The sequence below is a fragment of the Nocardia sp. NPDC057272 genome (assembly GCF_042668615.1).
GTDB lineage: Bacteria > Actinomycetota > Actinomycetes > Mycobacteriales > Mycobacteriaceae > Nocardia.
Genome location: NZ_JBHUYK010000009.1, coordinates 1 through 57,671 on the forward strand (window position 1 = coordinate 1; position 57,671 = coordinate 57,671).

Here is a 57,671-nt window from a genome sequence, read left to right on the forward strand (position 1 = left end):
ATCGATACCCCGACACCCGTCTCACCCAGCACACCCCGGTTACCCAACACATCCAGCTGCCCGGACTCGACCTCGTCCAGCAACTCGATCGCCGATAGATCCATTAAGGAAGGAATTTGGGACTCTATACGACCCCAGTTTGACACTTGACGCATGAACGACATGCAATGTTCTATAAATGTAACGATGTCCGACTCGGAATAATACCGGCCGTCGCCTTCTACTTCAATTTCACCACCACCGCCGCCACCTATTCCAGAATAGTAGATATTAATCGAAAAGCTGTCACTGGCGCCCACTGAAGCTGCCTGCAGATTTACAGAAGCACCGTTGAACCCGACTGAGCCAACGAGCGGAACCACGTTAATCGATGGCCCCAGTAGGTCCGGATAGCGCTTAGTGGACTTTAAATCTCTAATAACACTCTGGACGCCAAAGCGGGAATGCTCGGCAATCGCTTTGAGTTCTTCGTTAACTTTCCTAACAAAATGATCGAAGGAAAGATGCGGACTCGCATCAATCAGCATCGGAACAACACTTGCCAGCTGCGTGGGGGTGCGCCGCATCGCGCCATCACGGTTTGACATCGGCATCGTGACATAGTATTTGTCGCCGTACGTATAGCGTCTCAAACTGGCGGCAATGATCGCCACGAGATACCGAGATAGCGGGACTTCTGACCCTCGGGCGGCGAGCCCAATGCTCTCAAGCAGCTCTCCCTGAAGTCGTTTATGTACCCTGCGCCGTCCTGGCACGCCGCTCCCCCGATGGCCAGGAATAGCCAACGACGGGATGTAATCTACAATACGACTCCGCCAAAAGTCACGATCCGCGGTCAGGCGATCAAGGCGATAGAGGTTGTCGTGCTCAGATAGTTCATCAACACCAGCGAACCCTGATGACGGTACGTCACGTCCGCTAGATAGCGCATTGTAGATGCTGAAAACCCGCTGAATCCAAAGCACAGAGCCCACTGCGTCAACAATAGAATGTTGAAAGCACGCCACGAAACGGACCTTTACCTCGGAGATCCTGATCAAAGCAATCTCGAACAGACGGCCGTCCATCGAGAAATATTTTTCGACCAGCTCCCCTACAATAAAGTCTTCGGACTCATTTACAGGGTTCGGCGTGCCAGAAAAGTCAAGATACAATGGCTCCCAACTACCAAGCTCTCGCACAGAGAACCCTTGTTCACCGCTAGTGTCAACAAAGCAAATGCGAAGGGTTTCGGTCTCACTCAAAGCGCGACGTACAGAATCTTTCATAAGCGCAATATTTACGTCGGCCAGATCGATATATAGCACAATATTCTGCGGCGTCTCTGGCTCCAGATGACGCGCAAGCCACAGATCCTCCTGAGCAAATGTGAGTTTTCTGAATCCACTCGCAGACATATTGCAACTCTCCCGGTTTAGCCTTCGAAAGGCGCGCGAATAGCAGAATGGACATGCGCACCCGCGAACTACTTGACCCAGCGGCTTCAACTGATCGTCAACCAGTTCCCGCCCCGATCGCAAGCCATCTGACCGGAGGTTCGGCCGGATGGACGTGCAAACAAAGATCTATAGACTTCGAAAACAGCCTTCCCATTCCTCGACAAGAAGGATTTCCTGTGTCGTAGTCCGAAGTCGTCAAAGACATCGCATGCGGATGCCACCTAATTGGCCTCCACATACTCCAAACATGCATCTCGGGAGTTTTCTTCGAACACTATTCGCCAACCGTGAGGAACTTCAGCAAACGTTGGCCATATTGAGTTCTGCCCATCGTTATTAACTAGCACGAAGAACTTACCATCTTGCTGATCGAAAGGATTCCCGCTCATCACCGCATCTTTTCAAGGTCGAGGCGCTCGGATCGCCTATGGGAACATAACAGAGAGGTAGCGAAGCATGTCCGGGCAATCAGCCAGCGGCCCTACCCGGGACTTCTGGGGTGGCCATTCGCTGCACTACCAAACTTACCCTAGTCGGCACTGACCAAGGATATATTTACATTGACTGCGTAGCCAGCCAGACAGATTGGAGAATCTGCGGGTACAAGTTTCATTCGACTGCGGTAAGCATGATCACACGGTCGCCAGATGCATATCTCAATACTCGGCCCGACTTCTTGAACCACAGACAAAGTTCGCAGAATTCGAACCGCACCGTTCGGGACATCAACCAAATTATCGAGCCATACTGCACCGATCCTTTATCTCTACCACCCGTCTAAGCCTCACGAGACACGCGACGCTTAAACCCCCTTTCGCACCTCGAAAAGTGCCGTCCCGCTGGCCTATCACTATAACGATAGTGAAAAGAAGTCTCACACAACATCATGTACCTGTCAACACGAGAGCCAACCAAGCTCACGGCCTTGGCCTTGGCCTTGGCCTTGGCCACAGCCCATCCCACTTCCGTAGACGCCGGGAAGCAGCTCCGCGGGGGGGGACTCGTGGAAACCGTCGGCAGATCCGACCGCCAAATCCGGCGGCTTCCAGGAGCACGATCGTTTCGCGGGTCGCCTTGGCGACGCCGCCGAGGCGACCCGCCGTCGGGGACGGCCGGACGAACGCGTACCCTCGCCCACGTTGCGAACGATCTACCGCCGCCCTTCACTGTGGCCGCGGCCAACGCTCAGACAGAGTCGGCGGCCACATCACCAGGCCGACGGGCAGCTCGTCGCTTTCCGCGTCTTAGCCGTGCAAGGCATACTCACCGACCCTGCCGACACCACGACCGCTGCGACGGTGCGAGCAGGGGTGCGCCGAGGATCGTCGACGCACACAGACATCCCGATGGTCGTCCGGCTACGCTGCTCGCGCCGGATGACGCCGCTATGTTCGGCGTCGATTTCACTATTCCGACCACAGAATCGAAGCACGGGTGACAACCACTATGACGGCGAAACCGCCCGACGGGTTGCCCTCGACGCTCGCGTACCTGACCCGGGCGGGATACATTGGCGCACTTGGTAACAAGAACTTTCGTTCCCAAGGCCGAGAACGTGATCTTGCTCGGTGTCCGCCCCGAATCAGCAAGAGGCACCTAGCAATCGGGCTCGGAGTCAGAGGCAGCCGACAGCGGCGGCCAGTCAACGTTGTCCGACACCGCCAGCAACTACATCACGCGGCTTGCAACCGCACATAGACAGTCGGGGTAGGTCGACGAAGCGGCCAGTTAGATCACGGTCGCCTCAGCGGTCGTACCGAAGGCCGCCGAACGAGCCTGGTGTGGTCCATGGGATGACCAAGTCAATCAGTCGGGTGCTGCGGATAATCTGCGGACGCACGCCGCAGCCGCCGAGAACGTGACTGAGATGGCGACCGCCTCAGGCAACTTGCGCCCTTGGCCCCCTTTGGCGGCTATGACGAGAGGAGCGGCGGTCCGCAATGAAGCACGATGCAGGCAATGCCGCAGGATCGCCCAACTGGCCGGGTCTATCCGGGCTGGATGCGAGGCCGCCCACCGAGCCGGATGGTCAGCAGGATCGGATCGGCGTCGTCACAGACCAGCAGTTGATGGCGCTTGAGAAAAGTCCCCAGACTTGCTCGCCGAAATTCCCCAGGCGGAGCAGGATTTGAGGCTATCAGGCGGCGCGATGTAGTGGGACGATTCGGTTGTCTGTGGGGATGCTGGGCCGGGCTGCTTCCGGCGTCGTGAGCAGCGCGACGATGGTGATCGGTTCGCCGCAGTGAGGGCAGTCGCGGGTGGCGGCTGGCTGCGGCGTGGGACCCGGGTCCGGGCGGGAGGTTTCGGCGGGAGTCTCGGTGGCGGTGTTGCGGCGTCGGGCGGCGGTGTTCTTGCAGCGGATCGAGCAGTAGATCCTATTGCTGCGAGTGGGGATGAATTCGAGCCAGCAGATCTGGCAGACGCGTGTCGCCGCGGCTGGGACGGGTTGAGGTTGCTGGTCAGGAGACACGGGCGTTAACCGCCTTTCGCAGGTTCTCCGCAGACTCGCGGTGGTGACGCAACCGATAACTCGGCCCGTCGATCCCGACAACCGTGGCCCGATGCAAGAGCCGATCCAGCATGGCCGCAGCGACGGTCGCATCCCCGAAAGCTGGTGCCCAGTCAGCGATCCCGACGTTTGTCGTCAGAATCGTGCTCGATTTCAGATAGCGTTGATTGATCACCTGGAACAACGCCAAGGCCCCGTCGCCGGGGAGTGGAAGATAGCCGAGCTCGTCGATGACGAGCAGCTTCGGGCCGGCGAAGAACCGCATGCAGGTGTGCCAACGGCCCTCCAACGCGGCCTTGTGGCATTTCGCGGCCAGCTCGGCGGCGGTGGTGAAGTAAACGCGGTGACCGGCCTCGACCGCGCCTCGCGCCAACGCGACGGTCAGCATGGTCTTGCCGACTCCGGGCGGCCCGACAAACAACACGTTCGCCGCGTCGTCGAGGAACCGCAAACTGGCCAGGTCCCGGATCAGTTTCTCGTCGACACCCGGCTGTGCGGAGAAGTCGAAATCGTTGAGCGTCCAGGGCTCGGGCAGGCAGGCGAACCTCAACCGTGAGGTCAACCTTCGTGGCTCGGTCGCGTTGACCTCGATCTCGAGTAGCCGTACCAATGCTGCTGTGAGAGAAAGGTTTTTCGGCCGGGCGGCGTCGAGGATGCGAGGCAGTGCTTCGGCGGCGTCGCCGAGTTTGAGGTAGGACAGGTGGGCGCGCAGCTGCTGATAGCGGCGTGCTTCGCTCATCTGCGGGATCGTCTTTCCAACGGATGATCTTCCTTCACTGTTGTTCGAGCGGATCATGGTGTGGAGCGTGGGAAAGCTGCGGCGGTGGCCGCATAGACCGACAGATCGATCACCACCTTCTGAGCGGGATCGGGTGAACCCGAGTGACCGCGCAACCGCGCGGACTCGGCCAACGCGGCCGCGGTCAGCGGCCCGCGGGTCTTGTGGGTGCAGGGCTTGCTCGCGTCGAACGTCGCGAGCACCGACCGTTCCAACGCGAGGACATGGCCCTCGTCGCGAACGACGCGCCCGGCGCCGTCGGGTGCGCGCCGGTGGGTGGCGACGATCGCGCCGGATTCGGTGCCCAGCGAAATCGTCTCGGAGCCGAGCCGGTGGATGACCGTGACCACTGCCCCGTGCAGCACTGGGGGGACCGAGTATTCGTTGCCTCGCCAGGAGACCAGTCCCTGTGCTGTGACCTTGCGTGGTTCGCGGATCTCGGCCGGATAGGCGGAGGGCGGTGTCGGGTGCAGGGGTTCGGCTTCGGCGAGTTCACCGACTGTCGTGGGCTGTCCGTCGCGGACGCGCCGTCGCCCGTCCAGCCGAAGACAGAGCCGGTCGAGTGAAGCCTGCGCGGCGGCGACGGTGGCTTCGTCGGCGATGGTGCGCCACCAGCGTTGCGCGGCAGCGTGATTGGACTTCTCGACGACGCCTTTGCGGTTGCCGTGCCGCGGCGGGCAGATGTCGACCCCGACGCCGTAGTGCTTGGCGACCCCGGAGAATGCCGGGGTGATCCGCCCGGATTCCGGTGAGCAGACCGTGGCCATGCGGTCGAAGCGCCAGCGTCGTGTCACCCCGCCTAACCGGAGTACCACCTGGTCCATCGCCGCGACCAGGTGCGCGAAGTCCTCGGCCGGGGCCAGGACCCCGCGCCAGCGGCTCGAATGCGCCAACGCTCCGACCAGCAGATGCGCGTTTCGTCCCACGCCCCAATCGGCCGGCGGATCGGGCAATTCGACCCAGTCCCATTGCGTTTCCTCACCCGGTGGGTGGGCGATGATCGCGACGTCGCGGCCCTTGGCTGCATGGCAGGGCTCGCAGTGCGGGCGCAGTTCCAGCTTCCGGATCGCGGTCGTCAACGACGGATACGACCCGGCGAACCCCAGCTCGACAATCTCGTCGAACAACGTCGACGCCCACAAGTGCGGATCGTCGGCCAACCTGATCCGGCAGTAGTCGACGAACGGCTCGATCAGCAACGGCGCCGACCGGGCCCGCTGGCCCGGGGCCCGGTCACCGTTGAGGTAGGCACGAACGGTCTTGCGGTCCAGCTTGAGGTGGCGGGCGATCGCCGAGATCGACCACCCCTGCTCATGCAGAGCGTGTACTTCCACATCACCCTCCAGCGACAGCATCCAGAGCCTTTCTCGATGACCCTCGCGAACACCTCCGCGAGCGAGCATGAGTTACGGCTCAGCAACCGGCATACCGAATGCGCCGGACACCAACAGGACAGGCCACCGCCTGGGGAATTTCAGCTACCAAGTGTGGGGATTTTCAGCTAGCGCCATCACAGTCGGACGTCACGGCTGGAAACGCCTTACAGCAGGGCGAAGATTGCCACCAAGACTTTGTGCGCATGCACCACGTCCCTCGCAGGACCAACGATCGTTGTTGTTCGAGGGGTCGTGCTCCTGCCGCTAGACCCATTGGCTCCTTCCTGCCAAGACTTTTCGTCGGGTCGATGAGCGCCAGCAGCCGGCTGCGCGCGAAGCGGAAGACTGGCACAGCACGGTGAGTCTTCTCTGGTGCAATCTCGTCTGGGCACGAGGAAGCCTTCGATGTCACCGATACCGAAGGTCGACCAGTCCCGTTTCTCGCGTTGACTATTCAGGAACGAGGTGAAGTCTCGGCTGGCCTCCAGCACCTCCGCCGGTCAGGTCGCTGCGCGGTAGGGTTCCAACGCGGGAGCTCAGGGCCCTGGCGGTGACCATAAAACCAGCCACCCCCGCGACAACCGGTCGCCGAGGCTCAGACGCCGCGTCAATCCGGCGTTGCCGGCGCCCGGCTGTGAGTCGCTCGTTCTGGTCGGTCGACATCCGCCAAGCTATGCTCGGTGCAGTGGTCCTGCATCGAGCTAGCCAGGTACCCATCGAACGGCCTGAACGGCAACCTAGATGTTTGTGGGTCATGAGGTTGTTTACGCCCGGGCAGGGGTGAGCTGAGGGGACGGGCCTCCCGGCGCCAGGATGGAAAACACCACATCCTCCGGCCGATCGACCGGGAAGACCCGTCCATGACCCACCGTAACGCCGCACTGTCCATCGAAGGCCGTCGCCACTTGTTGCAGCGCTGCCAGACTCTTCCGATCGCTCACGTCGCTGCCGAGATGGGCATTTCACCTCAATGCGCCTCGAAATGGGTCAACCGACACCGCCGGTTCGGCGAGTTGGGCCTGGCCGACCGTTCCAGCACGCCGCATCATCAACCGCAGGCCACATCAGCCGAGGTGACCAACCGGATCGAGAAGATGCGCCGGAACAAGAAATGGTCGGCCAGACGAATATCGCACGAACTATGTTGCGACAGTGTCGATATCGCGGTCAGGACCGTGACCAGGCAGTTGCAGAACCTTGTCCTGAACCGACGCCGGTTCATCGACCCGACCGGTGAGAACATTCGCCCACCACGCCAGGTCGTGGCCCAGTGGCCTGGGCAAATGGTCCATGTCGATGTGAAGAAGGTCAGGCGCAATCCCGACGGTAGTGGCTGGCGAGCCCTCGGCCGCGGCTCCGCCAAGGCCAAACTCGCCGCATCCACCAAAAAGCGTGGCGCCAAAACCGGCTACGTCTACCTGCACTCCGCAGTTGACGGCTTCTCACGGCTGGCCTACACCGAGGCTTTGGACAACGAAACAGCCATAACAGCAATAGGATTCATGGATCGGGCACGAGCGTTCTTCGGTGCTCATGGCATCGTCTTCCTCGAGCGGATCGTGACCGACAACGGATCCTGCTACCCCGCTGCCGATTTCGCCAAGGCGGTGCGCGTTGCTCGCCACCAACGCATCAGGCCATACACACCGCGTCACAACGGGAAGGTCGAGCGCTACAACCGGATTCTGGCCGAGGAGTTCCTCTACGCCCGTGAGTGGACGTCCGAACACCAACGGGCTCACGCGCTCGGCGTCTGGAACATCCACTACAACTACCATCGACCACATTCGGCTGCCGGGAACCGGCCACCAGCCAGCCGCCTCCGCGCAGGCGTCACCAACGTCATGGCCTCATACACCTAGATCGAGCAGGGGCTGCGGATGATTGGGGTATTCGTCCTTGAGCAGCCGCCCCAGCTTGGTGATCGCAACACACGCGAGGCCGGACGAATCGGCGGCTGCGAGACAGGCGATCAGGCGCGGCAGCCAGTCCGGCGGCTTGCCGGTCGCGCGATGAGGTGATTGCCTGCAACATGCGGCCGAGGCGCTGCGCGCACGACACGCTCCGAGCACTGGTCGATGCGTCCCCAATTCTCGACGGATTCTTCAGTCAGTCGAGTTTCGTCGGCTATCGACCACGATCGCGTTGTTGTCCGGATGACGCTGCCACCACCGCGAGCGCATGCACGACTGAAATGGCGACGCAGTTCGCGAACGGAAACGCAGGCGCGAGCGAGATTCTTCGAAGCGCGTGGCTTCAAACAAAAGACAGCACAAGCCAGCGTCTGCACGCAGATACACAGGTTTGCTGCACCGCAGACAGCGCTGCAGGCCTAGAGGCCGGCCTTGCCCTGGCAGTCGCGGCACACCATGACGTCGGCACGGCGGACCTTGTCACCAATCTCGGCGTATTTGCCGGAAAAGGTTCACACAGCGACTCGTCTCGGCGACCATCAACCGGCTCAGACGCAATCAAGGCAGGACTGCTTGGCGTCCGCTTACTGGCTCGGATGGCGCGCCCCCGGCAGCATAATTCGCGGGCTGATGCCCACCCGGCCCACCGCAGACCGACAGTAACGCTGACGTTTCCCCTGACCGACAATCACTTCGATGATGAGGCGTCACATCAGCGCAGTGAGCGGCCTCGCGGGAGTTCACGACCGCGTCCTGGGGCGACGCCGCCCTGATCGGCGGCGCGGCCGGGTCGCCGGACGACGCCACCGCTCACTCCCTGGTGACAGATGCTCCGAGTGTCATCGGCTCCGCCGGTCTTTACAGGGACACGGATATTCTATTTTTGTGCCGACAACATGCGGCTCGTCGCATATCCCCGCTAGACCAATAACCACGAAATCGCACAGGCGGCAAGACCTACTGGCACAAGCAATCAACCCCGATCCACAAGCACCGCAAAGAAAACCTACTACCTATGACACGGGAAGAATTAATGAGCCCTGAAGCGATCACGCCGCGTCTGCTGGCGATTCGGCACGACTGGGAGAAGATCCGAATTTTGACTTGCGCCCGCCTCCCCCCACAAATCCTGAATCGATGTCATATGGCTCTCCGCTCCGCTGGCCGCCAGCAACCGAATTGCTAACCGCATAGCCGCAGCTGGTGCCTCGGGTTCAATTGAGGCAGAATCTGGAGAAGTTCCGTCCGTCTTTAACTTGCGGACTGGCAGTCCTCCAATCGTAGCCTTGGGCTGGTGATTCTCTGCGTGATATGGCCAATGTTCAGTTGCGAGCGCGAAGACTATAGCACCGACCCCCCATAGATCCGACTTGCTGTTTGCATAGGCGAACGTTCCCGGAAAGGCCAAAACTGCATGGCCTGCGTCAGTAATACGAACACGGTCTGGATGATCAATAGACAATGACAATCCGAACCGGTGAGCCATATCAGCCGCCGCAGCCAAGGTTACCGCCACTTGGTCGGCCGCTAACGAAGCCGAACCCTCCCTGGCGAGATCCCTAAGCGAACTACCAGGCGTCCACTCCGCAACCACAATTCCGCCGGAAGAACCACGTATTACGTCCAAAATTCGAGCGAGACCTATAGTATTCAATCGGCCCAGTCGCAACGTACGGGAAAGAATCGCTTGAGGTCCATCACTTCCCATGTTTTCGGTTGCGTCCAGTTTCGAGTCAACAAAAGTAAGCGCGACCTCACGGTGGAGTCTCACATCCAGAGCATGCCAGAATTTCAGTCCGCCCGATCCACCATGCCCGGACAATAGTCGATACCGGCCTTCCGCCACGAAAGCGCCTGGGAGCAATTCCGGGGGACGTACGGATCTCTTCGAAAGCGAGACGTCACGAGGACGGGACAACATGGATGAACTCGCATGTTCAGTACGACCACCCGCAGAATCCTGATCAACGTAAATGCCTATCTGCTCAGCGCCTTCTCTACCTTGAAGTACCCCATCGCTCTTTCCAATCCTAGAACCAGGACGAATTACCGGCAGAACCATAGTCTGCGTATCAAGATTTTGGTCGAACCTATAGTAATATGGCTCCAAATACCGGCTATCAACCTTGGGGAGAATCACGGTCTCGTCTGCGGCCGCGCTAGCCTCCAAGCTCGGCGCTGGCGGAATCCAACCAAATCGGCGCGCAACGGCTACTGTAATCGCATGAATTTCGGCAATACCCAGCAGCCACATCACCAGAAACGTTACTCCGAACATAACGACAGCATCAATCGCAACTCGACCCAACGAGCCAACGCCACCAAATGAATCAGAGAGACGGTGCAGCGCAAGTACGACCTCTACGAGCACCATCACACTGGTCCCAGCAACCGAGGACGCAACGACTCGGGAAATCGTCCGCCCGACATTGCTCATACGCAATCTACCAAGGCTACGCTGCAGCAGCCATCCGCCGATTACAGCGCCACCGATGTAGCCAACACCATTAGCCACGCCAAGCCCAATAACGACTAGATTGTCCGAGAGAACAACTGGAACCAACAATGAGAGTACAATCTTAGTTGCCGTGATACCGAGCACAATCCATGTCGGCATCCAAGCCTGCTCACGCGCGTAGAATACTCGCAGATGAATCAATACCAATGTGTATGGTATGAGTGTAAAAGCCGACCACGACACAGCATAGCCAAGACGTTCTGCTTCTTCCGTTCCGAATCGACCATAGCCAAGCAATGCCTCGCCAACCTGCGGACCCGCAATTGTTAAAAAGGCAACCACCGGCACCAGAGAAATCATCGTCAACTTGGTCGCAGTACCAAGATCGTCAACAACAGCGGGGGTATCCTCGGCAGCGGCATTTCTACTGAGGCGAGGCATGATTGCTGTCAGGACAGTCACACCAAGCACTCCATAGGGAAGCTGAAGGAGTAGCCAAGCGATTTGATAGATTGCTGGCCCCGCAGCGTCGTGACTCGACGAAACTCGTGTCGCGACAACGAAACCAGCTTGACTCACCATGACATAGACAATTATCGCCGCTGCCATAGCAGCAAATTGCTTCATTCGAGTATCGATCCCCCAAAGAGGGCGAATGTCAATATCAGCTTTTCGAACAGCAATTATAAGCATCAAAATCTGTGCAACAACGCCGATTGTCACCCCGATGCCAAGCGTCAATAGCTTAGCGTCACCCATACGCACCGGGTTAAGCGAGATTTCACCTGGCGTTATCGCATATAAGCCAAGAACAGCAAGTACAACCACATTATTAACCACCGGAGCCCACGCTCCCGGCTTGAATATCTCGTGCGTATTGAGAATTGCGGTTAGCAACGCTGACATTCCATAAAATAGAATAGCCGGCAACAATAAGTAGCAGAGCGCGGTAGTCAAATCCGTGCTAACCTTGCCATCCTGCGAAAGAAAGACGTGTGTCGCAAGTAACGGCGCTGACAAGGTCGCCAAAATTGTTCCAGCTGTCAGAATAATCATTGCTGCCGTAACTAGACGGCGCACAAAAGCTGCACCGCCGTCTACATCTTCCTTTCCGGCGCGAACCAGCGTCGGAACAACAATCGCGGTGAGCACCGCTCCAAGCAGTAGTTCTGAAATCATTGTGGGCACCGTCGCGGCCACGGAGAAGCCCGACGCGATAGCTGGACCAAGCACGGCGAGTAACAACAATTGCTTGCCGAAGCCCGTAATACGGCTGATCAAAGTCGCTACCGCGATCGAACTTGTATCCTTTACCAGCCGGGTATTGGAGTCGCGGCATACTTTATCATGCCCCCCCTTTCCGCCACCGAGAAGGGGGGGCAGCACTCGCTCCTCCTGTAAACCATAATTCAGTCCGTCATCATTCGCCGTACCGTTTTGAGACTTCAAGCGCTGATTAGAGGGCTGCTGCCGGAGCGAGTGCCTCTCTGGGTACAATTGACCTTTCAATGATCCGGCTGACGTCGGCTCCGGCCACACGCCGCGGCCACCGGGCTTCCCAATTCCGTGATCCGGTGCTGCACGATCACCACGCTTGTTCGGCCATCCCATATCGTCCCTTCCGAGCGTTGCCCACCTCGCCTGCCCATACCTTCTCCAACCTATTATTAGCCTTTGCATCGCCACATAAGCGGTGGGCCACACCCTGGCGCGCCGCTTCCCGACCGTACCCAGATAGCTGGTTCACTGCCATTGGGATTGGGGATCGATCGAACAGGGTTACGAGTCAAAGATATTCGAGGCGTCGAACGACTAGCAAACTGGGGTCAAAGTCACCGGCAGGTGCCTCAATCCGCGCTCTCGAAACGAGGCACGCCACTGCAGATCGCTCCTTGGCACCGCAAGTTGAAGGTCAGGGAAGTAACGCAGCATAGATTCCACTGCTACCTGAACTTCGATTCTTGCAAGTGACGCACCTAGACAATAGTGGATTCCATGACCGAAGGCCAGATGCGGATTGCCCTTCCGACTAAGGTCAAGTTTTTCAGGGTTATGGTATCGGTCGGGATCTCGATTTGCCGAAGCAATCCCAAGTAGCACCGTATCACCACAAGGAATTCGGATACCCCCAATCAGCAGATCCTCGACCGCAAATCGACGGATGGCGAATTGGCTGGGATGTGAATATCTCAACAACTCTTCAACCGCCGCTCCTGAAATCCCAGCGCCGGCCCTTATTGACTCGGCCTGATGGGGGTTATCAAGCAGGGCCAGAATGCCATTTCCTATTTGGTGAACGGAACTCTCATAGCCAGCCCAGAATAATAAAAAGAACAAAGAAACCAGTTCGTCTTCGCTTACACCTGCGCCATGCGGGGCTGCTCTACCTTCCGAGATGATATCGGAAATAAGGTCATCAGCAGGGTCATCTCGCTTTGCGTGGATCAGGCCTGTAAAAAGCTTCTCCATCTCGACTACCGCAACCTTAGCCTGTTCTACCTGATCCGTACGTGGGTCAATAAGCACCTCAGTCCATATACGAAATTTGCCTCGAGCCTCCTTGGGTACACCCAAGAGATCGCCGATAATTGTCAGCGACAGAGGAACCGCGTACTCGCCGATCATGTCTGCACGATCACCCCCACGCATTCCATCTAGCAACCGGGTAGCTTCCGAGAAGATCTTTGGCCGAAGAGCCTCGGCCCTTCCTCGTGTAAATGCGTTGGAGACGAGTCGACGAAGTCTAGTATGATCTGGAGGATCAATGTTTAGAAGGTTGGCATCCAAGGCAGATGGTAGCGAGAAGCCCGCGTACCCACCGCTGGATGACGCCTTATCGATCGATAGTCGGCGGTCAGTGAGCGCACGCCTCACGTCTATTTCGCGTGTCACTAGCCACGCAAAGCCTCCCCCTGGAAGCAGCACGCGGTGAGCGGGAGCACTACTTCTTAACCGATGGAATGTCAAGTGAGGGTCGTCAAAATATGATTCGTCAAATATGGAAATTTCTTGAGTCAATCTATTACCTCCGAGAGCCTGCGAGAGCTAACATCGACGAGGTCGAGCGCAATTTCTATAAATGGTGATCTAATATACTCGATCCCGACCATTTCCAACCAAGTGAGTTCATCTTGCAGAGAGTTACCAGCATACATCGACTGTTCAAAATGGTACGTGTGAAAGGCGATTGAAGGAGCGGCACTGTCGTGCAGCATACGTTTTCGCTCGATCGCCACAGCTAGCGTGGCCGCCTCTACGACAGCTGCAAGTTGAAGGTCAATTTTTCCCTGGTCCCGCGCCTTCCGCTTCACTTTTTCGGCAACCCCTGCTTCGAAATATGGCAACAACGCCATCCGCGCATCGCGAATCTCGACAATCCTCCGGTACAAGCGGAAATCAAGTTGCCGAAATTTTCGGTCATAAATACCATTTCGAGGAGACGGATTTAATACGACTTCAGGAACGGAATCGCACATTGCTCGCCACAATGGTCCGATACGTCGATACGTCCTATACCGTAAAATCCGTGCGCATATCGAGGAAAGAAGGGGGCCCCATGCTGGAATTGTCCACCCAACCAGCAGCGCGAGCGTCCCCCCGGCTGCGGCCAACCGAGCGACAGGCTCGAATCGCAAAGTATCTCCACCCGAATGCGCTATCACGACGCTCGATACGCGCACAGCCGAATACGGAAGGCCGAGACCCGATCCAATCATCGCAACCCTGAGACCTACACGAAGCCAGCCCGGGCCGACTCTGACTGAATAGCGCCAACACAATCGCACAGATTCAAGCGTCCCTATTATGAAGCAGCCTTGAAATACGAGCAAGTATATTGAATATGTTGGGATAATTGCCGAGTTGGCGGCGAAATTGTGCGGGCTGTCGACCATTTGCGGTTCTGACAGTGTGAACAGCGTAATCATACAGGTCAAAGTCGCCGCAAGAAGCGCTAACCGTCGAAATATTTTACGCTTCGCGAGGATCCATGGATGATCCCACGAAAGAACTACTGCCTGCTGGGCGACTGCAATAGATACTCCGCCGCACTGTGCCAACAGTCCCGCTAAATTTGGAATTCCCGACAGCCTTGTAACCGACTCGTATACAGCCGGAATTGAAATCCCGAAGGTAGAAGCCGAGATCGCAAAGTAGGCGCAAAGGGCAAATTGACCTGACTCACGGCCCCGAATTAGTGCGGGCAATCGGAATAGCAGCGCAACCAGCGACGTTATCGCGCATGAAGCGTACAGAAATGTGTTCAACTAACGACCCCGCGTCGGTACCCGAGGGATCCTTCTAGCCTACTTACCGCCTCCGCTAGATCTGGCGGCACGGACCTTATTGGAGTATGCGACCAAGAAGCCATCTTGGTTCGGAGAATGGATGCTAACAGTTCCGCCTCTCGTTCCTGCGAATCTGAATACGCGGTGCGACCGAGCATGTTGATGACCACGCTTGGGTCGAGGTCAGGAAATAATTCGGCAGACCTGATCATGTCAATATCGGCAACACCCTTATGTCCACAGAACCTGTGAGAAAGCTCATGAAGAATAATATTCTCTTGATGTAAGACTGATGTATTTTTCTGAAAAATGACATAGTCGCTTGAATTCGTCTGAACTAGAACCCCAGAGGGTCCGTCCGGTGGCAAATCCATAGGTACCGGAACAATTTCTCGTCCTAGCATTGCGCTAGCGCGGCTCAGGAACGTGTCCATCGAGAACGGCTTTGATATCTGCATCTCCGTGATTATATGGTCACATTTTTTCTCGATGCTAGAGCGTTTCGGCCTAGCTAGAGCCGTGAAAAGAGAACGCAATTTGACCATAATACCCCCCAAAGGTGCTGAATTTATTTCTTGGTTCTTTCCTCAAGCCCGCGGAGTGTTTCGACCATCTCAGCAAGCGCACGTAAGCTATTAGAAGAGAGTGTAGACATTCTAGCGATAACGAGCTCGGCCTCGCTCGCGTCCAGCGACATTGCTAGGGCACGAAGCCCTTTTACTTGCTCAAGTTGTTCACGAATTTCAGCACTTTTGGGTGTGCTAAAGAAGTAGGCCGGATCAACGCCAAAGAAGACAGCAAGCTTCTGCAGTGTCTCCATTGTAGGATTCACCTTTTTGCCGTTTCGTAGCTCCGACAGCATTCCAATTGAGATACCTGTCGCGCGGTGTACCTCTGGATGCGACCACGGCCCGCGAGCCTTGGGGTGCACCGTTTCAAACAGATAGTTAATCTTTTCGCTCAGCGTCGGATCTGCCGAAGCACGGCGGTCGGTCAAGGTTGACACTCCAATCTTACAATTAGCGTCCGGTCACACCCCCTAGCCTATCGATACGATGACAGTCTAGCCCTTGAGCGCTACTCCGTACAGCCAGGCAATGTCATGCCGATCGCATCGTCATGCCGATCGCATCGTCATGCCGATCGCATCGCAGGAGACATCTCCATAGGTCGCAGTGGTTGCGAGCGATCGACCTCCTGATCACCGAAAGCAAACGTCACCAGCGTCCCTGCTCGAACGATGTACTACGACCGCCGGGATGGAAGAGCATCGCAGCTTGCGGCGATCGTCGATCGGCTGGATCCGGGATACAACCTCTTGTGCACCTTCGCGGCTGCGAACTCGGTATCAGTCTCCTGCGAACCTCGCGGCGCGGCAGCCTCGCTGCCGCATCACCGCATGCCCACCGCGAACCGGACGCAGTCCGCCCGTAGCACAGCGCCGACATGGACTGTAGGCCGTTCGACATCACTCACTGTCGGTGTGCGTCTTCGGCGGCAACGCTCACTGCAATCCGGGTGCAACAGGAGTCCTCGCGGAGGCCGCACCATCAGCCGAGCGCATGCAGAGGTGATTCCCGCACGATGGTTTGATCCTTCTCACTGCATAGCGCCCCTAGGTCATGTCTCCCAATAGCTTGAGCCATTCGACCGTGAGGGCCATGACGATCCCGGCCCGGTAGGTGCAGGCCAGCTTGTCATAGCGGGTTGCGACACCACGCCAGTGCTTGGCCTTGTTGAACGCCCGCTCGACCACATTGCGACCCTTGTAAGCATCCGAATCGAACCCGGGCGGGCGTCCACCGGCACGCCCACGGCGTTTGCGGTTGGCGACCTGATCAGACCGTTGCGGGATCACCGCCATGATCCGCTTGCCTCGCAGCAACTCTCGATTCGCAGCCGAGGAATACGCCTTATCGGCCAGGACCCGATCAGGGTTGCGTCGCGGCGGGCCACCGACCAGCCTCGGTACGGCGATCGCGTCGAGCACCGCCGGCATCATCGGCGAATCGCCAGCCTGACCACTGGTGATCAATACCGCCAGACCGCGACCGTTGCCGTCGGTGGCCAGATAAGTTTTGGTAGTCAGCCCGCCCCGGGACCGACCTATCCCGTGATCAGTCGGCTCATAACTCGCCACGGACCGAACACCTCAGGCAGATCACGCCAGGGCATCCCGGTCCGCAACCGGAACAACATCCCCTCCACGACCAGGCGATTGTTGGAGAAGTTGCGGCCCACCCGGCCATCGGATTTCGGTAGCAGCAGCTCGAGCAGTTCCACTGGTTGTCAGTCAGAACCTGATGCCGATCACCGACAGTCGCCGCCACGGCGAACATGATGCCCGACCCGACGACCTATCGGACGAGAAACCGAAAACCTGATTGGGAGACATGACCTAAGCGCGACCGGCGAGGACCCGAGGGCAGGTTCTAGCTTCCGTCGTCTCTCCAACTCGGTCAGCATCGACAAAATGGCGGTGTGGCCGGTTTCGACGGGCTAGGCGACCTCGTACTTGCGGACACTTGCAGAGCTCCCTCACGAGGTCGGGCAGCTCGTCCAGACGGCGTCCGATAGCACTTCGGGTCTTCTTAAGGGAATGAAGATTTCGGCGTCGATTTTGTGGTCGACCTGCAGGGGAATCTTCGCCATACCCGCATGTGGCGTCTCGGGGCTCGTCGGCTTTCCGAAACGAGCACCGACACAGCCCGACCTGCCTGCGTGCTCGAAAGCGACACTGGGGCAACGATAACCAAGCTCAGCACACTCTGCCTGAGGATTGTGTGTCGTATCCCTCGGCTAAGGTGGCCGCATCGCACAGGTTCGTCACACCCGGCTCCGAATTGTCGGCCTGCCGGGTGAGGCCGTCAATGGAGGTCATGATCGCGCAGATACCGATCGACGATGAGGCACCGATCCCTGCGGACCCCTCACCACCGATCATGTGGATGAAGATCTGTGACCCCGACGCCGCACTACCGGCCGCCCCGGCCGGAACCGACGTCCGCGTGCTGATCCCGACCGGTTCACAGTTCGCAAGACTGCGAACAATGCTTGCCACGCAACGAATTCCCTATCGAGAAGTGCGGTATCTGCGCGAGCAGGAACTGATCGCGAATATCGATCCGCACGCCGGTCTGTCCTCCACTGTCAGCATCCACGGCCGGGCCACGCACTCTCCACGCCCCTTGACTGGTGCCGCAGCCCAGGCCGCACGCGACGGGTTCGATCTGATGTGGCAAGAGCACACAAGTACCGAAACCCCGTCAGTGCCGCCAGTTCCCGCCGAAACGATCCTTCCTGACCAATGGGTGCGGTTCCTTCCTCATCCTGTATTGAATCCGGCCCAGGCCGAAGCGATCCCGCAGATCGTCGGCACCGATGACCACTTGCTGGTGGTCGCGCCGACCGGGGCTGGGAAAACGGTGATCGGCATGGTCGGTGTCCTGCGCACGGTCTTGGGACAGGGCAAGAAGGCGGCCTGGCTGGTGCCGCAGCGCTCGCTCACCGAGGAACTCAACCGCGAGCTCGACAGCTGGCGTAGCCGAGGGTTACGGGTGGAGCGATTGTCCGGTGAGCATCGCGTCGATGCCGAGCGGATTCGATCCGCGGATCTGTGGGTGACGACCACCGAAAAATTCGAGGCACTGAGCCGCACTTCATCGATGCGTGAAGCACTCGCGGAGGTCGGGTGCCTGGTTGTCGACGAAATCCATCTGGTGGGCGACAGTTCGCGGGGATCGTTTCTGGAAGCGATCCTCGCCCGGGTACGAGACGACGGTTCACGTATCCGCATCGTCGGACTGTCGGCGACGGTCGCCAACGCTGATCAGCTCGCCTCATGGCTTCACGCACGCACCGTCCGCGTTCATTGGCGCCCTACCCAACTCACCTGGCAGCTGCCGATGGTGGTCGACCACACCGATTGGAGCTTGACCGAGGCCGCGAAGATCCGAGTAACCGCCTCCATCGTCAATGCCGTGTCCGAGAGCGATGGCAGTGTCCTGGTGTTCTGCGGGAGCAAACGCAGTGTCAGGAGAACGGCGTTGATCATCGCGGCTAGCCGGGGTGCCGATGTCTTCCACATCGACCCCGATGACACTGATGCCGTCTACTCCATCTGCCAGACCGCCCGAATTGGCCTGCACTACAAGGGGTGGGGGCACAAGAAGGAGGCCGAGCAGGGCTTCCGCGAACGTGTATTGAACGTCCTGGTCGCCACCTCGACCGTCGCTGCGGGCGTGAACCTGCCGGCACGTGCGGTGGTCGTGCAGGACACCGAAGTCGCTATGAAGCCGATCGATGTGGCCACAGTTCAGCAGATGTTCGGGCGTGCCGGGCGGCTGGGCGCCGGCGAACGCCAAGGCTGGGCGTTTCTTCTGGTCAACGAAACCGAGCGCGCGATATGGCAGCGCAAGCTGCTGTCGGGGTTTCGTGTCAACTCGCAAATCCATTCGAGTCTGGCCGAACATGTGCTGGCCGAAGCAATTCAGGGGCGCATACAGTCGACGCGCGACGCCGAGCGCTGGTGGAGACACACCCTTGCATATCACCAGGGCAGCCACGACATGACACCCGTGCGACACGCTATCGGTTTCCTGCTCGAGGGTGCATTCCTCCAGCACGTGCGGACTTCCGATGACACCGGCGGCCTGGCACCTACCGAGCTCGGACTGCTGACCGGCAGGTTGATGGTTTCCCCCACTGTCTGTCACGAGCTTCGCCGGGCGCTTTCCTCGATCCACCTTCCGGAATCAGCCGATGACGCCGAGAACGAGCTCATCGAGATGATGGCCACTCACGTCCCGAAACTCGCACACGCCGCCGTGTCCGAAGCACTCAAATCTCGAGTGCTGCAGGTGAAGTGGGCGCGCGGATCCGTCGATCACCGTCCAGGACACGACCACCCGGTGCCGGACGACGCAACGGCAAGTTATGCCCCCGGCGATCTTGCCCGCGCAGCTATGCTCGCAATTGCTAACTCCCCCAATGCATTTCACCGAAACGCCCGCGTGATTGGCGGGATCCCCTACAGCACCCTGTCACCGGTCCTCGAAGAGGCCCCCCGCTACCTGCACTGGCTCGGTTGTCAGGGATTCCTCGCCACAGTTCACCCGTGGGTCGCGATTGTGGCCGCCGACCTGAGTCGGCGGATCCGTTGGCGGCGCTGCCAGCCCCCTCGAGGCTCGGGCCGACTGCTGTGGATGTGTGAACAGATGGCCACCGCAGCACACGCCGAGGACGTCGTCCCAGAGCTGTGGACTGCAGCCACCAATCACGGCCGCACCAACCCGGACTGGACCGAAACCGGACGCCCCCGCGGATGCCGACTCGACCCGTCCGACTACGCGCTGCTGCTCAAGGAACGGACCACCGACTACGCACTCACCCAGCTTGATGGAAGATATTCCGCGAGCCATCCGTCGACTGGCACCCTGGTCACCTGGTCCGGAACCGATTACGACACAGTCCCGCCAGCAAACGGCCAAGCCGGAATACCAGCAGGAGCTAGGACACGACTACATGGCACCACTGGTGCGGCCCTCTTCACCCGACGCGGAGACTACCGCGCAACCGGATGGCTCAACGACTACCAACAAATCCTGAAGGATCAATCACAGATCTCGGAGTAACCTGCGCGGGCACGTCGATGCGAATTCCCCCGTCGCTGGTTCGATTGCCATTGCCCCTCCCACGTACTCGCCATAACATCGCTACGACCCGACAGGCAATGTCCCCGACGGCACGTGTCCCGCGATTGGTCGAAAACTGCATCCATCGACATGAAAGCCTCGGGCTCGCATGGTACAGACCGGATCCCGGCCCTCAGCGCGGGCAGGTTTCCAGCGCACCTGGTAGACCACGGAGCGTGGCATCGCAGTCCTGCGCCTCCGAATGGACGCGGCGACCGGGCCTGGGACCGACTACTGCGCTCATATTCACGAGCTACTAGCGACGTCTGCAACGACAGCTACCTGACCACCGGTAAGGGTTGGTTATCGGTGGTCAGGCCGCCGGTCGACCTCCGGCGTACGGATCGATTTGCCGATCTCTCTGTCCGGCCCCCCTACCCGCGTAACGCCGAAGCCCCCGAGCTCGCAAGTAATGAGCTCGGGGGCTTCGTGATTGGGTAATCGGCCGCGCACAGGCTTGATGCAAGCTAATGGTTGGCGTTTCACAGTGTAGACGTGGCGGACGGGTATCGGACGGTCACGAGTCAGTTCCCGACGATGATGCTCGTCACCGGCCGACTGGCATGTCGTGTCGCCCAGTTTCACACCAACCCGACATACGTCGTTCTCTTCGCCGTCTATACTGAAGTCGGAAGAGCCATTGATCACCGACGAAAGATTGGTGTGTCATGTCTTCTTCCGATTCCTCACCGTCGGCTCGACGGGACGGTTCGAGTAACTCTCGTCCTCACACGGCTTCCGGCGACGAAACATGGCTCAGCACTGCTGAACTCGCCGCCCGCCTGAAAATTCCCGTCAAGACCCTCGCGGCATGGGCCGGCTCCGGTCGCGGGCCTCGTTATGCCCGCATGGGGCGCTACCGGCGCTACCGGCTCGGTGACGTCCGTGCCTGGGAGGACCAACGTTTCGCCGACGGCGGCGGCAGTCCCTAGCCCCGGTCGGTCGCGACGACTTCCGTGCCTCCCTCGAATACGCATGCGTCTCATCACCGCTTCGGCGGACCTGTCACGCGCATAGCACCTACATACAGCCGCCGCTTCGCGTGCAGTTCCTGCTGCCCCGATCCCTGTGTCCGAGTTCAAGGAAGGTAATCATGGCCGGGCGAGTCCCTCATCCGGTCGGCACCTTCGGCCGACCCACGCCGCCACGCAAACAACGGAACGGCACGTGGCGCACCACCGCCCGCTACTACGGCGCTTGGGGTATCCAGTACATCGAACGCACCGGCCCCACCGCAGGCGAGGCACGAAACCGCCTCGCTGAAGCGATACGCGACTTCCGGCCTCCGCCAGAACCGGACCGCGCTTCGCCCGCATGGGCCGCTACCGCCGATACCGACTCGGCGACGTGCGTGACTGGGAAGCTCGGCAACTGTTCACGCGCCGCGATAGTCGCTGACCGAAACATCCGCACGCGGCGGACTTTTCCGTGCAAACACATCACACATGCTCGCCGACGATGCCCTGCGCATCCGAGGCAGTCCTGCGCGTCCACCAGCCTGCCCTGCAGCGCCCCTTCCCCGAACTTTGCGAGCTGTCGCGCGCCGAGTATTCGGGCTGCCGGGCTGCCGCCGACACACGAATGAGGAGACCATGACAGGCCGCCGCCCACGTCCCGTGGGCACGTTCGCGACTCCGTCCAAACCCAAGAAGCAGCGCAACGGCTCGTGGAAAGCAACGGTTCGCTTCTACGGGGTCTGGGGCACTCCCCAGATCACACGATTCGGCGCGACCTCCGGAGAGGCAAGCGACCGACTGGCCGAGGCCATGCGCGATTTCCGCGAGGTTCCGCGCAACAGCCAGATCACACGAAGCACCACCCTCACCATGCTCGCTCAGGAACTCTTGGCCGAGATGCGGGCCGATACCGCCTGCTCCGCGGGTCTGGTCGAGGACTACCGACGCGAGATCGAAGTCTCCACACACCGCCTCGCGAATCCGAAGACGATCAAGATCGACAACTCCATCGGTCGCCTCCAGATCTGGCAAGCCACTGCCGGCGAACTCGACCGCCACATCAAACAACTGACCACACTCGGACTCCGACGAAAAGCCAAGCAACACATAATCATCCTGCGAGCGATGATGCAAATAGCCGTCCGGCACGGCACCCTCGACGCCAACCCCATCGACGGCGTAGCAGCGTTCAGGAGAGTTACCAAACCCGCCCGCGGCAAGATGGCCGACATGGAATCCTTGCCGGCATTCCGTGACCAGGTCCGTGCCTGGGCGCGGGGCGAGGAAGTTCCCGGAACACCGGCATACACCAGCGGTCCGAAACGGGACTGGACCATGGTCTGGGTTGTCGACGTCATCACCGGAACCGGCATCCGCCCCTACGAAGTCTTCGCACTGTTGCTCGACGAGATCAATCTCGACGCGCCTGTCCCCTATTTCGACGTCACCGGCACCCTCGTGGAAGTCAAAGGCGCCGACAACGGCGGATGGGTACGCAAGCCCACACCGAAGACCGAGAACGGATGGCGCCGAATCCTGTTACCCCAGCACACCATTGAAGCCATCGGTGAAGCAATCATCGATCTCGAGATCACCCGATGCCCGAACCCGATGGGCCTGCTGTTTCCTGCCCGCAACGGATCACTCCGCAATCCCAACAACTTCGGCCGCATATGGCGAGCAGCCCGGGGCGAAAATTTCGCCTGGGTCACCCCACGCACGTTCCGACGCGGCGTCGCCACCGCGGTCGACCACGCTTCCGAAAGCCCCGAGCGCGCCGCCCGCCAACTCGGCAACACCACCGCTGTCGCCAAAGCCCACTACATCGACCGCCCCGACACCGCACCTGACAATCGCGAGATTCTCGAGCGGTGGGCCAAAGGCGGTCCGCAGGAACCGCGCCAGTCACCACTCGAGACCCCGGAAACCTAGACCGTGATAGCCCGATCGGCGCCCAAGAAGCACAGAACGCCGGAAACGCTCCACCGCGTTCCGAGCCCACAGATCGGACACAGTCTCCGACCCGGTTCCGACGCTACTGTCGATGTTGATCAAGCCCATCGCACGATGAGAGATATTCCGTGACAGTCGATTTCATCGAACCTCAGCCCTCCGACGATGACCAAGAGCACCCACTCGGCTCTGATCGAATCGCGGCGATGGTCACCGACCTTCCACCGTTGACACCCGAGATGCCGAACGCGGCGATTCCATTCGAAGCCCAGGCCGCCGACATGGTGCAGGAAATGCTGTACGCCATCGAGAACCAACTGGATGTCGTCGACAGCCAAATCTCCGCGCACACCGACGGAAACGGCCGCCTCGTCTGTTGGACCGAACAGCGAGTCGACACCTGGGACATCGCGAGAACCACCCAACAACACGTCCCGACGTGGGCCACGGTCCGTGAGGACCGTCGGCCCCTGTACGCAATGATGTCCAACGCCATGATCCTGCGTGGTTTGATCTCCGCGGAAGACCCGGGTCCGCCCGTCTGGGCATACATAGCCAATGAGCGCAACAACCCCCCGCCCTCCAATTTGCGGGCCCTCGTCTGCGACTCTTCTTGCGGCAACGGCCTGCCCATGTGCCCGGGCCATCACGTGCCGCCTGGACATACCGCGCTATTGATGAGCGTCGATCCCGCACAGGTTGTGGCCAGCAACTACTCTCGCTGGGATCTCGCGCTGAGCGGTGCGTATATTCCGGCTGACTACCTCGATGCAACTCGCTTCCATCACCTGCTCTCCACCGCTTATCCGGATGAGGCTGCCGAGCCGACATCAGCCCGGGACTGGACGCCTGCACTGCGCATGCTCGCACGAGCGTCAGCTGTCCGAGTATTCGATCTCACGCCCGGAATACCTGGGATGGGCCCGCAGAACCTCTTCTCCAAAGCTGACGAGGCGCGTCGCGATCGCACCATGCAGGTCGCATTACCAGCGTTGAAGCACTCGCAGGTGCGCCAGGTCGTTCATGGACCGTCATGGGAGCACAAAGACGAATGGTGGTCCTTCGCGGTCAAACACAAGCCCGTCGCCGCTGGGCAACGCAGGCACGCATGCCTACCCGTCGACCAACTCGGTCAGCCCGGCATCGAGGGCGACAGCGTGTGAAACCGGACCTGCGTTGGGCGTTGCCCGAGTGGAGACGTCCAACGACTGCTCGCTCGTGTGGCTCGGCGAATCCTCCACTGGCGGCAGAGTCGCAGAAGCTCCTGATCCGCCCAGAACACTCTCGAAATACGAACCCTGCCTGATCACCCAGGTTCGACTACGGAACTGGCCGAATACGTTCTGAACTGCACATACTGTGCGCCACGGGAAACTCGAACCTCTGGCCCCCACAATGCGAGGTTAGAGTTCGACCACGATAAGCCGACTACACAAGGAACACAGCCGCCGCGGGCAGGACTGGCGTTATCCCTGTTCGCGCGGGTAGGGCCGCGACGACGGAAGCACCGTCCAGTCGGACGATTCGGGCTCATCCCCGCTCGCACGGGCGAGCGGCATTTCTCGCTTCAGCCGCACCGCCCGTCCCATCCATCTCGAGGTGATTGTCGGCATCGATGCTTGCCTGGGGGGACGAACGTGGCAACCCGTGCTGGACGTTGCTCCCGGTGTCGTCGAGGACTATCGATCGCAGCCAGCGATCGAGGGCCGCGAAGTCCTCGCCGGTAAGCCCTCGGAACGACTCGACCTGCCACAGGAACGCGGGACCGCGATGATGGACAGCCACCCAGGAGCGGTCGGCATCGGTGATCTTGTCGTCGACCCAGGCGAACGGACGCCCGGCCGCCCAGTCCACCAGGGTCCGGGTCTTCCAGCACAGCCCGAACCAGCGGTCCTCGCGTTCGTGCTCAGCAGCGGGTTCCGGCCAGCGCACGACCGGCAGCCGGGGCAGCCCGAGCCGGGGCGCGATCTCGGCGTTCGCCTCGTCTTCCCATGTCGTGGCCCAGACCAGCTGGCACGGCAACTCTGCCAGCCGACAACCTGCCCCGAGGCTGAGCCGCGAGAAGCGTGCGTCCGATACGGCGTTGCGTGGCCCGCGTCCGGGGTCTTCGCCGAACGGCAGAAGCGGCCCGTCGACATCGAGGAACAGCAGTGGGTCGTGCGATTGATCGGTCATGCCGCCGTCTCGATCAGAGTGAGAGATGCTCTCACTATCCTCCAGAACCACGGCATCGAAACCCGCTTCCAGCCCATGACAGCCGAAGAGATCGAACGAGCCGCGGACCTCTACCGCGCCGGCGACTCCATCAAGACCATCGCCACTAAGCTTGGCAAGGCAAAGGGCAGTGTCCGGAAGGCGTTGACGAAGAGCGGGATTGAGATGCGACCCTCGACGAGGTAGCGCTGACCCTCTCGGCGACCATGTATCGACACGGTCGCTACTGGTCGCCTCAAATTCAGTTACGTGAGTGCGAACTCTTAACTACACTAGCGGCATACTTAGAGTCAAACGCCAACATGTGGCTGGATGAGAAAGCGGATGCACTGAGCTATGGAGGAGACCTCCCTTTGGATTGCGGCATTGCGAACCGCGAAGGACGAAGCGATACTCGCGACTCGACTTTTCAATGACCCAGCGGAGACGCGTGCTTTCGAAGCCTTTGTTGTGCATATGCATGTTGCGTGGCTGTACCTCTTGCAGGCAAAATTTGAACGTGACGGGGTCGACTGCCGATATCCTAGCGACAAGAATCCTGGTGAATTCATCCGCGTGGACGGTGAAGACAAACGGTGGGAACTTGCGCGATGCGTGCAGGAGCGGTGGACAAATCCTGCCGATCCAGCACGGAAGAATTTAGAGTTCTTTATAGGGCTAAGGAATAAGATAGAACACCGCCCCACTCCGACTGGAGCAAGCTTCGTATTGGCATGCGGAGGTAATGCACAAGCTCTATTGCTGAACTTCGAAAACGAACTGACCGCCGCTTTCGGCATTGAACACAGCCTTGCCGAATACTTTAGAGTACCATTGTTCATAGGCGGCTTCACAACAGCTGGCGAAGAGGTCCTGAGGTCTCTGCGCAGTCAACTCCCGGACTCGCTGAAGAAATTTATAGCCGACTTTCATTCGGGGCTTGATGATGAAACTATTCAGCATCCAGAGTTCGATTTGCGATTAAGAGTTGTATTAGAAAGCGCCCAACGTGGAAGTGACGCTATCGCCATGAAATTCACGCGATGGGACGACATGTCCGATGAAGAGAAACAGGCGGTAGAAGCTCTGGGGCGCAGAGGGCAGACAGTTGTACGCGAGCAGCCGCGACAGATCGTAGGTCACGGCTTGCTTCGTCCGGGTGAGGCGCAGAAGCGCGTGCAGGATCTAGTGCCATTCAAATTCAATTCACATCATTTCTCGCAGTCTGTAAAAAGGAAGTCGATTAGACCGCCAAACGGCGCATCTCATCCAGAACGCACCGACGAGAAGTATTGCATCTACGACCACCTGTCAAAGCAATATGGATATACCGAAGCATGGGTGAAGTGGCTTGTGAAGAATTGCTCTGACAGTAAAAAGTTTGTCAAGACGACGGGTCGTGAGGCTCAGCCAAAGTAGGTCGTTAATCGAGTCAAGTTCATTCCTAGCGAGCGCTATGACGCTCCTCATTTTATAGGGTCGGAACACAGGCTGAGAGCGCCGCATTGTACGAATCCGGCTCCCGCAGACCAACTCCGCAAGTACTACGAGGTGCCTAGAGGCAGCTTAGAGGATGTCTCATGTCGCAGGCTGTAGTCGCGGCGTGGCCGGAATCGGCTTGTCGTGCATGATGTTCGGTCGTGACCGACAAACTGTCGTTGCGTTTGGTGCCCGACGAGCCCTGGGAGCTGGTCGAGCCGTTACTGCCGGTGTTCACCCCACGTCGCCAAGGTGGCGGCACTGCACCGACCGATGAGCGAGCCGTGTTCACCGCGGTCGTCTATGTGTTGACCAGCGGATATGTGTGGCGGATGCTGCCGCCCCCGTTCGGGGTGACTGCCCCGACCGCGCACCGCCGGTCACCGCCTGGACCGACGCGGGTCTATGGCGGCGCCTACAGTGCGCCGTGCTCGACGAGCTCGGCAGCGAGGGTTTGCTCGACTGGTCGCGCGTCGTGGTCGACGGTGCGTCGGTTCGAGCAAAGAGGGGGCCCGATGACCGGGCCGAATCCGGTCGATCGGGGCAAGTCGGGCTCGAAACTGCACGTGTTGTCCGACCGTGCGGGGATACCGTTGACGGTCGCGGTCTCGGCGGCCAACACACCTGACGCCGCTGCCCTGCGACCGTTGGTGCGAGCGATCCCGGCGATCCGTTCCCGGCGCGGTCCGCGTCGGCGTAAGCCGGGAAAGTTACACGCAGACAAGGCCTATGGCCACTACGAACTGCGGGACTGGGTGCGGGATCGAGGCATCGGCGTCCGAATCGCTCGCAAAGGAATCGAGTCGAGTAAACACCTCGGCCGGCACCGCTGGGTCATCGAACGCACCATCGCCTGGCTCGGAGGCTATCACCGGCTCTCGATCCGCTACGACCGCAAGGACACTCACTACTGCGGGTTCCTCACCCTGGCAGCGACATTGACCTGCTACAAGAAACTGGTGAAAGCCCGGTCAGCGACATGAGACACCCTCTTAGTGACGTCGGCACAGCCACCACTGAGACTTCTCCCGATACCTCTAAGCGGGCGCGCACGAACATGGACTACCCAGCGATTACCCAGAGAGCCCACCCGCATTCCATGCCAGGTGACCCATCTTCCGTAGACATGGTGGCCCACCACCTGATAGGTTCTTCCTGGCCGCAGGCGCGGCCCGAGGGAACCATCCACCGGGAATCGGTGAGTGTTCCAGGACAAACAAAACTCATGGAGTAACGGCGTGAAAACGAATGATCTGCAGCGGATCCGTGTCAGCGGAGACACATTGGCGATGCTCGACGATGCAAGCGAGCTCACTGGGTACAGCTACGACACTTTGATCCAACTCTGGGGCACTGCCGTCGGCCCTAATGCGGCCGCCGCCGCGGCCGCCGGGGCGGCGCTGGCGATGCGCGCCGTTACGCAGGAGGAGATGCGCCGCGGGCTCGCAGAGTGCGCACCGAATCTGCGGGTAGCGGGAATCCGACTCGATCATTGGCACTCGAGTCCACACAGCGTGGCGGACGGAAGCGGGTTCGACCGAACTCATGCCGGTGCCGATTTCACCACGAGCGGCGTCAATCTGTGGCTGTCCGTTCGTGGCTACTGGGTGGTCGGTCCGCGGTCGAACGCAATCGCAGCCTTTCGACTTGGCCGGTTCCTGGCGCTGTACGCGGGCGTCACATGGAGCGCGGCGACCGACAAACGCCGGTTCGCCCTGACTGGGTACCGAATCAATGGATGCAAGCGGGTCGATCCAGAATCCGGCGACGTTCTCGGCGCCGCGTCGGAGGACGAGATCGAAGCGCTGAAGTACCTCGACGGGCACGCGCTCTCGATGCCCCCTGGAGCAGCCAACCCGATTGCGAACCTATTCGAGTAGCCCGATAGGTAGAACGAGCGCGCCCCGGTATCTCTGATGCGGGGGCGCCGTACTGCGGGTGCATAGATGTCTCCGACATGTTCCTGCGATCGGCAACGGAATGGCCTGCCCAATCTGTCAATGGTCGGCATGGCACCCGTTAAGAAGTCCTTGTCGGCGCCCTGCGGGCGGCGTCGACGGGGGCTTCCTCGGGTGGGAACGGTCGAACACGACCGTCCAGTCGTATGGACGCCGGCCTCTAGCTATGTCCGATGTCGCGAAAGATCCGATCCGTCACAGCGTCGGGCGTCCAGGTCTCGTCGATACGAACCTCCTCGACGAACGGCAGCGGCTGCCAGTGCCGCGTGCCTGAACAGCGGCCTCAGTTCGGCGGCGGCAAACTCAACGAACTCCATGTGCCCACAGCGACGAAGGCAACGTTCAGTCCCACGACTCGGGCTCCTCCCCGCTCGCACGGGTTTGCACGGCCCTCCTCGCTTCGACCGTGCCACCGGCGAGCTGGTCGGCGAACGCGGACTGGGCCGCGGCGATCAGATCCGCTGAAACGACGGGTGTGGCGTCCATGATCTCGAGTAGCACGTCCGTCACATCACTGTTGAGGGATAAGTGAGCCCGGCCGCGACCCTGCTGGGCTTCACCGAGTGCCCATTCGAACTGTCGACGCAGCATGGCGTTGGTGCGCGGCCCGGAGGTCGGCGTATGACCATGGCGTCCTCCGTGAAATTTTGACGTGGAGGACGGACATGGCCTTGCTCGGTCACTGGTTCGCCCTAATCTTGCCGATGAGCCCTCCCCCTTTTTGCCACCGGCGACTCGCCTCGACCGATGAGCCGGTCGAGGCGAGTCCTTCCCCGTGCACCCACACGCCGCCGCCACGTCGCGGGGCGCGGTCCAGCCTAGGCCCCGCAGGGCCACCGCCGCAGGAGCCGCGCCCGCCGACTGGATATCGGATCTACGGTCGTTTGATAGCCACCGCCACAAGCGACTTCGCGGATCGCTCTGCCGCCGCACGTGATACGAAGGCCGAGCTTCGCGATTCGCCATAGGGAGTAGCGACTTCGGCTGTATCAGCGCAAAGCCGACATCGAGAGACGGCGCACGGGACCACTCAGAGTCCAGTTCGACTCACACGCGCGGACCACCCAACAGGTCGGACGGTTGGCGGCGTCGCATCGATCCCAGGCGCGTTGCGGCATCGGTCGGGGCGGAGCGGGACTCCGCCGCACAGGTCGGCGTTGACGACGGACGTGAAGAAAGACTGCACCTGACCGACCGCCCGGACGACTCTCCCAGCAACCCGGCGGAGGGGAATAACGGGGCGCTGGACAGGTGATCAGATTCAAAACTGTGGAGTTTCTGTGGAATTTGGCCAAACCACGTCAAATCTCCAAGACACAAGAAACCCCCTCCGACCGAGGTCAGAGGGGGTTTTCACTGTCGGGCTGACAGGATTTGAACCTGCGACCACCTGACCCCCAGGACTGGCGACCTGCCGTCGCTGCACGTGGCGCACGGTCATCACGTGACTTACAAAGCAGTTGTGGGCACTACAGGAATGACGTTTGGTCCCAACGTGGTCCCAATGGACTCGGGTCAGGGACCCTACTGCGGCTGAGGTCCTCCTGGGTACGGAGACTGATAGGCACCCATGATGTGTAGACGCTCGGCGCCCCCTTGGTTCACGCAGTCCAGCGCGATACTTCGAGCCTGCTCAAGGTAGGCGTCGGCATCAGCGCCTGCATCGACTGCCGCATCGACGGGAGCAAATCGCGGTAGAGGCACAGCCGTGTCAGCGTAAGGCTGTTTGAACGAATCAACTGAGTAGATCTCAATCGGAGCACCGGCTTCAAACTCAATCCCGATCCGGATCTCATACTCTGTTCGCTCGAACAGGCCGGAGACAGTGCGAATCAGTGCCATCAGTACAGCGACCGCGTCCTCAATCGCAGGCGACTGAACTACCGCTCCTGGCCAGGCTTCTCCCGAAGGCTTTAGTTCACCACCTATCGCAACGGCGAGCGTGACACTGCCATCGAAGTGGATGCTAGCTGCACCTGCGCGCCAAGCATCGCGGTCCGTCTGGTATGGAGTCATCACCGTCCACCGCCGCAGGCCTGGCCGCGGACTATATATGTCCATTCGCCGCAGCGGGTGTTGGTTGCTAGCCCAGACGTTGAGACTCTCGACGTCGGATGCCTTTTGGAAGAGCTCGGTAGCGGCCTCACGAGTCAACCGCTCAGTTCGGATCGAAGGAATTCGCGGCTGTGCTACAGCGATGAGCCAGGCTCGGTCCATGGTTGGGTGCACATTGCTCAGGTCACCGTAGATTCGGCTCAGCGTTTCGGCATTGTGGCGTCGGGTGTCGAGCCGGGTCCGATACATCGCTTCAATCTGGCGCTCCCTCATCCAGACGGTATCCGCGTCGTTGCGAATTGGGGCGCCGAAGTACTCGCCCCGATAGACCAGATGTGGACCGTCAATGCTTGGCGGAACGGCGACGACAACGCAGTGACCCAGATTGTCTTTCAGCCTGGTCACCTGCAGCCCAAACACCGGCGGTGACACAGCTGTGACGGCTGCACTTCGAAGCGCACGCTCGTGGTTTTCGCTGAGCTCATGAACGTCAACCCGCTCGTTCGCCGCCTTTGATTTGGGCTCACACTTGACGCCAAAGACGAGCATTCCCCCGCCACTGTTAGCCATCGCGGCTACGTCCTTCGGGAAGTCACCCTGGCTGACTGCCTTGGCAGCTGGTAGCTCGCTCTTCCAGTCCAAGTCCGACGTCTCCTCGATGCGACCGCGGACTGCATCATCGATCATGTCCACAGTGATTGGACCTGGAGGCCGCCCAAGCACCCGATGCAGAGCAGTGAATTCCTCAGCCATGGGCCCATGGTAACGGCCCGCCCTCCTCAACGGGCTGCACGGAACCCTGCCCTTTTAGTCATCGCACGACGGTGATTAAATGACTCGGGCCGCTCGTCCGAGTGGAGGCCTCGTCACATCGCGAAGGTGTCTGTACAACTGATTCGACGTCCAGTTCCTTGTTGCTGTCCCGTCTTTGAGGACCGCAGATTGATGGCTAGGCATCCAGCAGCCGCGAAGCCTCGCTCTCCCCCGGGGACGCTTGCGCGTCAACTCATATCCACAAACCGCCGCCGACACACAACATGTCGATGATGAACACCGTTCCTGGCGTTTACTGTCATCGGCGAGCGACGGCTCGGATACAAAGTGCCCGGTGGGAACCTTGTGGACGTTGGCCAACGACGATTTGCAGAAGAGGTACTGCGTACCCGTTGCGTACTCGATAGCCCCAAGAACGGCAGGGTAAGTAGGCTCACCCGCTATGCCAAGCTCGAGGCTTTCGATAGTGACTATCGCTCGGGTTTCCCGAATCACCGTTGTCGACGTCCCGGCGCTGATACGGCAGGACCCCGACGTTTGGTTATCGCGCGTCGGTGTCGCCGTTGTCGGCGGCGCGGCGATACCAGATTTCAGCTTCATCGAGATCCCCGCGCTGGTGTAGCAGGAGCCCGAGATTGTTCATCGCGTCGGTGTCACCGTTGTCGCCGTTGCCGACGGCGCGGCGATACCAGATTTCGGCTTCGTCCAGATCCCCGCGCTGGTGTAGCAGGGTTCCAAGGTAGGCCATCGCTTCGGTGTCGTCGTTGTCGGCGGCGCGGCGGTACCAGATTTCAGCTTCATCGAGATCCCCGCGCTCTTGGAACAGGGTCCCGAGGTAGGCCATCGCGGTAGTGTGGCCGATGTCGGCGGCCCGGTGCCACCAAGTTTCAGCTCCGTCGAGATCCTCGCGCTCTTGGAGCAGGATCCCGAGGTTGGTCATCGCGGTGGTGTGGCCGATGTCGGCGGCCCGGTGCCACCAAGTTTCAGCTCCGTCGAGATCCTCGCGCTCTTGGAGCAGGATCCCGAGGTTGTTCATCGCGGTGGTGTGGCCGATGTCGGCGGCGCGGCGGTACCAGGTTTCGGCTTCGTCGAGGTCCCCGCGCTCTTGGAGCAGGAGCCCGAGGTTGTTCATCGCGCCGGTGTGGCTGTCGGCGGCGGCACGGCGGTACCAGGTTTCGGCTCCATCGAGGTCCCCGCGCTCTATGAACAGGAGCCCGAGGACTGTCATCGCGTCGGTGTCGCCGTTGTCGGCGGCGCGGCGGAACCAGATTTCAGCTCCGTCGAGATCCTCGCGGTGGTGGAATAGGATCCCGAGTTTGGCCATCGCGGCGGCATCGCCGTCGGCGGCGGCGCGACGGAACCAGATTTCAGCTTCGTCAAGGTCCCCGCGGTGGCGGAGCAGGGTCCCGAGGTTGGTCATCGCGGGGGCGTGGCCTTGCTTGGCGGCTTGGTGCCATAGATCTGTCGCGACTTGGTGGTTGTTTCGGAAGTAGGCGCCGTTTCCGACCGCGAAGAGTGTGGCGGCGGTGGCGTCGCGGGTGGCGTCGGTCCAGAAGCTATCCGGAACGGGGCGAGCGAGATGGTGCTGTCCATCGTCGGCCGCGACGAGATAGTCGAAGGGTCGATACCCACGAGCCCCATGGTCATCGACGTTGGCAGTGGGCAATGCAGCGGTGCGGCCGGCACCTGGCGGAGCAGTGCGCGCGTGTGCGATCGCCGCGGTAACGGCGCCGTCGTCAACGTCGAGTTCTGGGCGCATGCTCCGTAGTCGTTGCGTGACAAGGTCGAGCAGGACAGGTTCTGGTATCGGGTCGCTACGTCCGATGCGAGCCCAGTCCACCGCCGTCGAGATCACCGTGTGCAGCACGGGGTCGGCTGCTCGGGCGTCGTCGTAGCGTGCGAGCAGCTCCGGCGCCCCGGCAAGTTCCTCGCCCAGGCCATAACCGGCGCGGACCTGTTCAGGGTAGGCGTCGTTGACCGCTGCGGTCTCGACCGGATCCTCGGCGGTCGACGCCATCTCGATCATGCTCGCCTGACCCAGCAATCTCCGGATATCGGCGTGGAGTTCGCCGTCGCCACGTAGCTGGGAACGCATCTCCGACCGCAATGTCGCCACCACGATGGTGCGCCCTGCACGGGAAGTCAGGTTCGACAGCAACCCAGGGGTCAGGGCGGTGGTGCCGGTCAAATATTCGTGGAGGTCGTCGAGCCACACCACCAGCGTGTCCTCGATCCGGTGGATCCGGTGATCGGCGACGAACACATCGAGGGTGCCGATAGACGGCCACGCCACCCTCGCAGTGGGATACACCGCGCGAACCGCTTCGTAGAGACTGCGGGTTTTCCCAGCCTTCGATGGGCCGACCACCACCACCAACCTGTGCCCGGTCAACTCCAGTGCCAGTCGGCGATCGACCTCGTTGGCCGTGCGCGCGACATAACGGTCACCGTCGCCGTAGTGGCCGTCGCGACCGAAGAGCGAGTTGGTCGCCCCCAGCAGGTAGGGATCGAGATCACAGACTCGAGGTAGTTGCTCTGCCGATGATGGGGGGACCTTGACCAGATCGGACAAGGCCAGCGAATTCTGCCCGGCGCCACCAGTGTTCAGGTGGACGGGGCCTTCGAACGTGTTCCCAGAGAGGTAGGCGCCGTACGTCGTGGGCGCTTCGGGCGCGGGACTGTCGGGATTCAGTCCTGCGCCGCGGGAGGGACCTGCTGCGAAAATCCCGCCCGAACCCTGGAGAACTCCGCGGCCCCGGTGATCTTGCTGTTGCGGACACGCACCCCGTCACCAGCGGACTCGATGTCGGTGACCTTGAGTGCCTCAGCCACCAAGTTGTCGATATCCAGCCCGACGACGACCTGCGGAGCGTGCTCACGGGCAGCTTCGAGCACCGCCTGCGCGGGCGCAAGCAGCTCGTCATCCCCGGCAGCGCCGGCATCGTCGAGATCCTCGGCCAGCGAGTTCCGCTTCGATTCCGAATCGGGTTTCCGCTCCACTGGCGAGACATCCACATCGGCGTATTTGCGTGATAGCAGGCTCTTCAACCCGGCATAGGCGTCCTTGACAGCCTGAGACGCAGTGTCACCCACCCCGGCCAAAGCGCCGGCTGCGATTGCCGAAACCACCAGTGCTGTCACAGGATCCATGACTGTAGATCTTTGCACGCAGGGTTCACTCCCGCATCCAGATCAACAGCCACAGGCAAGGTCAGCAACAGAGGCAGCCGCATCAACCACTGGTGTGCTAACTGACCGCTCGTCGAGCTTGACACTTACGCATCAACCCGGACAGACCCCTTCGTTGTGGTCTCCTCTTCAGCGGTGGCTGCCCGGACTGCGTTCCATGTAGAGGCCACCCCTGCAAGCCGCGTACCCAACCGCAGCCGCCTAGGCGCGTCCACGGGGTCGAAACGTACTTCGCGCATTGCTCCTCGCTTAGGCGGTAGCTCCTCGGCTATTTCAGAGCTTGGACCCTGCTCAGGTGACGGTTCGCGTCTTCCTTGTCGATTTGCTCCAGCATCGCGCGGAGGTCGCGTTTATGCGCTGCGGATGTGTCCGATTTCTTCAGCAACTCGGTGATCGTGGTCCTGGCGGTCCGGACAGTCCTCCGTGCCGCGTTGTCCTCGGATCGTTTTCGAGTTGCTTCGAGCACGAGTTGGAGCTGCGTCAGCGCCCCGCTGTAGCCGACTGCGATCAGAGGGGCTGCGTACATCAGAAGCATTCCGGGCCAGGTGGTGGGCCCCAGAGTATGCGCGATGGCAACAAGGCCAGTCCCACCGCTGACCGCAGCAGCTCCGCTTCCCCTGCGCCCGCTTCTGTCGGACTTGCTGCTCGATCGGCTTCTACTGGTCGCAGCCTTCGGACTCTCAGTCACGGGAGCTGCCCTTCCGCAGGTCGACACCCTCCGACGAACCGTTGATGTCACCGTTCGAGGAACCGAGACCCAGTGCATCCCTTCTCGCCAAAATGGCTTCGATGTCGGGTGCAGTGCCACTTTCAATTCGAAGGGTTGCCTGGTCAGACATCGTGATGTCGACCGAGCTGTGGGCTGGCTTCTTTGCGAAACGGATGGCGAATAAGCTCGCTAACCTGGAAACCAGCGGCACGAGCGCACCGGCCATACCGCCCGCTGCTACAGCGACCACGACAACATCGGAGATATCTCCCATAGGTCTAGCCTATGTCGAACATGATTGTGCCGCAGGGGACTTCGTCGACACGAGTCGCTGGTCATCGCACGCGAAGGACTGAGGCCCGCCTCCTGACTTGATGCTTACGCATCAACTTGGCCACACCTCTTCGTTGTGGTCCCCGCTTAAGCGGTAGCCCCACCGGGGCGCACACTGGCCGACCGGCAAACCTACGTCCAGGCCGCAGCCGCCAAACTTCACGCCACCCGGCCCCCAAGCTCGTCGATACGCAACAGGCGCTCCCCGCCGCGACCACCCCACACAACCTGGCCTATCTCTTTTGGTCTTCCCTCTTCTCCTACCTACTCACACACACTTTCTTTCTTACAAACCCAACCACCCACACACTGACTCACCCCCTCCCCGTTCCTGATTCTCTGTAATCAGCGAAGCGACAGAGAATCAGGAACGGGGAGGGGGTGAGTCAAGCGCCGAAGGCGCAGATCAGACAGGGTTTCCGCCGGGACCAGACCGGGAGCATCCCCGTTCGGGCACTGTTCGGGCACTGTTCGGGCAGCCGAGCCACGCATTCGGCGGCCTACTCAACGTTCAGGCACCCGTCCAGCAGCAGCGCCGGCGCTACAAACAGCGAGATCCACGACAACGTAACGCCACTCGATCAGGAGCTCGGCACGGCATATACCGCCGCCCGCTCCGTCTGTCCGTCGCTGTGGGTGTAGTCGAACTCGCCGAGCCGAACGCATCCGGCACGCTCGTAGAGGCGTATGGCAGCACGGTCTTTCAGCATGACGTCGAACGCTATCGGTCGGCCGTTGCGAGCACCGTAACGAGCAACCTCCGACATCAAATGGCCACCGATGCCGAGCGAGCGAACCGCAGGGTCGACGAATAGCCGCGCGGGAACGATGAGACAGTCGGCGGCCTGGCCGGTCGCCCGACTCCATACCCGACTTATCGCGCCGTTAGGGTCTGCGACTCCGACCGATACATGCGCGACAGCCGCTCCATCGGCGGTCGCAGTCCAGGCAGCGAGTTCGCCTGGCGGTGACAGCCAACCTTCTGCCATCGCGATTCCCTCAACGGGGTAACCGTCGACTGCGTACACCCGCCGCAGCACTGCGGCCAACAGAGGGATGTCTTGCGGATCGCGCGGTCGGACCTCGACCTGTGTCACTGGTCCACTGGCATCGTGTAGTCCAACCCCATAAAGTCGCTGCGCATCACGAATTCCGTAACTTCGAATGGCCGTTTTTCCTGGTCGATCCCGGTATGACGGACTACCAGCACGGGGACGCCAGCAGGCAGCTGAAGGTCCTCCGCTTCCTGCGGCGTCGGCATCCTTGCAGTGACTTCCTCGCGCGTATAGGTGATGAGGTGGCCCTTGTCCTCGAATCGTGCGTAGAGGTCGCCCTTCCCGAGGTCATCACTCTCCCCCAGCACTGACCCCTCGGCTATCGACCACGGGATGTACGTCGTGCCGATCTGCATCGGCTCGGCGTCGGCGAAATACCAGTTTTCGCGGCGAACGACGGTCTCGGAGCTACCGTCCACGCCGAGCCGCTCAGCCACCCACGACGGCGGGTTCGTCCGTCGTATATCCGTCAAATAGGCATTCGGGGTCCGGCCCTGCGCTATCACTTCGGCCTGGAACGGCGATACGCCAGTTTCGTCGCGCAGCTTCTTCGAGTAGCGCTGCTGACCGAATCGCATAAGCCGCGGCTTACTGCGCACGAACACACCTTTGCCGTGAAACGCGATGACCAAGCCGGATTCTGTCAGCTGTCGAATCGCCTCGCGGGCCGTGTTCCGGGCAACTTCGTATTGCGTGGATAGAGCCCGTTCGGAGGGCAACCGGTCGCCCGGCTGGAGCTGTCCAGCACTGATCTCCGCGCGGAGAATCTCGGCGAGTCGTCGGGCGGTCGCAGGTCCCTCGAACGCATCGGGGCTGGTAGGAGTACTCATGCGACGAGTCTACGCGCACTGGCTCAAGCCAGTTGTTGACACCTCAGTGTGACCGGGGCTACAGTCATCTCACTGGCTTAAGCCAGTTGGGGAAAGCAAACATAACCAACGCAATCACGTTGGGACACAACGGTTTTGCCATGCCCCGAAAAAACAGCTCCCCGGCAGTTCGAGCTACCGAGGAGCTGTAACCGGACGCAGGTTCACGGCCCGCTCCGGCGTTACTTCCCATCCCTTGCGAGGAGTCAGAAGCATGTCCAGTGTAAATCCCTCCCCCCAGTCCAGCGGCAACAGCAACGGCCGCGCCCGTTCACGATGGGCCGGTACTGGCCTCGGCGGCGACGTCATCGCCACCGAGCAGGAACGCCGAACGATGACGCACCGGCAGTTGCTGGAAAAGCTCGGTCGCGGCACCCCCGAGTTCGCCCGCCGCCAGACCGAACGCATCGAAGCCGCGCTCGCCGCCGCCGACGCATCCGCACCGATCAAGGAACGTGACCTGCCCGGCCGCGCCCGCACCGCGCCCGAAGTCGAGTACTTCCTCGACAACGGCCGCTACATGGCCACCGACGGCACCGATGTCGAACCGGCCCGCCGCGCCGAACTCGAAGACATCGCCCAGCACGGCACCGTACAGAAGAACGGCCGCGTCCGCTTCGACTACCACGACGGCCTCGAAGAGTCCGAGCTGATCCAGCGCCCCGAACGCCGTCGTTCCGGCGTCGAGCGCAGCCGCTGAGTTGCCGGGAGTTTCGTAACCCCCGACCGCTGCTCTGGTCTCGCGGTTACGAAACTTCCCCTTCGCCGATCCGGCGCCCGCCCCGGACGTCATTCCACGTCCCGCCATGCGGTGTAGAAGCCCGCCGGATTCCAGTCACATTGCCGGACAACATTTTTCGTTGTCCAACAAGGGAGGAACCATGACCACCACACACCAGCGGGCCACCACTGAAAGCGCACGCGCCGGTTCGAGCGGCAACCGCGCCCGTGACCACAAAAGGAAGGTTCAGGCCGCCGCGCGTGACGAACTGATCCGCACCATGCGCGCAGCTGGGGACTCGTATCAGGACATCCGCGACCAGCTCGGCGTCAACGCCCGCGCTGTCGAAGATGCCCTCGGCGAGGTCGGCGACCTCGCTGCACGGGGCCGCACTCAAGGCGATATCGCCGACCTGGTTGGACTGCCGCGTGCCACCGTGCAACGGCTCATCCGTACTGGCCGCGACTCTCGCCCGAACGCCCGCCACGAGCAGACCGCCCGCCTGATTGCCGAAATGTACGGCATCCAGGTCGACGTGCTCGCGGATTTCCTCGGCATGGAAATCGGCCACGTGCGCAGTCTGGCGCGCCAGCTGCGCGAGGACGGCCTGATGCTGCCGAAGCTGATCCAGGTGCAACCAGGTGAGAAGTGGATCGTGCCGACCCGCGACGCCGCGTCTAGCTTCCTCGGCTGGACAGTTCACACCACCTGGCGCCCGCCGCTCAAGGACGCCGAGCACTACCGCGCCGCCGCGATGGCGCGCGCTCTGCTCGTCGGCATGGAACCAGGAGCTTGGATCTCCGAACGGCAGTTACGCCGGGATGCCGAAGTGGCAGCGCCGCGCACCCGCGGCCGGGCCCGCTACGTCGGCCATATCCACGACGGCCGGTTCCTTGGCGTCATCGAGGGACATCACGGCTGGTACGCCGTGGAAGTCGAGCTGACCGCGAAGTCCGCGGCGAACATGGACAAGGCCCTGCAGGGCGCGATCAACGCCGCGCGCCACGCTGAGCCCGATGCACTGGCCGGGGTGCTCTACCTGTGCCGCGGCGACGACGTGGTCCGCGTCGTCGAAGCGGCCAACCGCCGGTTGCCGCAGAACTACGCCGACGCCCTCGTCGTCATCGGTGACCTCGACGCCGAATGGCAGGACTACCGCAAGACCCGCCGCCGGATGCGAGCGGCCACCCGCTCGGCGAACCCGAACCACCGGCGCCGGCGCGGTGTCCAGAAAACTGGACAGGACGGCGACCGATGAGCGCCCGCAACGCCCACCTGACACCGCGACAGGCGCGCGCCCTCGCTGGGCTCGTGCAGCAGCGGGCCATGCCGGTCGACGTGCTCGCCGACTTCCTCGGCTGCGGGTTGAGCCACGCCTACGAGACAGCCGCCGCTCTGCGCGGGCACGGTCTGGCTCGGGAGCTGACCGCGCTGGGGTCCGGTCCGAAGTGGGTCATCCCGACCCGCCAGGCGGTGACCCGCTACTTCGGTCGGTCGCTGCCGGAGTGGACACCTTCCCCGTTGTGGTCAGTTCGTGGCCGCGCTGCGGCACAGGCGCGCGTGATCCTCGGCGCGACCGGCTTTGACGACTGGACCGGTGAACGGGAGCTCTCGTTGGAGCGCACCGGGCGTGGTGCGTACCCGTACGACGGTCTGATGGTGCGCACCAGCAACCCGTTCGCACTGCGCACCGCCCGTGGTGTCGCCTCCCCGGTGTGGGCGGTGCGCACCGATGTCGCCCGCACCAGCAACCCGCGACAACTTGTCGCCTCCCTGCGCACCGCTGTCGCCCAGGCCGAAAACGACGGCTGCACTGTCGTCCTCTGGGTCTGCACCGGTGCGCACCGACCCGAAACGGTCTACGCCGCAGCGAAAACCATCCATTCCGACCTCGCGCTCACCGCAGCGACTCCGGACGAAATCACCGGGCGGTACAAGCGCATCCGTGCAGTTCAGAGCCTTCCGAAGGGGGCGTGACTGATGAATCCACAAATCGCCAACTCCGCTCACCAACAGTTCAAACAGTCTGTCGCCCTGTCGCATTCGGGTGTCGCCCCGGCGACGAACCGCGACACCGAGGCGACGCAAGGCGACAGCCGGGCGACACCGAGGCGACAGCAGGCGACACCGACTGTCGCCCCTGCGCACCGCTCGGGCGACATGGTGCGCACCGCTATGCACCAGCGCACCGACCAGATCTCACCGAACGCACCGACCCGCACCGCAGAGGAGCCCACCATGAACACCGACCGCTTCCTTACCGCAAAGGACTGCGAAGCACTTACCAGCATCCCGGAGGGAACGTGGCGCTACTGGGCGCACATCGGCCGCGGTCCTGCCAGCTTCAAGATGGGACCGCGCCGACGGGTGTGGCGAGAGTCCACCGTGCTGACATGGATCGCGGAGCAGGAGCAGGCATCCGCGCCCGCGCTTCCCGTGGAGGTGAAGTGATGACCATCCCCTCTGAGTCTGTCGAGCTCGTCGAGAACGCTTGGTACACCACAGATGAGATCGCCGCCGTCCTCAAGGTCGACCCGTCGAGCCTGCGACGCTGGCGCACCGCGACACCACCCCAGGGTCCGCCGTTCTTCCACCTGGCTGGGCGCGTGACGCGCTACCTCGGCGCGGACATCATCGAGTACCTGCGGATCAGCCGCGTCGATCCTCGGGCGGCGTGATGGCGACTGATCCGATTCACAACGTCCCGCTCGGCGTCGAAATTCGCGCTGACATCGAAGAACGCGGGAAGACGAGCCGCTTTCGTGCTCGCGTGCGCTGGACCGACCCCGCCACCAAGACACGTCCGTCCAAGTCCGAATCCTTCGGCACCCGCGAAGAGGCCGAGGAATGGGTTGCGGGAATCAAGAACGCGGCCGCACGCGGCGTCGATCCGAAAACCGCGACAGCAACATTGAAGGACTTCGGAAACACGCACTGGGATACCGCGATGCGGGGGGTCGAACTGAAAACGGTCGGCGACGCGTACAAGCCAGCTTGGAACCGGCGGGTGGTGCCCTCACTCGGACACCTTCCGGTCACGATGGTGACCGCGGGCATGGCCGATCGTGCCGTGACGAACTGGATCGCCTCAGGCTTCAGCAAGTCGGCGGTCAAGAACAGCCTTGCCGTGCTGGCCCGAGTTCTGGATCAGGCGGTCCGAGATGAGGTGATCGAACGGAACCGCGTCGAGGTCTCCGGCTGGCAATCCCAGTACCAGCGCATCGAGGATGAACTCGACGACCCGCGATCACTGGCACTGCCGGACTGGGCAACCTTGACCCAGCTGTCGGCCGCGCTCGTCGCGGCCTCGTCCGACCAGTTCCAGGGCTGGGGCGACGTGGTGACGTTCGCCGCGTGCACCGCCTCCCGAATCGGGGAGGTGTCCGGCGTCCGCGTCAAGGACATCGACACCGAGCAGTGGATATGGAACCTGCGGCGGCAGACCTCACCAGGACCGGGCGGAATGCTGGACAAGGGCACGAAAGGCAAACGGGCGCGCCGTGTTCCGATCATCGAGGAGATTCGACCCTTGCTGCTCGACAGGATCCGGGCACGGCAGGACAAGCCGGATGCTCGCCTGTTCGTCGGGCCACGGGGCGGCAAGATCCAAACCGGCGTATTGCGCAAGGCGACGCACTGGGACGCCGTCGTTGCCAAACTCGGCTATGAACACCTGCGCCGGCACGACCTCCGGCACACCGGACTCACCTGGTTCGCCGATGCAGGGGTACCGGTCTACCGGCTCCAGCAGATCGCCGGGCACACCGACCCGCGCATCACACAGCGGTACCTGCATCCGGACATCGTGGCGTTGCAGGCCGACGGAGACATGCTCTCGGCGCACCTAAGATCGCCGAAACGGTCCCAAATTGGTCCCAAGCTCCGATTGGTCCAGTAACAAAAGATCCCCTCCGACCCAGGTCGGAGGGGATTTTTGCATGGTCGGGCTGACAGGATTTGAACCTGCGACCACCTGACCCCCAGTCAGGTGCGCTACCAAGCTGCGCCACAGCCCGTTCTTGCCCCCGTCTCCGGGTGCTCGAAAAGATTACCTCACCTCTTGGCGAAGGTACTAATCGGCTGGTAGATGCACCTTTTTGTCGATCCGGAGGAGTGGCCGCGGTCTTGCGGCGGAGCCTGCAACCGCGTCGAGTTCGTAGGGGTCCCATCCGGTTCCGTGAAGGTGCCCAGGTTCGGCGCGCGGGGTTCCGCGCTGAGCAGTGGCATGACAGACTGACGGCAGGCGGCGTCGAGTTCTTCGGCGCTCGACCGGTATCGGCTGCGGTGAAGATCGACCCGCATCGCCTTGGTGAGCGCGCGTTCCGCGACGAACACATCAGATTCCCCCTCCCCTGGTTCGCCTCCGTCACTGGACGCGCCGAGCCGTGCCCTGCCGACTGCCGGCCAACCCCGGGGACTTCGATCAGCATGAGAATGGAGTGAAAGTCCATGGTTACCAACACGATTACCACCGGCACCGAGCGAACGATCATCGAGAACGCGCTCGATCGCAACCGCGAGGCGCTCATCGCGACCGCACGCGGGTTGTCCGACGCCGATGCTCGGCGACGGCTTGTCGCGTCGTTGACGACACCGATCTCCTTGATCAAACATGCCGCCGCCGCGGAGCGGATCTGGTTCCAGCGGTTCTGGGCGGGGCTCGACGAAGCCGAATGCGACGGGTACTCGAAACGCGACGAGGGCACGTTCGCCGTGGCCGACGACGAGTCGCTGGCCGACGTCATCGCGGAGTTCGAGCGTGCGAGCAGCCGATCACGGGCGATCGCCGCCCGGTTCGACCTGGACGACACCAAGCGCAATCCCCGGGAAGGGACTGTCAGCATGCGGTGGACTCTGCTCGCCATGATCGAGGAATTCGCGCGCCACGCAGGCCACGGTGACATCCTGCGCGAGCAGATCGGTGGGACTGCGACACTCTGAGAACAGCAAATATCGCTCGCACGGCTAACAATTGGTTACTTTGCTGAGTGTGCGGACAACTCCAGACGACCCCAGATCGCTCGATTCACCCGCAGATTCGGCCGCCTCCGCGACGACGGTCGGGCAGTCCTATCTTACCGGCGACTGCTACGTCGTCGGGCGCGAGAAGATCCGGGAGTTCGCCCGTGCGGTTCAGGATGATCATCCCGCTCACCACTGCGAGCGAGCGGCCGAAGACCACGGTTACGGTGGCCTGGTCGCGCCGTTGACCTTCGTCTCGATCCCCGCGTTTCTGGCCCAGATCGAGATGTTCGATCGGGTGGCCGAAGGCTATGACCTGACCCAGATCATGCAGACCGACTACGGCCTCATCATCGACAGGCCGATCCTCGCGGGCGATTCGTTGCGCTTCGAGGTCGAACTCGAATCGCGCCGAAAAGCGTTCGGGGGCGACATCTTCGGATTCAAGTGCGCGGTCACCGACCAGTACGGCAAGGAAGTCGTCACCACCCGCACGTCGTTCGCCGGCCGGCCGGAGGTGAACGTCGCCGCGGCGCGAATATGCGATCGACTGGTGATGCAGAACTTCCGTCATGGCACGTCGATTCCGCGACAGCACCACACACCCGAGCATGCCGCGCCGGCACGCCCGGCACCGACCGCGGACCCGGGCCGGAATATGGTGCCGTTCAGCACCGTCGCCGTCGGCGACGAGCTGCCGCCCAGGATCGTGGCTGTGACGCTCGGTGACCTGGTCAACTACGCGGGCGTGGCCGGCGACCCGAACCCCATCCATTGGAGCAAGGAGGCGGCGGCGTCGGTGAATCTGGAATCGCCTGTCGCACAAGGCATGCTGATGATCGGGATCGGTGCGGGGTACGTGACCTCATGGGCAGGCGGCCCCGGTGTGGTGACCGAATACGCGGTGCGATCGACCAGCCCGGTCTACGTCTCCGACAGCGGAGCGATCGTCGAATACACCGGCAGGGTGAAGGCGGTCGACGCAGACCGCAAGACCGCGACGATCGCGGTCACCGCCACACAGGACGGCAGGAAGATCTTCGGACGAGCGGTTGCGGTGATCCAGTGCGCGGACCGCTAGGTCAATCGTCGAGGCAAATGGCGAGCAATCTGTCACTCACACGGAGACGCTCGGCCATCGCGACGAGGATGTCCATGGCCTCACTCGACAAGCCGACAGCACGCAGCAGCAGGGCGCGCGGTTCCTCGAGTTCGAGCGCTCGGATGAGCGTGTGATCGTCGACGCCGGGATGATGCGGGGCGAGGAAGAAGTAGTCGGGCGTGACCTGGAAGTAGTCGGCCAGCGCCGAAACAGTCTTCGCCGAGGGATTCTCGCGATTCCCGGACCGTAGCTGGGACAGGTACGGTGCGGAGATACTGTGACCGGCCGCCTGGAGCATGCGCGCCACTTGGCGGTTTGTGCACTGACGCACGTCCGGACCCGAGGGGTTGTCGAAGAGTTCGTTGAGGCGGGCGGCGAAGTGCGTCACAGCAGTTCCTCGGCATCAAGTTGGTCAGAAGACCATCATGAGACGCGCACTGTGTTCCCGGCAATAGCGCTAGCAAACTTGCGGCGCTCGTCACAAAATCTCCACCACCGGACTGTTCGGGATAACGACCGCCGATTCGTGTCGGCCGACGCGGAAGACCAGGTCAGCGACCGCGTTGACCGCCATCAGCCCGCGCCGATGTCCTGTTCTATGCAATACTGCATAGCATGCATCTGACCAGCCCGGAATCCGATGACAACACCGCCGAGACCGCGCGGTGGCGCAAGACGGCCTGCATTCTCTGTGAATGCAACTGCGGTCTCGAGATCCAGACCGATGGCCGCAACCTGGTGAAGATTCGTGGCGACAAACAACATCCGGGGTCGGCGGGCTACACGTGCGAGAAGCCGCTACGGCTCGACAAGTACCAGTCGGGCGCGCACCGCATCGACACTCCGCTGCGACGCACCGCGGACGGTACGTACGAGCCGATCGACTGGGACACCGCGCTCGATGAGATCGCCACCAAGCTCGCCGGGGTTCGTGACGCGCACGGGGGCGAGTCGATCTTCTTCTACGGCGGGGGCGGGCAGGGCAATCACCTCGGTGGCGCCTACGGTCGGGCGCTGTATCACGCGGTCGGTGGCCGGTACATGTCGAATGCGCTGGCGCAGGAGAAGACCGGTGAATCCTGGGTCGATTCCCAGCTCTACGGCAATCACACCACCGGCGATTTCGAGCACACCGAGGTCGCGATCTTCGTCGGCAAGAATCCCTGGCAGTCCCACGGCATCGCGCAGGCACGGCCGGTACTGCGCGAGATCGCGCGGGATCCGAACCGGACGATGATCGTCATCGACCCGCGCGTCAGCGAGACGGCGGCGCTGGCCGACTATCACCTGCAGGTCAAGCCGGGCACCGACGCGTGGTGCGTGTCGGCGATCGCGGCGACGCTGGTGCAGGAGAACCTGCACGACGAGGGGTGGTTGGCCGAACACGCGACCGGTGTCGAACCGCTGTTGCGAGCGTTGCGGGCGGTCGACATCAGCGCGAACGCGCACCGCTGCGGTCTCGACGAGACGCTGATCCGCACCGTCGCGCGCCGGATCGCCGCCGCGAAGAGCGTCGCCACCTATGAGGACCTCGGCGTGCAGCAGTCACCCAACAGCACCCTGGTCGCGTACCTGAACAAGATGCTGTGGATCCTGACCGGCAACTTCGCCAAACCCGGTGGAGTGCATATTCATTCATGGATGTTTCCGCTCGCCGGACGTTGGCACGCCATCCCGAAGGAGGCCGGGGCGGGTAGGGCGCAGCGCGTGCGGCGTGGCGTCGCGACCGTGGCGATGCGCTACGGTGCCACGCCCGCGCGCCGGTTGCTCGCCGCGACCGCGCGACGTGGCGCGATCTCGCGGAACGTGGCCGGACTGACGGCGAGTACCACGCTCGACGTGTTCTTCGACGCGGTGGCGGTGCCGATCGCGCGCATGATCGCGGACACGCTGAGCATGGCCGACAGTCCCACCCGCACACCGGTTTCCGGGGCCCGGATTCTTTACGGCCTGATCCCGTGCAACTCCATCGCCGACGAGATCCTCACCGACCACCCCGCCCGGTTGCGGGCCATGTGGATCGATTCGTCGAATCCCGCGCACTCGCTGGCGGATTCGGCGCGATTCGTGGCGGCGATGCGGTCGCTGGAACTGTCGGTGGTCGTCGATGTGGCGATGACCGAGACCGCTCGCCAGGCCGACTATGTGCTGCCCGCGGCGAGCCAGTTCGAGAAGTACGAGGCGTCGCTGTTCACGCTGCACTTCCCGCACAACAGCTTTCAGATGCGCGCGCCGTTGATGGCGCCGTTGCCGGGCACCCGGCCCGAACCCGAGATCTACGGTGCGGTGATCGACCGGCTCGGCGTGGTCGAGCCCCGGCTGCTCGAGGAGCTGGCCGCGGCGGCGCGGGTGAGCCGGGAGGCGTTCGCGCTCGCCCTGTTCTCCACGCTGAAGGCGCGCCCCGAACTGGCCGGGCTGACACCGTATCTGCTGTATCGAACCTTGGGCGCGAGCCTTCCGGACGGGGAAGCCGCGCTGGCGCTGGCATGGGGATTCGCGCTGCTGTGCGTGATCTCCCAGCCCGACGCCGTGGCCAGGGCGGGGTTCACCGGGTCCGGGTTCGGGCAGGCCGAGGAGTTGTTCGAGGCTGTGCGCGCGCACCCGGAAGGGGTGATGTTCTCCGATGACCGCTACGAGGACGCGTGGCGCTACATCCAGCACGCCGACGGCAAGATCCACGCCGCCATCCCGGAACTGCTCGACGAGCTGCGCGCGGTCTGCGCGGTCGACCCCGACTACACCAGCGAGGAGTACCCGTTCACCCTGTCCGCCGGTGAGCGGCGCGCGTTCACGGCGAACGTGATCATCCGCAACCCGGACTGGCGTCGCCGCGACCGTGAGGGCGCGCTGCGGATCGCGGTGGCCGATGCCGAGCGGCTCGCGCTGAGCACCGGCGATAGGGTGCGTGTGGTCACCGAATCCGGTTCGGCGACCACGTCGATCGAGATCAGCGAGATGATGCAGGCAGGACATATTTCGCTCCCCAACGGCATGGGTGTCTCCTATCCGGGCGCGGACACAGTCGTCGGTGTCGCGCTCAATACACTGACCTCGACGTCGCGACGCGACAAGTTCTTCGGCAGCCCCTGGCACAAGAACGTTCCCGCCCGTATCGAGGTGCTCACGGCGCCGGTGAAGGAGGCCTGACGGTGGGAGCTCGTACCAACACCCGGCAGAAGATGCTGGGCAGTGCGATCGAACTGCTGCGGGAACGCGGCGCGGCGGGCGTGACCGTCGACGCGGTACTCGCCCGCAGCAGCGCTCCGCGGGGCTCGGTGTATCACCACTTCCCCGGCGGACGCGCCCAGATCATGACCGAATCGCTCACTCTCGCAGGCGATACGATCAGCGCCCTCATCGAGGAGGCCGCCAAGCGGGGCGCCGCCGGGGTGCTGGCCGGGATCGCCGAGTTCTGGACCGCGATCCTGCTGACGTCCGATTTCGAGGCGGGCTGTCCGGTGGTGTCGGTGGCGGTAGGCGGGTCGCCCGAGGACCGTCACCTGCAACCCGAGGTCGCCGCCATCTTGCAGCGTTGGCACGACACCCTGACCGGCGCGATCGCCGCGGAAGGCGTCGCACCGGCACGCGCCGAACGCTTGGCCACCATGGCGATCGCGAGCGTCGAAGGGGCGGTGATCCTGTGCCGCGTCCACCGCTCGACTACCGCGCTCGACGAGGTCGTCGAGGAATTGCGCGTCCTGCTCGCCACCGCCGTCGGCACCTAGGTCAGTACGTCGGCCAGGGCCCACCCCGGATCGGTTTGGTGGCGGTGACGCGCTGCTCGTTGTCCCGGAAGCGGGGTTCGTAGTGGGTGAAGAACACCTTGGCGACCAGGTCTCGGCGGCTGTGGACACCGGTTTTGTCGAAGATGCTCTTCAGATGCTGCTGCACGGTGTGGGCCGAGACGGTCATGTCGTGGGCGATCTGCGAGGTCGAGGCACCCTGCAGCACCAGCCGGGTGACGTCGCGTTCGCGCTCGGTGAGCCCATAGGCCGACATCAGCAGCGGGTAGATCCGGCTGGGGTGGGCCGGTTCGATGATCACCGCGACCCTGGTCTGTGCTGACGAGGTCAGGCGGGCGCCGTGCAACACCACCCAGGTTCCCGACCTGCTCAGCGCTCGCGACACCAGTACCTCGTCGGGTCGGTCGTCCGCCGCGTTGCGAAACGCGCGGGCGGCGAGGGTCACCACGGCGCTCGGCAGCTTCTGGCGATCCCAGTCGCCGTCGGGCAGGTCACCGAGCCAGCGCTGCACGCCGGCGCTGGCCGATTCGATCTCGCAGGCCGAGTTGAGCACCAGCAGACCGGGTGAGTCCCCGTATTCGGGTTCGTCCGCCTGCCCGATCAGCAGTGCCCGGCGCACGCCGTCGGCCAGTGTCGGCGCCACGGTCGCCACGAATTCCTTCTCGGCGGGGTCGAATATCGCGGCGCCGGGTTCGCGATAGAGCGCGAGCGCGCCCCATACCTCGCCGGAGCGGGTGCGCAACCGGGCGATCAGTTCCTGGTCCCCGCCCATCGTCATATTGCGTTGCCAGCGTTCGCTGTTCGAGGGGTCTCCACCAGTGGTGTCGTGCAGCGTCGACAATCCGGTCGCCGACTTGACGACGTCGACGATGCCGTTGCGTTCCTCGCCGTACTCGGCGGCCAGCCACTGCGGCGGAAACTCGGCGAGGCCGAGATGGAAGTGACTGGTCATCAGCAGCGACGCGGGATCGAGGGTGTACCAGCACGGCGTCCAGTAGTGCGGGACCACGGTGGCCAGCACCTCCGTCGTCTCCCGCCACAGCGACACCAGATCGTGCGGCTCCCGGCACAACCGCCCGATCTTGTCGGCGGCGCGTTGCCTCGCATCCGTGCTCACAGATCAACGGTAGGCCGCGGCCGGACCAGGGGAAATACCAGATTTGTGGAATGTCGCGGCGACCGGGAAATTCCTAGCCTCGACCTATGACGAACACCGGAACCACGAATGTGCGCCTCAGTCCGCCACCGCCGGAACTGATGCGACTGATCAATCCTGTCGTGCGGCGTATCTTGGCGACGCGATGGCTCGGCAGCCGCATTCGCCGACAGGGAATGGTCGAATTCACCGGCCGCCGCACCGGCCGCACGCTGCGGATCCCGGTCTGCCTGCACCACGTCGGCGACGAGACGCTGATCTTCACCGAGCGAGCATGGCGCCACAATCTGGTCGGCGGCGCACCCGTCACCATCACCCACCGCGGGCAGATCCGCCACGGTCGCGCCGTGCTCCTCGATGCCGCGCCTGCCCGAGTCGGCGCCGCGATGCGAGCGGCGATGGACGACGGCGCCGGCCCGTTCGAACTCGGGCTGAAGATCACGCGCGGCTACGACCCGACCGCCGACGACCTCGCTGTCATCGCGCGCTCGATCATTCGAGTCGATTTCGAGGATTGAGGAAACACGATGCGTATCAATCGAATCCAGCACGACATCACTGTTCTCGCCGATGAACTGGAGGTCCCCGGCATCGGCCATATCCCGGTCAACGCCTACGTTCTGCACGCGGCGGAACCCGTCGTCGTCGACACCGGTCTCAGCCTTCCCGACCGCGGGTTCATGGCGGCACTGAGTTCGATCGTGGACCCGGCCGACGTGGAATGGCTGTGGCTCACCCATCCCGATCGCGACCACACCGGATCGCTGTTCGACCTGCTCGATGCCGCCCCGAACGCCCGGCTGATCACGACATTCGCCGGCCTGGGCATCATGTCGTGCGCTCGACCGGTCCCGATGGACCGCGTGTACCTGCTGAACCCGGGGCAGTCCCTCGATGTCGGCGACCGACGCCTCACCGCGTTTCGCCCACCGTTGTTCGATAATCCGAGCACGGTCGGGTTCTACGACGAACGCAGCGAATCATGCTTCACCTCCGACTGTTTCGGCGCTCCGCTGCCCAGCGCCGAACTCGCGACCGCCGACGACGTGGGTTACACGCCACCGGCCGCGATTCGCGCGGCACAGCATCTCTGGGCGGCGGTGGACAGCCCGTGGGTGCACATCGTGGACGAGAGCAAATACCTCGCCACCGTGTCGGCGATGCGCGCCTTCGACCCGCGACGGATCCTCAGTACACATCTTCCGCCCGCGGGTGGACGCACGGCGGAGTACTGGGACATGCTTGCCGAGGCGCCGCATGCCGCGCCGTTCGTCGGTCCCGATCAGGCCGCGCTGGAACAGATGCTGGCGAGCTTCGAACCCTGAGTGTCAGGCGGTATGCAGGATCCTCAGTGCGGCCCGCTCGATCCGGTCGGCGATTTCGGAGTACGACTCGTAGCCCATGCCCGCCCGCACCAGCGCGCCCGCGTAGATGATCTCGAGCAATTCGACGACCTCGGTGTCGGCGTCGGGGCCGAGAGCGCGCGCGAGTCTGCCGCGGATCTCGATGCCGATGCGGGTGCGCAGGTGTTCGACATCCGGGTCCGAGCCCAGCAGCGCGCCGGTGACCGCGCCGGACAACTCTTGCTCCTCGGCTACCAGCAGCGCGATGTTGCGCAGCTCGGCCAGCACCCGCACCGTCGGGTCTTGGTCCTCGCTCGCGGGCGAGTGCGAGGCCAGCAGGCGCCGCCAGAAGATCTCGGCGACCAGGTGCTCCTTGGAGGAGAAGTAGGTGTACGCGGTTGCGGTGGCGACGCCTGCTTCCGCGGCGACCAGCCGGATCGTCATGCCGGAGAAGCCATCGCGTGTCAGCACCACCAGCGCGGCCCTGGTCAGCCGTTCGACGGTGTCGGCCTGCTTCCCGGTCAATCGACGCCGGGTCGCTTCGAGACTGATGGAATCGCTTTCAGACATGCGTCCGGATGTTACTCGCCAGTCCCACGGCGTCGGCGAACCACACCACGTCGGCGCGGGGGTGGAGGTTGATTCGTAACCATGTCCAGAATACAATCTGGACACATGTCTGATGCACCGAACATGCGGTCCACCGCGGGCAAAGTAGTCGTTGTCACCGGCGGCGCGCGCGGCATCGGGTGTGCGGTCGCGAGCGAACTTGCCGGGGCAGGGGCGGTCGTCGCCCTCGGCGATATCGATGCGAGCACGGTCGCGAGCACCGGGACCGAGATAGGCGCGGCCATGGCGCGGCACCTCGACGTCACCGATCCCGCGTCGTTCGCGAGTTTCCTCGCCGAAGTCGAAAAGACCTGCGGCCCTGTCGATGTACTGATCAACAACGCGGGCATCATGCCGGTCGGCCGGTTCGCCGAGGAGTCCGACGAGATCACCCGCCGGATTCTCGACATCAATGTCTACGGCGTCCTGCTCGGCACCAAGCTCGCGCTGCCACCGATGCTCACCCGCGGCCGCGGCCACATCGTGAACATGGCCTCGATGGCCGGTGAGAACCCGACGCCGGGAATGGCCACCTACTGCGCGAGCAAGCAGGCGGTGCTCAGCTTCACCGAGACCATGCGCCTGGAACACCGCGGCACCGGCGTGCGGTTCTCCGCGGTGCTGCCGACGTTCACCCGCACCGAGATGATCGCCGGAACCCGCGCTCCGCGTGCGCTGCTCGCCGAACCTGCCGACGTCGCCGGCGCGGTCGCCGCCCTGATCGCCCGGCCACGCCGCCGCGTGTCGGTCACCCGCACCGCGGGCATGCTCGCCGCCTTCAACAAGCTGACCCCACGCCCGCTCGGTGAGTTCATGGCTCGGCGGCTGGGCGTGCACCGCACCTTCATCGATGTCGACCGCGATGCCCGTCGCGCCTACGACGACCGGCTCGCGGCCGACTGAGGGCTCAGGTGCGCGACAGGATCACGACGGGAATCTCGCGTTCGGTCCAGGACTGGTAGGCATCGAAATCGGCGTAGAGGCGGGTCAGCAAGGGCCACAGGCGCTGACGCTCGTCGGCGTCGGCCACACGGGCAACCACCGGGTAGTGCTCGCTGCGGATCCGGACATGGGCGTTCGGATCCGCGAGCAGATTCCGGTACCACTGCGGATGATTCGCGAGGCCGCCCTGGGAGCCGACGATGACCAGATCCTCGCCGTCGACGAGATAGAGCAGCGGCGCGGCGAAGATCTTGCCGGACTTGCGACCTCGATGTTCGAGCAGCAGCGTCGGCACCGGGCTGCGGAACCCGGCACCGATGCGCCAGGTACCGCCGACGCGGCCGTTGGTGCGGCGATAGACCCACGCCTGTGCGCGCGACCCGTATCGGATGATCCGGGTCGTCATCGGCGAGTTCAGCCCTTTCGGCTGATTCTTCGGCATAACCATCGTCCGCACGCTACAGCGATCGCGGATCGGCGATAACGGGGTCGATCATTTCTTGCGACGCTCCTGCGCGATCACCTTGCCGACGGTACCGTCGAGCTTCGTCCCCGCGGGCCAGCCGACGTAGTGACACAGGAACAGGGCGATCTCACGCAACTGTTCCTCGGACAGCTCCCCATTACGCAGAGCGGCGCCGATCTGGATCTCGGCGACATCGACATTGCCCTGCGCGGTGAGCGCCCCGAGCAGCAGCAGCCGACGCTCGCGCACGGTCAGGGCGGGCCGCGACCAGATGTCGGCGAACAGGTGATCGGCGGTGACGGCGAAGTGCTCGCCGGGGCCGTCCTCGAACTCCCAGCCGTAGACCTCGGTCATCTTGGCCAAGCCGCGCTTGCGGACGTCGGCGGGGGTTTCTCCGTTGGTGGTCATGAGATCTCCTTGTCGAGCGCGGGTTCGGCGACGCCGAGTCCCTCGGCGAGACGGGCGAGGGCCAGTCGCGCCAGTGGCAGGTCGACCGCGAGCCGGTCGCCGAGGTCGAGCGCGAGCGAGAGGTCCTTCTCGCCGAGATCGCGCACGTGGCCCAGGATGGGGAACCAGAAGTCGTCGGGGTCGATCGGCGCGGTGGTGTCGCGCAGCATGATCGCGCCCGGCCCACCGGTCACCGCGTCGGAGTGGCGGACCACCTTCCCGAGTGCGGTGAGACTGAGCCCGGCGGCCTCGGCCAGGCGCTGCGCCTCGGTGGCGGCGGTGAACGAGATGAAGTGAAGAAGGTTGCGTGCCAGCTTCATCCGTGTTCCCGCACCGACCGGACCGGCGTGCACGACGAGGTCGGAGAAGCACCCGAACGGCGGCCGGATCCGGTCCACCGCGGCGGCGCTACCGCCGACCATCACAGCCAGGCTCCCCCGGGTCGCGCCGGGTGCGCCGCCGCTGACGGGCGCGTCGACGAAGTCGACCTCGTGCTCGGCGCACCGGGCGGCCAGCTCCTGCGCCGTCCGGTCGCTGATGGTGGAGTGCACGGCGACCACCGTGCCCGGTGCCGCGGTGCTCAGGATGCCGGAAGGGCCGGTGAGCACCTCGGTCACCTGCGCATCGTCGATGACCGTCACGCAGATGATCCGCGCGTGCGTCGCGACCTGCGCCGGCTCGGCGACCGCACGCGCACCCGCGGCGACGAACGGCTCGATGACCTCGGGCCTGACATCGCAGACCGTGAGCCCGCCCGGCCAGTCCAGCAGCCGCCGCGCGATCGGCGCGCCCATATTGCCCAGCCCGATGAATCCGACCGGGGCGCTGGCGGATTCGGCCGTCATCGGATGATCTGCCCGCCGTCGACGTTGAGGATCTGGCCGGTCACCCAGCTCGCCTCGTCCGACAGCAGATACAGGCAGGCGCCGACCAGGTCCTGCGGGGTGCCCATCCGCTTGATCGGAATGCGCTTGACCATGTCCTTGACCATGTTTCCTGGCGTGACGGTCTGGGTGGCCTCGGTGTCGATCGGGCCGGGCGCGATGGCGTTGACTCTGATCCGCGAACCACCCAGCTCGGTGGCGAGTTGCTGGGTGAGGCCGTTGATACCGACCTTGGCCAGTCCGTAGAACCCCGAGTACAGCCATGCGGCGGTAGATGATTGGTTGACGATCGAGCCGCCACCTGCCGCGATCATCGGCTGCCAGACCGCGCGCGTCACATTGAGCGCGCCGTCGAAGTTCACGCCCATGAACTTCTTGTAGTAGTCCCACGGCACGGTGAGCAGCAGATCGAGCTTCATCTCGCCGTAGATGGCCGCGTTGTTGACCAGGTGGTTGATCGCGCCGAACTCGGCGACGGTGAACTCCGCCAGTGCGACAGCGGATTCGGGATCGGCGACATCGACGCGGCGGAAGGCCGCGACCCCGCCGTCGGCGACGATCTGCTTGGCCACCTCTTCGCCGCGCTCGGCATTGAGGTCGGCGACAACGACATTGGCGCCTTCGGCGGCCAGTGCGCTCGCGTAGACCGCGCCGATGCCCTGCGCGGCGCCGGTGACGATCGCGGTGCGACCGGTGAAACGTGCCATGGTGTTCAGCTCCTGAGTGTGGACGGTGTCGGTGAGGTCAGGCGGGGGTGGCGATCAGCTTGGTTTCGAGGTATTCCTCGAAACCGGCGACGCCCATCTCCCGGCCGATGCCGGACTGCTTGTAGCCGCCGAACGGCGCGTCCGCGTGGTACCAGAGGCCGCCGTTGACGCTCAGGGTCCCGGTGCGCACCCCCGAGACGACCCGGTCGAGCCGGTCGGGGTCGGTGCCCCACACCGAACCCGACAGTCCGTAGGGCGAATCGTTGGCCAGCCGGATCGCGTCGTCGTCGCCGTCGTGTGGAATCACGACGAGCACGGGCCCGAAGATCTCCTCCTGCGCGACGGTCGCGGTGTTGTCGAGTCCGCTGATCAGCGTCGGTTCGATGAAGTACCCACGTTCCTTGTCCGCTGGCCTGCCGCCGCCCACCTCGATCCGTCCGCCTTCGGCGCGTGCGATCTCGAGGTAGCGCTCCACCCGCGCCCGCTGACGCTCGGAAATCACGGGGCCGCACACGGTTCCGGGGTTGGTCGGGTCGCCGGCAGCCAGCCCGCGGAGCGCACCGGCCGCGGCGGTGACCGCGGCGTCGTAGGACTCGCGCGGCACCAGCAGCCGCGTGGTGAGGGCGCACCCCTGGCCCGCGTGGACGGCGACGGTGAACGCGGTGTAGCTCGCGGCGGCCGCGATGTCGGCGTCGTCGAGCACGATCGCCGCCGATTTGCCGCCCAATTCGAGGAAGGTGCGCTTGAGCGTGGCCGACGCGCCGACCATCACCGAACGGCCGGTCTGGGTCGAGCCGGTGAAGGTGATCATGTCGACCCGTGGATCGAGGACCAGCTGGGCGCCGAGGCCGTGATCGGAGGAGGTGACGATATTGATCACCCCGGCCGGGATGTCGGTGTGCTCGGCGATGAGCGGCCCGAGCACCGCCGCGCACCAGGGTGTGTCCGGGGCGGGCTTGAGAACCACGGTGTTGCCCGCGGCCAGTGCGGGCCCGATCTTGGCCAGGTTGATCTGGTGCGGGAAGTTCCACGGCGTGATGGCGCCGACGACACCGACCGCCTCGCGCCGGATCACCCGGCGACTGGCGATACCCATCAGGTCCCTGGTGCCGAGATCGGTTTCCCACGTGTAGTTCTCGGCCAGGTCGGCGGCGTAGGACAGATCCGCGATCGGCCCTTCCAGTTGCGGTCCGCTGGTCAGCATGATCGGTGTGCCGACCTCGGCGATGGTGATCGCGCGCAGTTCCTCGAGGTGCTCGCCCAGTACGTCGCGCAGCTGGCGCAGGCAGTGCGCGCGAAACTTCGGGTCGCGCGACCACTGCGTCTCGTCGAAGGCGGTGCGCGCCGCGGCGATGGCCGCCTCCATGTCGGCGCCGGAGGCGTCGGCGGCGTAGCCGAGCACCTCCTCGGTGGCGGGATTGATGGTCGCGAAGACACCGGAGCCACCCGGGATCAACTTGCCGCCGATCAACAGTGGTGTGCCTTCGGCGGGGACGAGGCCGTTCATAGCGAGGCTCCGATACGTGTCTGGACAGGTGTACGGAATATAGTTCGGTTCATCGATCAGACGCAAGACCATGGTTCGTTCATTGGTCCGTACACCAGGCTGTAGTACCATCCAGACACATGTCCGAAATCGCGCCTACCGGCATCGAAGCAACTCGCCGACGCTTGACCGAAAAGCAGGCCGATACGGTGGACCGCCTGACCGTCGCCGCCGTCGACGTGCTGTCACGCGAGGGCTATTCGGGGACGACGATCCGGCTCGTCGCCGCGTCGGCCGGCGTCGGCACCGCCACGGCCTACACGTATTTCTCCTCCAAGGAACACCTGATCTCCGAGGTGTTCTGGCGGCGGCTGGTCGCCATGCCGCCGCTGGCGACCGGCGAGGCCGACCGGACCGCGCGCGTGGTCGCCGTTCTTCGCCAGGTCTCGATGCTGGTGGCCGACGAACCAGCCCTGGCCGGAGCGGTCAGCAGCGCCATGCTCGGCGACGATCCCGATGTGCGGCACCTGCGGGTGCGCATCGGCCGCGAGATCCGCCACCGGCTCGGCGAAGCCCTCGGTACGAAGGATCCGGAGAGCCTGGCCGCGCTCGAACTGCTGTACTCCGGGGCGCTTCTCCAGGGCGGGATGGGCCTGCTGTCCTATGCGCAGGTCGCCGACCTGCTCGAGATCTGCGCACGCCGATTACTGGCCACACCCGCCACGGACAGCTAGCGAACCGTCCGTCGGATTCGGCCCGAACCTTGTCGCGCATCCGGAAGCCGTAGTACTGTCCAGACACATGTCCATTTAGTGTCTGGACAGTATTCCGGGAAGGACTTTCCAATGACGCTGGTCAAACCGCAGCGCGTGTCCGGAGGCGAGGACGAACACGGGCACCTGGCCGAGTTCCGCACCGACCCGATCGCCCTGATGCGGCGCGTTCGCGCCGAGTGCGGCGATGTCGGATCCTTCGAGCTCGCCGGACGTGATGTCGTCCTGTTGTCCGGCGCCGAGGCCAATGAATTCTTCTTCCGGGCCGGCGACGACGATCTCGACCAGGGCGCGGCCTACCCGTTCATGAAGCCGATCTTCGGTGAGGGCGTGGTGTTCGACGCACCCCCCGAGC

General features: G+C 62.8%; 46 protein-coding genes, 1 tRNA gene and 3 pseudogenes (1 of these 50 running past the window's edge). 23 read left to right on the forward strand and 27 right to left on the reverse strand.

Annotated elements, in window-relative coordinates; translation table 11 throughout:
- The 5 genes and pseudogenes from ACFULV_RS14890 to ACFULV_RS14910 form a co-directional block, all read right to left on the reverse strand.
- Positions 1-1,397 (reverse strand): condensation domain-containing protein (locus ACFULV_RS14890; RefSeq protein ID WP_378656738.1); only part of this gene is annotated, 1,397 nt, incomplete at its 3' end.
- Between the two features lie 263 nt (positions 1,398-1,660).
- Entirely contained in the window at positions 1,661-1,828 is a 168-nt protein-coding gene (locus ACFULV_RS14895; RefSeq protein WP_378656740.1) for an MbtH family protein, read from the reverse strand.
- Between the two features lie 642 nt (positions 1,829-2,470).
- A pseudogene (locus ACFULV_RS14900) lies at positions 2,471-2,563 on the reverse strand (hypothetical protein); the annotation flags it as partial.
- Positions 2,564-3,898: 1,335 nt separating this feature from the next.
- Entirely contained in the window at positions 3,899-4,744 is an 846-nt protein-coding gene (gene istB / locus ACFULV_RS14905; RefSeq protein ID WP_378656743.1) for an IS21-like element helper ATPase IstB, read from the reverse strand.
- The gene (locus ACFULV_RS14910) at positions 4,741-6,081 is read right to left on the reverse strand and encodes a transposase (protein ID WP_378656746.1); all 1,341 of its coding nucleotides are present in this window, start codon (positions 6,079-6,081) and stop codon (positions 4,741-4,743) included. The genes istB and ACFULV_RS14910 overlap by 4 nt, the downstream gene beginning before the upstream one ends.
- Positions 6,082-6,962: 881 nt before the next feature.
- On the opposite strand from ACFULV_RS14910, the gene ACFULV_RS14915 reads away from it, so the two are divergent.
- The gene (locus ACFULV_RS14915; RefSeq protein WP_378656748.1) at positions 6,963-7,964 is read left to right on the forward strand and encodes an IS481 family transposase; all 1,002 of its coding nucleotides are present in this window, start codon (positions 6,963-6,965) and stop codon (positions 7,962-7,964) included.
- 1,081 nt (positions 7,965-9,045) lie between these two features.
- Here ACFULV_RS14915 and ACFULV_RS14920 read toward each other — a convergent pair.
- The 5 genes and pseudogenes from ACFULV_RS14920 to ACFULV_RS14940 all read right to left on the reverse strand — a co-directional run bounded on the left by ACFULV_RS14920 (position 9,046) and on the right by ACFULV_RS14940 (position 17,042).
- The gene (locus tag ACFULV_RS14920; protein WP_378656750.1) at positions 9,046-11,922 is read right to left on the reverse strand and encodes a murein biosynthesis integral membrane protein MurJ; all 2,877 of its coding nucleotides are present in this window, start codon (positions 11,920-11,922) and stop codon (positions 9,046-9,048) included.
- 363 nt (positions 11,923-12,285) lie between these two features.
- Positions 12,286-13,098: a cytochrome P450 gene (locus tag ACFULV_RS14925; protein ID WP_378656753.1), complete on the reverse strand. Its 813-nt coding sequence runs from the start codon at positions 13,096-13,098 to the stop codon at positions 12,286-12,288.
- Positions 13,099-13,487: 389 nt separating this feature from the next.
- Positions 13,488-14,738, reverse strand: a complete 1,251-nt coding sequence (locus ACFULV_RS14930; RefSeq protein WP_378656756.1) for an MAB_1171c family putative transporter — start codon at positions 14,736-14,738, stop codon at positions 13,488-13,490.
- 589 nt (positions 14,739-15,327) lie between these two features.
- Positions 15,328-15,756 (reverse strand): helix-turn-helix domain-containing protein, encoded by a 429-nt coding sequence (locus tag ACFULV_RS14935; RefSeq protein ID WP_378656758.1) that lies wholly within the window; start codon positions 15,754-15,756, stop codon positions 15,328-15,330.
- A 618-nt stretch (positions 15,757-16,374) separates the two neighbouring features.
- Positions 16,375-17,042 (reverse strand): annotated as a pseudogene (locus ACFULV_RS14940) (IS5 family transposase).
- 587 nt (positions 17,043-17,629) lie between these two features.
- Here ACFULV_RS14940 and ACFULV_RS14945 point away from each other — a divergent pair.
- The 4 genes from ACFULV_RS14945 to ACFULV_RS14960 all read left to right on the forward strand — a co-directional run bounded on the left by ACFULV_RS14945 (position 17,630) and on the right by ACFULV_RS14960 (position 24,524).
- Positions 17,630-20,392: a DEAD/DEAH box helicase gene (locus ACFULV_RS14945; protein ID WP_378656761.1), complete on the forward strand. Its 2,763-nt coding sequence runs from the start codon at positions 17,630-17,632 to the stop codon at positions 20,390-20,392.
- 728 nt (positions 20,393-21,120) lie between these two features.
- Complete coding sequence (locus ACFULV_RS14950) at positions 21,121-21,384, forward strand: helix-turn-helix domain-containing protein (RefSeq protein ID WP_378656763.1); 264 nt, start codon at positions 21,121-21,123, stop codon at positions 21,382-21,384.
- A 513-nt stretch (positions 21,385-21,897) separates the two neighbouring features.
- Positions 21,898-23,340: a tyrosine recombinase XerC gene (gene xerC, locus ACFULV_RS14955; protein ID WP_378656766.1), complete on the forward strand. Its 1,443-nt coding sequence runs from the start codon at positions 21,898-21,900 to the stop codon at positions 23,338-23,340.
- A gap of 149 nt (positions 23,341-23,489) precedes the next feature.
- Positions 23,490-24,524, forward strand: a complete 1,035-nt coding sequence (locus ACFULV_RS14960; protein WP_378656768.1) for a hypothetical protein — start codon at positions 23,490-23,492, stop codon at positions 24,522-24,524.
- Between the two features lie 367 nt (positions 24,525-24,891).
- Here the strand turns inward: ACFULV_RS14960 and ACFULV_RS14965 are convergent, their stop codons facing one another.
- Positions 24,892-25,536: an HAD domain-containing protein gene (locus ACFULV_RS14965; protein WP_378656772.1), complete on the reverse strand. Its 645-nt coding sequence runs from the start codon at positions 25,534-25,536 to the stop codon at positions 24,892-24,894.
- 375 nt (positions 25,537-25,911) lie between these two features.
- Here ACFULV_RS14965 and ACFULV_RS14970 point away from each other — a divergent pair, with 375 nt between their 5' ends.
- The 3 genes and pseudogenes from ACFULV_RS14970 (at position 25,912) to ACFULV_RS14980 (ending at position 28,913) form a co-directional block, all read left to right on the forward strand.
- Positions 25,912-26,973, forward strand: coding sequence for a DUF3644 domain-containing protein (locus tag ACFULV_RS14970; RefSeq protein ID WP_378656774.1), 1,062 nt, complete (start codon positions 25,912-25,914; stop codon positions 26,971-26,973).
- A 221-nt stretch (positions 26,974-27,194) separates the two neighbouring features.
- Positions 27,195-28,016, forward strand: a pseudogene (locus ACFULV_RS14975) (IS5 family transposase).
- 219 nt (positions 28,017-28,235) lie between these two features.
- Positions 28,236-28,913: a hypothetical protein gene (locus tag ACFULV_RS14980; RefSeq protein WP_378656776.1), complete on the forward strand. Its 678-nt coding sequence runs from the start codon at positions 28,236-28,238 to the stop codon at positions 28,911-28,913.
- A 420-nt stretch (positions 28,914-29,333) separates the two neighbouring features.
- Here ACFULV_RS14980 and ACFULV_RS14985 read toward each other — a convergent pair whose 3' ends face one another.
- From ACFULV_RS14985 to ACFULV_RS15015, 7 genes are all read right to left on the reverse strand, one after another.
- Entirely contained in the window at positions 29,334-29,477 is a 144-nt protein-coding gene (locus ACFULV_RS14985) for a hypothetical protein (protein WP_378656778.1), read from the reverse strand.
- 1,038 nt (positions 29,478-30,515) lie between these two features.
- On the reverse strand, positions 30,516-31,799 hold the full coding sequence (locus ACFULV_RS14990; protein ID WP_378656780.1) for a helix-turn-helix domain-containing protein: 1,284 nt from the start codon (positions 31,797-31,799) through the stop codon (positions 30,516-30,518).
- A 562-nt stretch (positions 31,800-32,361) separates the two neighbouring features.
- The gene (locus ACFULV_RS14995; RefSeq protein ID WP_378656782.1) at positions 32,362-34,392 is read right to left on the reverse strand and encodes a tetratricopeptide repeat protein; all 2,031 of its coding nucleotides are present in this window, start codon (positions 34,390-34,392) and stop codon (positions 32,362-32,364) included.
- A 116-nt stretch (positions 34,393-34,508) separates the two neighbouring features.
- Entirely contained in the window at positions 34,509-34,970 is a 462-nt protein-coding gene (locus ACFULV_RS15000) for a hypothetical protein (RefSeq protein WP_378656785.1), read from the reverse strand.
- Between the two features lie 719 nt (positions 34,971-35,689).
- Complete coding sequence (locus tag ACFULV_RS15005; protein ID WP_378656788.1) at positions 35,690-35,992, reverse strand: hypothetical protein; 303 nt, start codon at positions 35,990-35,992, stop codon at positions 35,690-35,692.
- A gap of 640 nt (positions 35,993-36,632) precedes the next feature.
- A complete protein-coding gene (locus ACFULV_RS15010; RefSeq protein ID WP_378656791.1) occupies positions 36,633-37,040 on the reverse strand; it encodes a GNAT family N-acetyltransferase in 408 nt (135 codons plus the stop codon).
- A 104-nt stretch (positions 37,041-37,144) separates the two neighbouring features.
- A complete protein-coding gene (locus ACFULV_RS15015) occupies positions 37,145-37,936 on the reverse strand; it encodes a GntR family transcriptional regulator (RefSeq protein WP_378656794.1) in 792 nt (263 codons plus the stop codon).
- 253 nt (positions 37,937-38,189) lie between these two features.
- Here ACFULV_RS15015 and ACFULV_RS15020 point away from each other — a divergent pair, with 253 nt between their 5' ends.
- From ACFULV_RS15020 to ACFULV_RS15045, 6 genes are all read left to right on the forward strand, one after another.
- On the forward strand, positions 38,190-38,675 hold the full coding sequence (locus tag ACFULV_RS15020; protein WP_378656796.1) for a hypothetical protein: 486 nt from the start codon (positions 38,190-38,192) through the stop codon (positions 38,673-38,675).
- 181 nt (positions 38,676-38,856) lie between these two features.
- Complete coding sequence (locus ACFULV_RS15025) at positions 38,857-39,954, forward strand: hypothetical protein (protein WP_378656799.1); 1,098 nt, start codon at positions 38,857-38,859, stop codon at positions 39,952-39,954.
- Positions 39,951-40,673 carry a hypothetical protein gene (locus tag ACFULV_RS15030; RefSeq protein ID WP_378656802.1) on the forward strand — a complete coding sequence of 241 codons (723 nt, stop codon included), beginning with the start codon at positions 39,951-39,953 and terminating at the stop codon, positions 40,671-40,673. The genes ACFULV_RS15025 and ACFULV_RS15030 overlap by 4 nt, the downstream gene beginning before the upstream one ends.
- Before the next feature lie 3 nt (positions 40,674-40,676).
- Positions 40,677-41,147 carry a helix-turn-helix transcriptional regulator gene (locus tag ACFULV_RS15035; protein WP_378656805.1) on the forward strand — a complete coding sequence of 157 codons (471 nt, stop codon included), beginning with the start codon at positions 40,677-40,679 and terminating at the stop codon, positions 41,145-41,147.
- Complete coding sequence (locus ACFULV_RS15040; RefSeq protein WP_378656808.1) at positions 41,147-41,374, forward strand: helix-turn-helix domain-containing protein; 228 nt, start codon at positions 41,147-41,149, stop codon at positions 41,372-41,374. Before ACFULV_RS15035 ends, ACFULV_RS15040 begins: the two co-directional genes overlap by 1 nt.
- A gap of 92 nt (positions 41,375-41,466) precedes the next feature.
- Positions 41,467-42,594: a tyrosine-type recombinase/integrase gene (locus ACFULV_RS15045; protein WP_378656811.1), complete on the forward strand. Its 1,128-nt coding sequence runs from the start codon at positions 41,467-41,469 to the stop codon at positions 42,592-42,594.
- Positions 42,595-42,635: 41 nt separating this feature from the next.
- Here ACFULV_RS15045 and ACFULV_RS15050 read toward each other — a convergent pair.
- A tRNA-Pro gene (locus ACFULV_RS15050) sits at positions 42,636-42,712 on the reverse strand.
- A gap of 433 nt (positions 42,713-43,145) precedes the next feature.
- On the opposite strand from ACFULV_RS15050, the gene ACFULV_RS15055 reads away from it, so the two are divergent.
- Positions 43,146-43,637 (forward strand): DinB family protein, encoded by a 492-nt coding sequence (locus ACFULV_RS15055; protein WP_378656814.1) that lies wholly within the window; start codon positions 43,146-43,148, stop codon positions 43,635-43,637.
- 49 nt (positions 43,638-43,686) lie between these two features.
- A complete protein-coding gene (locus tag ACFULV_RS15060) occupies positions 43,687-44,739 on the forward strand; it encodes a fused (3R)-hydroxyacyl-ACP dehydratase subunits HadA/HadB (protein ID WP_378656817.1) in 1,053 nt (350 codons plus the stop codon).
- A 1-nt stretch (position 44,740) separates the two neighbouring features.
- Here ACFULV_RS15060 and ACFULV_RS15065 read toward each other — a convergent pair whose 3' ends face one another.
- Entirely contained in the window at positions 44,741-45,148 is a 408-nt protein-coding gene (locus ACFULV_RS15065; RefSeq protein ID WP_378630344.1) for a helix-turn-helix domain-containing protein, read from the reverse strand.
- Positions 45,149-45,375: 227 nt separating this feature from the next.
- Between ACFULV_RS15065 and ACFULV_RS15070 the strand changes: the two genes are divergently transcribed.
- Together ACFULV_RS15070 and ACFULV_RS15075 are read left to right on the forward strand one after the other, a co-directional pair.
- Entirely contained in the window at positions 45,376-47,907 is a 2,532-nt protein-coding gene (locus ACFULV_RS15070) for a molybdopterin-dependent oxidoreductase (protein ID WP_378656820.1), read from the forward strand.
- A 2-nt stretch (positions 47,908-47,909) separates the two neighbouring features.
- On the forward strand, positions 47,910-48,485 hold the full coding sequence (locus ACFULV_RS15075; protein ID WP_378656822.1) for a TetR/AcrR family transcriptional regulator: 576 nt from the start codon (positions 47,910-47,912) through the stop codon (positions 48,483-48,485).
- Position 48,486: 1 nt separating this feature from the next.
- Here the strand turns inward: ACFULV_RS15075 and ACFULV_RS15080 are convergent, their stop codons facing one another.
- Entirely contained in the window at positions 48,487-49,620 is a 1,134-nt protein-coding gene (locus tag ACFULV_RS15080; RefSeq protein ID WP_378656824.1) for a helix-turn-helix transcriptional regulator, read from the reverse strand.
- An 86-nt stretch (positions 49,621-49,706) separates the two neighbouring features.
- On the opposite strand from ACFULV_RS15080, the gene ACFULV_RS15085 reads away from it, so the two are divergent.
- Together ACFULV_RS15085 and ACFULV_RS15090 are read left to right on the forward strand one after the other, a co-directional pair.
- The gene (locus tag ACFULV_RS15085) at positions 49,707-50,177 is read left to right on the forward strand and encodes a grhN (protein ID WP_378656827.1); all 471 of its coding nucleotides are present in this window, start codon (positions 49,707-49,709) and stop codon (positions 50,175-50,177) included.
- Positions 50,178-50,186: 9 nt separating this feature from the next.
- On the forward strand, positions 50,187-50,984 hold the full coding sequence (locus ACFULV_RS15090; RefSeq protein WP_378656830.1) for an MBL fold metallo-hydrolase: 798 nt from the start codon (positions 50,187-50,189) through the stop codon (positions 50,982-50,984).
- A gap of 3 nt (positions 50,985-50,987) precedes the next feature.
- On the opposite strand, the gene ACFULV_RS15095 is transcribed toward ACFULV_RS15090, so the two are convergent.
- Positions 50,988-51,572 (reverse strand): TetR/AcrR family transcriptional regulator, encoded by a 585-nt coding sequence (locus tag ACFULV_RS15095; protein ID WP_378656833.1) that lies wholly within the window; start codon positions 51,570-51,572, stop codon positions 50,988-50,990.
- A gap of 105 nt (positions 51,573-51,677) precedes the next feature.
- Here ACFULV_RS15095 and ACFULV_RS15100 point away from each other — a divergent pair, with 105 nt between their 5' ends.
- Positions 51,678-52,514 carry an SDR family oxidoreductase gene (locus tag ACFULV_RS15100; protein WP_378656835.1) on the forward strand — a complete coding sequence of 279 codons (837 nt, stop codon included), beginning with the start codon at positions 51,678-51,680 and terminating at the stop codon, positions 52,512-52,514.
- A 4-nt stretch (positions 52,515-52,518) separates the two neighbouring features.
- Here ACFULV_RS15100 and ACFULV_RS15105 read toward each other — a convergent pair whose 3' ends face one another.
- Genes ACFULV_RS15105 through ACFULV_RS15125 form a run of 5 tightly spaced genes read right to left on the reverse strand, consistent with a single transcriptional unit; the run spans position 52,519 to position 56,564 of the window.
- Entirely contained in the window at positions 52,519-52,995 is a 477-nt protein-coding gene (locus tag ACFULV_RS15105; protein ID WP_378631430.1) for a nitroreductase family deazaflavin-dependent oxidoreductase, read from the reverse strand.
- Positions 52,996-53,046: 51 nt separating this feature from the next.
- Positions 53,047-53,427 (reverse strand): carboxymuconolactone decarboxylase family protein, encoded by a 381-nt coding sequence (locus ACFULV_RS15110; protein ID WP_378630331.1) that lies wholly within the window; start codon positions 53,425-53,427, stop codon positions 53,047-53,049.
- A complete protein-coding gene (locus tag ACFULV_RS15115) occupies positions 53,424-54,311 on the reverse strand; it encodes an NAD(P)-dependent oxidoreductase (RefSeq protein WP_378630330.1) in 888 nt (295 codons plus the stop codon). Before ACFULV_RS15115 ends, ACFULV_RS15110 begins: the two co-directional genes overlap by 4 nt.
- Positions 54,308-55,057 carry an SDR family oxidoreductase gene (locus ACFULV_RS15120; RefSeq protein ID WP_378630328.1) on the reverse strand — a complete coding sequence of 250 codons (750 nt, stop codon included), beginning with the start codon at positions 55,055-55,057 and terminating at the stop codon, positions 54,308-54,310. Before ACFULV_RS15120 ends, ACFULV_RS15115 begins: the two co-directional genes overlap by 4 nt.
- A 37-nt stretch (positions 55,058-55,094) precedes the next feature.
- Complete coding sequence (locus tag ACFULV_RS15125; protein ID WP_378656838.1) at positions 55,095-56,564, reverse strand: aldehyde dehydrogenase; 1,470 nt, start codon at positions 56,562-56,564, stop codon at positions 55,095-55,097.
- A gap of 119 nt (positions 56,565-56,683) precedes the next feature.
- Between ACFULV_RS15125 and ACFULV_RS15130 the strand changes: the two genes are divergently transcribed.
- Positions 56,684-57,277 (forward strand): TetR/AcrR family transcriptional regulator, encoded by a 594-nt coding sequence (locus ACFULV_RS15130; RefSeq protein ID WP_378656840.1) that lies wholly within the window; start codon positions 56,684-56,686, stop codon positions 57,275-57,277.
- A 111-nt stretch (positions 57,278-57,388) separates the two neighbouring features.
- Positions 57,389-57,671 carry the start of a cytochrome P450 gene (locus ACFULV_RS15135; RefSeq protein WP_378656843.1) on the forward strand. It continues 1,070 nt past the right edge of the window, so only the first 283 of its 1,353 coding nucleotides appear in the window; it begins with the start codon at positions 57,389-57,391; its stop codon lies off the right edge, out of view.

What these genes read in the sequence shown, in the direction of transcription:
- ACFULV_RS15025 (WP_378656799.1), top strand. Translation starts at nt 38,857, where the DNA reads ATGACCACCACACACCAGCGGGCCACCACTGAAAGCGCACGCGCCGGT.
- ACFULV_RS15095 (WP_378656833.1), bottom strand. Translation starts at nt 51,572, where the DNA reads ATGTCTGAAAGCGATTCCATCAGTCTCGAAGCGACCCGGCGTCGATTG.
- ACFULV_RS15015 (WP_378656794.1), bottom strand. Translation starts at nt 37,936, where the DNA reads ATGAGTACTCCTACCAGCCCCGATGCGTTCGAGGGACCTGCGACCGCC.
- ACFULV_RS14950 (WP_378656763.1), top strand. Translation starts at nt 21,121, where the DNA reads ATGTCTTCTTCCGATTCCTCACCGTCGGCTCGACGGGACGGTTCGAGT.
- ACFULV_RS14910 (WP_378656746.1), bottom strand. Translation starts at nt 6,081, where the DNA reads ATGCTGTCGCTGGAGGGTGATGTGGAAGTACACGCTCTGCATGAGCAG.
- ACFULV_RS15005 (WP_378656788.1), bottom strand. Translation starts at nt 35,992, where the DNA reads ATGGGAGATATCTCCGATGTTGTCGTGGTCGCTGTAGCAGCGGGCGGT.
- ACFULV_RS15070 (WP_378656820.1), top strand. Translation starts at nt 45,376, where the DNA reads ATGCATCTGACCAGCCCGGAATCCGATGACAACACCGCCGAGACCGCG.
- istB (WP_378656743.1), bottom strand. Translation starts at nt 4,744, where the DNA reads ATGATCCGCTCGAACAACAGTGAAGGAAGATCATCCGTTGGAAAGACG.
- ACFULV_RS15110 (WP_378630331.1), bottom strand. Translation starts at nt 53,427, where the DNA reads ATGACCACCAACGGAGAAACCCCCGCCGACGTCCGCAAGCGCGGCTTG.
- ACFULV_RS15055 (WP_378656814.1), top strand. Translation starts at nt 43,146, where the DNA reads ATGGTTACCAACACGATTACCACCGGCACCGAGCGAACGATCATCGAG.
- ACFULV_RS14990 (WP_378656780.1), bottom strand. Translation starts at nt 31,799, where the DNA reads ATGGCTGAGGAATTCACTGCTCTGCATCGGGTGCTTGGGCGGCCTCCA.
- ACFULV_RS15020 (WP_378656796.1), top strand. Translation starts at nt 38,190, where the DNA reads ATGTCCAGTGTAAATCCCTCCCCCCAGTCCAGCGGCAACAGCAACGGC.
- ACFULV_RS15100 (WP_378656835.1), top strand. Translation starts at nt 51,678, where the DNA reads ATGTCTGATGCACCGAACATGCGGTCCACCGCGGGCAAAGTAGTCGTT.
- ACFULV_RS15010 (WP_378656791.1), bottom strand. Translation starts at nt 37,040, where the DNA reads ATGGCAGAAGGTTGGCTGTCACCGCCAGGCGAACTCGCTGCCTGGACT.
- ACFULV_RS15130 (WP_378656840.1), top strand. Translation starts at nt 56,684, where the DNA reads ATGTCCGAAATCGCGCCTACCGGCATCGAAGCAACTCGCCGACGCTTG.
- ACFULV_RS15120 (WP_378630328.1), bottom strand. Translation starts at nt 55,057, where the DNA reads ATGGCACGTTTCACCGGTCGCACCGCGATCGTCACCGGCGCCGCGCAG.
- ACFULV_RS15085 (WP_378656827.1), top strand. Translation starts at nt 49,707, where the DNA reads ATGACGAACACCGGAACCACGAATGTGCGCCTCAGTCCGCCACCGCCG.
- ACFULV_RS14945 (WP_378656761.1), top strand. Translation starts at nt 17,630, where the DNA reads ATGGAGGTCATGATCGCGCAGATACCGATCGACGATGAGGCACCGATC.
- ACFULV_RS14970 (WP_378656774.1), top strand. Translation starts at nt 25,912, where the DNA reads ATGGAGGAGACCTCCCTTTGGATTGCGGCATTGCGAACCGCGAAGGAC.
- ACFULV_RS15000 (WP_378656785.1), bottom strand. Translation starts at nt 34,970, where the DNA reads ATGGATCCTGTGACAGCACTGGTGGTTTCGGCAATCGCAGCCGGCGCT.
- ACFULV_RS15030 (WP_378656802.1), top strand. Translation starts at nt 39,951, where the DNA reads ATGAGCGCCCGCAACGCCCACCTGACACCGCGACAGGCGCGCGCCCTC.
- ACFULV_RS14985 (WP_378656778.1), bottom strand. Translation starts at nt 29,477, where the DNA reads ATGGACGCCACACCCGTCGTTTCAGCGGATCTGATCGCCGCGGCCCAG.
- ACFULV_RS14895 (WP_378656740.1), bottom strand. Translation starts at nt 1,828, where the DNA reads ATGAGCGGGAATCCTTTCGATCAGCAAGATGGTAAGTTCTTCGTGCTA.
- ACFULV_RS15125 (WP_378656838.1), bottom strand. Translation starts at nt 56,564, where the DNA reads ATGAACGGCCTCGTCCCCGCCGAAGGCACACCACTGTTGATCGGCGGC.
- xerC (WP_378656766.1), top strand. Translation starts at nt 21,898, where the DNA reads ATGCTCGCCGACGATGCCCTGCGCATCCGAGGCAGTCCTGCGCGTCCA.
- ACFULV_RS15035 (WP_378656805.1), top strand. Translation starts at nt 40,677, where the DNA reads ATGAATCCACAAATCGCCAACTCCGCTCACCAACAGTTCAAACAGTCT.
- ACFULV_RS14915 (WP_378656748.1), top strand. Translation starts at nt 6,963, where the DNA reads ATGACCCACCGTAACGCCGCACTGTCCATCGAAGGCCGTCGCCACTTG.
- ACFULV_RS15105 (WP_378631430.1), bottom strand. Translation starts at nt 52,995, where the DNA reads ATGCCGAAGAATCAGCCGAAAGGGCTGAACTCGCCGATGACGACCCGG.
- ACFULV_RS14965 (WP_378656772.1), bottom strand. Translation starts at nt 25,536, where the DNA reads ATGACCGATCAATCGCACGACCCACTGCTGTTCCTCGATGTCGACGGG.
- ACFULV_RS15115 (WP_378630330.1), bottom strand. Translation starts at nt 54,311, where the DNA reads ATGACGGCCGAATCCGCCAGCGCCCCGGTCGGATTCATCGGGCTGGGC.
- ACFULV_RS14925 (WP_378656753.1), bottom strand. Translation starts at nt 13,098, where the DNA reads ATGATCGGCGAGTACGCGGTTCCTCTGTCGCTGACAATTATCGGCGAT.
- ACFULV_RS15090 (WP_378656830.1), top strand. Translation starts at nt 50,187, where the DNA reads ATGCGTATCAATCGAATCCAGCACGACATCACTGTTCTCGCCGATGAA.
- ACFULV_RS15040 (WP_378656808.1), top strand. Translation starts at nt 41,147, where the DNA reads ATGACCATCCCCTCTGAGTCTGTCGAGCTCGTCGAGAACGCTTGGTAC.